Source organism: Bradyrhizobium sp. CCH5-F6, from assembly GCF_001556045.1.
Lineage (GTDB): Bacteria > Pseudomonadota > Alphaproteobacteria > Rhizobiales > Xanthobacteraceae > Bradyrhizobium.
On the sequence record NZ_LSIC01000094.1, the window covers coordinates 227,287 to 277,915 of the forward strand.

Consider the following 50,629-nt stretch of genomic DNA (forward strand, 5'->3'; position numbering starts at 1 on the left):
TTGCGCATCTCCAGCCAGCACCTCGCCAACTGGCTGCACCAGGGTGTGATCACCGAGGCGCAGGTGATGGAATCGCTCAAGCGCATGGCCGTCGTCGTCGACAAGCAGAACGCGGGCGATCCCATCTACAAGCCGATGGCACCCGCCTTCGACGGCGTCGCCTTCAAGGCCGCCTGCGACCTCATCTTCAAGGGCCGCGAGCAACCGAACGGCTACACCGAATACATCCTCACCGCGCGCCGCCGCGAGGCGAAGGCGACGGGCTGAGCTCCGATCGAGAACTTCAAGAGCCCCGGTTCACGCCGGGGCTTTTTTGCGGGCGAAACGCCGCGGCGGGCCGCGGAACGGCTGCGCCGGGGACCGCGTTGTACCGCCATCACCAACGGGAGATGGTCATGGATTGGAATCGGATCGAAGGAAACTGGAAGCAATTCAAGGGCTCTGCCAAGGAGAAATGGGCCAAGCTCACCGACGACGACCTCACTCTGATCGAGGGTCGGCGCGAGCAGCTCGAGGGCCGGCTCCAGGAACGCTATGGCAAGGCCAAGGACCAGATTCGCCAGGACGTCGACGACTGGCTCAAATCGCTGCACTAAAGCAGCACAAACGAAGCCCCGGCTCACGCCGGGGCTTTTCTTTTGAGATGTAGCCCGAATGAGCGAAGCGATATCCGGGGACTTTTGTTGCGTCTTCCCGGATATCGCTTCGCTCATCCGGGCTACGATACCTTCGCTAAAATACCGCCAGATATTTCAGCAGCGACACGATGCCGATGATGATGACGACCACGCGCGCGATCTGCTTGGCGCGGCCGTCCATGGGCAGCATGTTGATGAGATAAAGCACGAGAATAACGACGAGAAAGGTGACGAGTACGCCGACCAGCATCGCGAGGGCCCCCTTCAGGCAAATTGCCGATGCTATCTAACGCACGGCATCGACGCTGGTTCCATTGAGGCAACCCGCTGCAAATTCTGGCTAATCTGGCGCATACGATCGGTATCGTGCCGGAGAAAGCCGGAACGGTGGGCTACTCCTTCGCCACGATCGGGACCTGGCGGAATTTCGCGCGCACCGACTCCGGCAACGGCGAGAAATTCATCGTCACACCGCGACGGTCGTTGGCATTGCGGCTGGCGACCACGAGGCCGCCGGCGCCGGCAACGATGTCACCCTTGCGCAGGGTTGGGTCGTCCTCGGCCTTGACCGATGCGAGCCCCGCCGGATCCTTGCCGTTGCAGGTGCAGCCCGCGACGATCTCGGTGCGATACCTGAACGCATTCGGCAGATCGGAATACGACTTTCCGTTCTCCGTCGTGGCGTCGTCGATATTGCTGCCATAGACCAGCGAGGTTTCCGAGGCCGGGCAGAAGCTCTTGCAGGATTGCGCCTTGCTCGCTGAATCGGAGCCTTGCGCCGGGAAGTAGCGGCCGTCGCAGCCGCGCACGCAATAGGCCGTGCCGCCGCCATAGGAGGCCCGCCGTGGCGTGTCGTAGCGCGGCCCGTCGTCGTTCGGAAGCGGCATCCGGATCTCGGGCGGCGGCCGCATCCGGAAGCCGCCGAACAATGCCGAGAAGAAATCCTCCGCATGCGCCGACGGTGCCGACGCCAAACCGGCGGAGACAGCGATCAGGATCGCCGCACCGCCAGCCACTTTTCCAACCAGGCGTCTGCTCATATGACCTCGCTCACTTTCAGTTCACGGCCGAGGTCGTGATGTTCAAAGCCTGCCGGCCCGAGGGCAGCATCGTCACGGCCGGACGCTTGCGGACGGGGTCGCCTCCCTTGGCCATCAAGGGAGCGTTCTTCGGCAGCACCACGACCTTGGCGCCGACATTGACGCGGTTGAACAGGTCGACGACGTCCTCGTTGGTCATGCGGATGCAGCCCGACGAGACGAACTTGCCGATCGTGGAAGGGTCGTTGGTGCCGTGGATGCGGTATTGGCTGGAACCCAGATACATCGCACGCGCGCCGAGCGGATTGCCGGGGCCGCCGGCGACGAAGCGGGGAAGATAGGGCTGACGCGCAATCATCTCGGCCGGCGGATGCCAATCCGGCCACTCGGCCTTCCGGCTGACGGTCTGCACTCCGGACCAGGTGAAGCCTTCGCGGCCGACGCCGACGCCGTAGCGGATGGCGCGGCCGTTGCCCAGCACGTAATAGAGATAGGTGTTGTTGGTATCGATCACGATCGTCCCGGCCGGCTCGCTGCGGTCGAAGCCGACGATCTGCTTGCGCAGGCGATCAGGCAGCTGAGCATCCTCTTCCGACGCCGGCGGCGCCTCGTTCAAATAATCCTGTGAGTAGCCCTGGTCCTGCGGATACGCCTGCGACTGTATCGGCGCATAGCCGAACGTCTGCGCGGACGCGCTGCCAAAGGGCAGTGCCAGCATTGCGGTTGCGAAGGCGAATGCGGTGACGGCGCGCGGCGAGACGCTGCGACGGACTACCGAGAACTTGGTCATGTGCTGCCCCGTGGGATTGTGCACCAAGCGTGATGCGCTGCCGAACAACGCCGTCAGCGGGATCGAAGTTCCCGCGAGGCGTGAGGCAGCGACGTCACAGTCAAGCGAGCTTCTGTTCACGATACCGCGATGGAACCGACAGGCCGTGCGCGCGTTGTCTGACCATTGATGGGCGCGCGGATCGCGGATTCCTCGCGGGAGAAGTATTGTGCGCGTCCTTCCAAGTGAACGTCTGATTTCCGGCCACAGCGACGGCGAGCCGCTTCCCGAAAGTCATGCCGAGCTGCCCCCGGTTATCCGCCGCACCGACTTTGTCGCCTTCGCGCTCGCCGGGCTCTTGCTGATTGCCATCGTCGCCGTGCTCTATTTCGGCAGGGCATTCTTCCTGCCGGTGGTGATGGCGTTCGTGACCGGCACTATGCTGTCTCCGGCGGCGAGCTTCCTCGAGCGGAGCAAGGTCCCCCGCAGCCTCGGCGCCGTCCTGATCGTGGTCGCTGTGACCGCGGTAGTCGCCTTCGTCGTGGCGTTGATTGCTTCTCCCGTGATGGAATGGAGCACGCGCCTGCCGGAGCTCGGCGCGCAACTGAAGGACAAGTTGCACGTGTTCGACCGTCCGCTTGCGTTGTGGCGGGAGATGCAAGCCATGCTCGGCGGCTCGGAAGGATTGCCGAGCTTCCACATGCCCAAGGTCGAGTGGGTGCAGCCGACGCTGGAATTCCTGTCACCGACCTTTACCGAATTCCTGCTGTTCTTCGTCACCCTGATCCTGTTCATTGCAAGCTGGCGCGACCTGCGGCGGGCCATGATCATGACCTTCAGCGATCATGACGCGCGCCTGCGTACGCTCCGCATTCTCAACGAGATCGAAGTCCATCTCGGCAATTATCTCCTGACCGTCACCCTCATCAATGTCGCCGTCGGTGTCGCCACCGGCCTCATCTGCGCGCTTACCGGAATGCCCAATCCGGCCGGGCTCGGCGCGCTGGCGGCAACGCTCAATTTCATCCCGATCATCGGGCCGGTTGCGATGTTCGTGGTGCTGGTCGTGGTGGGGCTGGTCGCCTTCCCGACCATCGGCGGCGGGCTTTTGGCCGCCCTCGCCTTTGGTGGCCTCACCTTTCTGGAGGGGCACTTCATCACGCCGGCCATCATCGGGCGGCGGCTGGCCTTGAATGCGCTCGCCGTGCTGCTGGCACTCGCGTTCTGGACCTGGCTTTGGGGGCCGATGGGCGCGTTCCTGTCGTCGCCGCTCCTGATCGTCGCGCTGATCCTGAAGGAGCACTTGCTGCCGGTGAATTCGCCGCAGCTCCCGCAAGCCTGACCGGTTTCAGCAAACGGAACTTACGCGGCGACGAAGCGTTCTCCGCCCATCTCAGCCGTCAACACTTCGGAGCTCCCGATGTCCACGACCAATGTCGAAGCGGGGATGAGAGACTGGACCGACAAAGCCACCAGAGAACGCCTCGAGAAGGATGTAGCAGCCGTGAAAAGCGATATCGCCGCCCTCACCGACCAGATCACCGACGCGCTCAACACCTTTGCCAACTCCACGAGCAAGCAGGCTCGTAGCGGCTACCGGCAGGCGCGCGAGAACATGGATTCCGCGATGGATGACATGTCGCATCGCGGCAGCGCGATGATGGAAGCTGCGCAGGACGCCTATGGCTCGATCGAGGAGACGCTGGAAGACGCGATCACGCAGCGGCCGCTCGCGACCGTCGGGCTCGCGCTCGGCATCGGCTTCCTGATCGGCGCTGCCTGGCGCCGATAGGCTTGCGGAACGGATATTGGAGACGGCGGCGCTGCGGCGCCGCCGCTGCCGGATCGTGACGATCCGGCGTGTGGGGATTGAGGAGCGAAGCCATGTTTCAGCGCATCATCGACGGGATCAGCGCATCCGCCGGCACGACCGTGCGGCTGACCTCGCTGGCTGCGGCTGCCGCCTTCGCGCTGTTCGTGACGACGTGCTTCCTCTGTGCCGCAGCCTTCATCTCGGTGCTGGAGCAATATGGCCCGGTGCAGGCCTGCCTTGCCGGCGCGGGAATCTTCTTCCTGCTGACGATCACGGCGGCAGGCTCCTATTGGGGTTACAAGCGCGAGGTGCAGAAGCGGGCCCGTATCGCGGCCGAACGGGCCGCGAGGTCGACGGCGCAGAGCATGCTCGCCGACCCCATGCTGCTGGCCACCGGACTCCAGATCGTTCGGGCCATCGGCATGAAGCGGCTGTTGCCGATCCTGGCGATCGGCGGTGTCGCGCTCGGAATCATGGCAAGCCGCGCCGGCATGTCCGACGAAGCGTCGGCTGAACCTGCCGAGTAGCGACGCTCACGCTGCCCGGCTGCGAACGATGCAGATCGCGGCCAACGCGAGCGGAATGGCGAGCGCGATCCACGACAACGCCAGCCATATCCCGGTTTGGCCGATCAACGCGGCCAGCAGGCCGAACACGTTCAGAACCGCAAGCAAGACCGGCCAGCGCCAGATCAGACGAAGCGATCGCGTTCCGGTCATTCAGCCGCTCCCGGCAGCGGCAGGGCCGTGGCGGAATGCTGCTGCGTTCTCGGCCCGCGACCGTGACAGCCATAGATATAGCCCGCTGCCGAGCACGGCGATCGTGACGAGGTCGAGCAGTACCCAGATGATCTTCAGCGGCATCCCACCGTAGTCGCCGAAATGCAGCGGGCGCGACAGCTCCAGGGCTCGGAGGTACCAGGACATGGCGACCGCGGACACCAGCACGCCGCTCTATCCGGGATCCGAGCACGTCTGCTGCAGCCTCGCGCCGCTCGTGGTCACCCTCTTCAAGAGGCCGATATGACCGGAGGACAGATCGTCTTTCGCTCCAAAGATGCGCGGCGGACCGCGTAAACCGAGGCGCGGGCACTCCTGCGCGATTTTTAGGCTGACGGGACAATCCGGTCCCGCTCACGCAAACGCTACTCGGATAGGCAGGCAGTTGCCGCTAAAAGCATCATCCTGATTCCCAAAGCTATTTTACTCAATGAAACCGTCCGTCAAGGCGAACCTCGCCGCATTCAAGCACGACACCAGGCTCTATCTGACGCTCGGAATCGCCAATTGGTCGGTGTTCGTCGACCACATTCCGAACAACGTCGTCAACCTGCTGACGCTGCGCAATTTCGGCTTCAGCGGAGCGGCGGATCTCCTCGTGTTCGTGGTGGGCTATGGGGTGGCCATCATCCACGGCAGGATGGCACTGGAGCGCGGCTACGTGGTAGCGGCGACCCGAATCTTTCAACGCGTCTGGCGGCTTTACGCCGCCTATGTCGTGCTGTTCGTGATCTACATCGATGCCATTGCCTATGTTGCCTCGCAATCGATGGCGCCGGAGATCATCCACGAATACAACATCTCGGGCATTCTCGAGCACCCGCTGCGCATCCTGATCCGCGGCCTCTTGCTCCAGGAAGAGCCGCTGAACCTCGACCTGCTGCAGCTCATGATCCCGCTGATGGCCTTCTTTCCTCTCGCGCTATGGGGTCTGTTGCGACGACCGAACGTGACGCTGGCGGCATCGGTCGCGCTGTACCTTGCCGCACGCTGGTTCGACTGGAATTTTCGGGTCTATCCGGATCAGGAGTGGACCTTCAATCCGCTCTGCTGGCAGATGCTGATGGTGCTGGGCGGCTGGTTCGCCGTCACGGGAGCGCCATTGCGGGTGCTGCGCGATCTGCCCTGGCTGCGAATACTCGCAGGCAGCTATCTAATCTTCGCCATGGCCGTTACCCTGTTGCGCCGTTCGCCGGAATTGTCCGCCTATCTGCCGGATCTCCTCCTCGACAGCATCGCGCCGACCGACAAGGAGAACCTCGCGCCTTATCGCGTGGTTCACTTCCTCGCGCTCGCCTTCCTCGCCACCCATCTGATCCCGGCCGATCACCCCGGCCTGCGATTGAAGCCGCTTCAGGCGGTCATCCGATGCGGCGAGGAATGGCTCGCCGTGTTCTGCGTCGGCGTGTTCCTGTCCTTTGCCGGCCATCTCATCCTGATCACCAGCCCCAATCTGGTGATGATGCAGATCGTGGTGAGCATCGTCGGTTTCGCCGCCATGACCGCGGTGGCTTACTACGTCGCCTGGTCCAAGCGGCAGGACCTGCCTGCCGCCCTGCGGCAGCAAGCCTAGTCTAGCCGCTAGATCGTGCGATTCTGCTAGGCCGAAAGCTGTGGCTGCGCTATGCCGGGAATCTCGTGAGGAGACCGGGCGTGGCGATGGCGAAAGGCGGGGGTGACGAGGCTGACAATGCGCCCCGGCGCGGCCGGCCAAGGTCAATCGAGACCAGCAACGCCATTCTCGAAAGCGCCTATGCGCTGATGGCTTCCACCGGCCTTGCGGCCACCACCATCGACGCGGTCGCGCGCCACTCCAGCGTCTCCAAGATGACGATCTACAAATGGTGGCCGTCCCGCGAGGCGCTCCTGATCGACGCCTTTCTCCACCACACCGCACAGATGCTGCCGCTGCCGCCCGAAAGCTCCGGCAGTCCCGCCGCCCGCGCGCGCCGCCACGCAGCCGCCTATGCCGAGGCTCTCCAGGGAGAGTTCGGCAAGGTCCAGCTCGCCGTGATCTCCGAATGCATCTCCAAAGCCGGCTCGGCGGAGCTGTTCTACACGCGCTATCTGCAATTCCGCCGCGCCGCGCTCGTCGAGATGATCGCCGCGGGCCAGAAGGACGGCAGCATTCTGGCCGAGGGGCTTGCTGAGGATCTCTACGACGCGATCTATGGCAGCCTGTTCTATCGCTACGTCTTCGGCATCGCGCCGGTCACGCCGACTTACGCACGCAACCTCGTCGATCTCGTGTTGCGGCCGAAGGGTTAAAGCATGATCCGGAAAAGTACGAGGCGGTTTTCCGAAAAGATCATGAGATAAAGCCCTACCGCACGGGCCTGACCGGCGCCGAGATCTTGTCCGTGCGGTCGCGTTCGGTCATGTCGACCACCGTCTCCATCGGCGCGGTCAATTCATAGACGTAGGAGACGTCGGTGAAGAAGCGCTTGGCGGTGCCGCCTAACGCCTCTGGAGCGACGCGATCGAGCAGGATGAGGCCGAAATCGGAATCGGGCCGGCGCGTCGATTCGCTGGTGTTGAACTCTTCCCAGCGGAAATGGAAGACCTCGTCACCCTCCTCACCCGTCACCGTCCAGCTGGCAGTGATATGCGGATGCTTTCCGACCAGCGACAGCCCCTCGTCGGAATGGGAGGCAAGCTCGAAGAACAGTAGCGATAGGCTCTGTGCCGCGCGTGCGCTGACCGCGATGTCAGGACCGGTCACCGCGATGCGATCGGCATGCGGGATGGCTCGCGCCTCGAACAGGCCCTTCAGCTTGACGCCCTGCCACTGGCTCTCGCTGAGCAGCGAGACCACGTTGGACATGGCGTGGATGCGCCCGATCAGCAGCTCGCGCGCGACGTCGATGTCCGAGCCGTGGCGCAAGGTGCGTGTCACGATCGACTGGATCACCGCCAGGATGTTCTTGACGCGGTGGTTGAGCTCGTCGATGACCGCGGTGAGCCGGCGCTCGAAGCCGATTCTGACCTGGATCTCCCGGCTGAGCCGCAGATTGTTGTAGGCGACATAGCCGAACAGGCCGCACACCATGGCCGTGATCGCAAAGCCGATCGCCGCAACGATGATCGCCGTCTGTTCGGCGCGGCGCAACGAGTTGGTCTTGGCGTAATAGCCGAGCTGCCAATCACGGCCGCCGAAGCTCACCGTGCGTATCGCGGACGGGGCCGCTCCTTCCGCCGCCATGCGCGTCGAGACCACGCCCTGGTCGTTGGCAATCAGCTCACCGCCTTCCTTGCGCGGATCCCTGAGCGCGACCGCGAACAACGACATGTCGTCATTGGTCAACATCAGCGAGGCGAGCTCATAGGAGAATGTGACGAACCCGGCCGGCTCCGTTGCGCCCTCGGGAATGACCGGGGCAGCCACGATGATGCCGATCGCGCCGTTCCCGCGGATCAACGGCACCGGGTCCGAGGCGACCGACCTCTTCTCGGCGCGCGCACGTGTCAGCATCGCACTGCGAACCGGATCCTGATCGTAGCTGCGGCCGGGCAGCGCCTTGGTATCGTTGCTGCGTGGCTCGAGGTCGATCAACACGTCGATCGGCTGAGTGACGTCGGCCGGATTGATCGGCTTATCGTCGTAGGAGCGGATCTGCGGATTTGGAAAGCCGCCGCCGGCGATGGCAGCCTGCGCCGCCGCCAGTTCATTCGGCTGAAGCCGGGCTATCCAGCCGGCTACCACGAAATCGGTCTTGAAGGCGTAGATCGCCGAGCGCAACGGCTCCAGCATGTTTGGCTTGATCACGGATGGCGCGCGGAACAGGCCTGAGGCGACACGCGCGAGCAGCTCCCGCTCGGTGAGGCGGTCCTGAACCAGGCTCGCATGAACGTCGATCGCACGCGCGAGCGCGATCCGGTCCAGCGCCAGCTCCTGGTCGTGGACGCGATAGGCTGCAAGCCCGGAGAGCAAGACCCCGAGCAGAGCAATGAAGCCGATGATGAAGCCCAGCCTGACCACGCGACTACTCAGGCGAAAGCAGGAGGTCGGCAATAGATACGGAGCATATGAACGCCGCCCGAACGGCCATGTGCCGAAACAGGGCAAACCCTGGTGGCGGAGATAATGAAGGAGGAGGCATCAGTACGCAACTTGGGTCGCCTGAAAAGCTTAATCCGCCTGGCCGATGGTCTGGCCGGGATGAATTCGCCCCGGGCACAGGAGGTAGTCAATCGCCATGTCCGAATTTTGTTCCGGGGTCACGGCGCTACCCGGGCGTTAACGACGAAAACACCTGCGCCAACGGGTCGCGTCCCGTCAGCCCGGCCGTTTCAGGCCGCCTTTGGCCTCGATGAAGCCGACAATCCGGTCCAGCCCCTCGCTCTTCTTCAGGTTGGTCATGACGAAGGGACGCTCGCCGCGCATGCGCCTTGTGTCGGTCTCCATCTTCTCCAGGGAGGCGCCCACATGGGGCGCAAGGTCGGTCTTGTTGATGACCAGCAGGTCGGACCGGGTGATGCCAGGGCCGCCCTTGGACGGGATCTTGTCGCCAGCGGCGACATCGATGACGTAGATGGTGAGGTCGGCCAGCTCCGGGGAAAAAGTGGCAGCGAGATTGTCACCGCCGGACTCGATCAGCACGAGATCAAGTCCGGGAAACTTGGCGCGCATGTCCGCGACCGCGGCCAGGTTCATCGAGGCATCCTCGCGGATCGCGGTGTGCGGGCAGCCGCCGGTCTCGACGCCGGCGATGCGATCCGGCGTCAGCGATCCCGAACGCACCAGGAACTCCGCATCCCATTTGGTGTAGATGTCGTTGGTGATCGCCGCAATGTCATAGCGCTCGCGCATGGTCTTGCAAAGCAGGTCCATCAGCGCGGTCTTGCCCGATCCGACCGGGCCGCCGACTCCGACACGCAAGGGGCCGTGAGATTTCGACATACGATTCGCTCTCTCTCGATGGGTTGAAGGCCGCACGGATCACGACCGGAACAGCCGCGTGTATTGCGTCTCGTGGCGCAGGCTGGCGAGATCGGCGCGAAACGTCGCACTGCCGAGATCGTCCAATGCCGCATTCAGCGCACGATTGGCGGTCGCTGCGACGGCGGCTTCCAGCCTCACCAGCACGCGCTGGCTGTCGGTCTGCCCGAGCGGAATGAGCCGGCTAGCCGCCGAAATCCAGTTCGAGACCAGCGCATGCAGGAAGGCGTGCAGCGTAGGCGCCAGTGGCACGCCGTGCATCGCACCGACCACGCCGACCGCGACGGGATAGACCAATGCCGTGCGGCATGCCGCGACCGTGGCATCCAGCCCATCGGCGTCCCAGGCGGCGCGGGCGATGTCGATGAAGGCGCGGCCCTGCGAGGTCGTTTCAAGCTGCCGCTCGCGCGAGGGCACGAAGGCGGCGGCGAGCTCGGCGATGTCGTTCAAAGCGGCAGTCTCGCCTGCTTCCGCGGCGCGATAGGCGTGGACCAGAAACGTCGCGTCACAAAAGCCGGAGCCGTCGACGAGCATCGCATCGAGCCAATCCGCCAGCGAGGCGATGTCGGTGATGTCGCCCGCCTCGACCGCCCATTCGAGGCCGCTGGAATAGGAGAAGCCGCCAACCGGGAACGCGGGCGATAGCCAGGTCATCAACCGGTACAGCGCCGCCGCCTCGCGCGCGGCGAGGTCAGTAGCGCCGACCGGCTCATTTGTGGTCATGAGCATGCTTGTGGCCGTGGTGATGGTCGGGGTGGTCACAATGCTCGTCGTGATGATGGTCATGATCGTGGCCATGGTCATGATCGTGGTGATGGTGACCGTGATCGTGATGCGCATGGTCGTCGTGCCCATGCGCGTGGGCCGCATCGGCATAGGCCCCACCTTCGGGATCGAACGGCGCCTCGATCTCGATCACGCGCGCGCCGAGGCCCTTCACCATCGCCTCGATGACGTGATCGCGACGAATGCGCAGGGCCTTGGCCATGATCTGCGTCGGCAGATGACGATTGCCGAGGTGCCAACCAACGCGAACGAGATGGTGCGGATCGCGCCCGCGGATCTCCAGCAGCGGCTCGGGCGCGGCGACCACCTCGACCAGCCGGCCGTCCTCCAGCACGAGGGCGTCGCCGCCGCGCAGCGCAACGGCCTGTTCCAGGTCGAGCAGGAACTCGAGGCCCCGCGTGCCCGTCATCGCCATGCGGCGACGGTGCCGATCGTCGAAATCGAGCACGACCGTATCCGCTGGCGCTTCCGTGAAGCGGTGCTGTCCCCTGACCTGCGTCGCCCGGATCATCCGTTTACCCCGCTACCGCGTCTCAACCTTCTCGGGCGTGATCACCTCGATCTTCGGCGGCGCCGTAAAGCATTTCACCGCGACGCGGCCGAACGTCTTCATGTGCTCCATGCCCCGATGCGGCACCAGCGCCTCGGCATTCTCCCACTGCTCGACGAACACCATCTTGCTGGGATCGGTGACGCTCTCGTGCAGATCATAGGCGATATTGCCGGGCTCCTTCCGGGTCTCCTTGATGCAGGCGGTGGCCGCTGCAATGAATTCGGCGCGCGTTTCGGGCTTGATGGTCAAGGTAGCAACGACGTAGATCACGAGAAATCCTCCCGGCTTTTCTTCTGGCTTCAGATACCGAGCGGGACATTAGACCAGGCGGGATCGAACGCAAAACCGAAAAGCCACCCGGACATGCTCCTGAGGCATGCAAACGCGCTATTTCAGTACATGAAATATCGCTGCGCCATGGGCAGCACCTCGGCAGGGGCGCAAGTGAGCAGCTCGCCGTCGGCGCGGACCTCGTAGGTCTCCGGATCGACCTCGATATTGGGCGTGGCATCGTTGTGGATCATGCTCTTCTTGGAGATCCTGCCGCGGGTGTTCTGGACGGCATAGAGCTTCTTGTCGATGCCGAGCTTTCGCGCGAGGCCGCCGGTGATGGCCGCCTTCGAGGCAAAAACGACGGAGGACGCCGTGCGTGCCTTGCCGAAGGCGCCGAACATCGGCTGGTAGTGCACCGGCTGCGGCGTCGGGATCGAGGCGTTGGGATCGCCCATGGGCGCTGCGACGATGCTGCCGCCCTTGACGATACAGTCCGGCTTGACGCCGAAGAAGGCCGGCGACCACAGCACGAGATCGGCGAGCTTGCCCTTCTCGACCGAGCCGATCAGCTTCGACACGCCGTGCGCGATCGCCGGATTGATCGTGTACTTGGCGATGTAGCGCTTGACGCGGAAATTGTCGTTGTCCTTACCCTTGTCCTGCGGCAACGCCCCGCGCTGCTTCTTCATCTTGTCGGCGGTCTGCCAGGTCCGGATGATGACCTCGCCGAGGCGGCCCATGGCCTGGGAGTCCGAGGACATCATCGAGAGCGCGCCGAGATCATGCAGGATGTCTTCGGCGGCGATGGTCTCCTTGCGGATGCGGCTCTCGGCGAAGGCGAGGTCTTCCGCGATCGAGGGGTCGAGGTGATGGCACACCATCAGCATGTCCAGATGCTCGTCGATGGTGTTGCGGGTGAAGGGCCGCGTCGGGTTGGTCGAGGACGGCAGCACGTTCTTCAGGCCTGCGACCTTGATGATGTCGGGCGCGTGACCGCCGCCGGCACCTTCGGTGTGGAAGGCATGAATGGTGCGGCCCTTGAATGCCTTGATCGTATCCTCGACGAAACCCGATTCGTTCAGCGTATCGGTATGGATCATCACCTGGATGTCGTGATCGTCGGCGACCGACAGGCAGTTGTCGATCGCGGCCGGCGTCGTGCCCCAATCCTCGTGCAGCTTCAGCGCGCATGCTCCGGCCTTGATCATCTCGACCAGCGCGGCCGGCCGCGAGGCGTTGCCCTTGCCGGAGATGCCGAGATTGACCGGGAAAGCATCGAACGACTGGATCATCCGCGCGATGTGCCACGGACCCGGCGTGCAGGTGGTGGCGAAGGTGCCGTGCGACGGACCGGTGCCGCCGCCGAGCATCGAGGTGACGCCGCTCATGAGCGCGTGCTCGATCTGCTGCGGGCAGATGAAATGGATGTGGCTGTCGAAGCCGCCCGCGGTAAGGATCTTGCCCTCGCCCGCGATCACATCGGTGCCCGGGCCAATGATGATGGTGACTCCCGGCTGGATGTCGGGATTGCCGGCCTTGCCGATGCCAGCGATCATGCCGTCCTTGATGGCGACGTCGGCTTTCACGATGCCCCAGTGATCGACGATCAGCGCATTGGTGATGACCGTGTCGGCCGCGCCCTGCCTGTTGGTGACTTGCGACTGACCCATGCCGTCGCGGATCACCTTGCCGCCGCCGAATTTCACCTCCTCGCCATAGGTGGTGAAGTCCTTCTCGACCTCGATGATGAGGTCGGTGTCGGCGAGCCGCACCTTGTCGCCGGTGGTCGGGCCGAACATGTCGGCATAGACGGAACGCTTCATCTTGACGGACATCACAAGCCCCGTTTGCGTTTGAATATCTGGTGGGTCACAGCAGCGCCTTCGCTGCTTTCACGGCATCGTCGAATTTCTCGTCGAGCCACGCATTGCCGCCGCGGCAACCCGCAACGACCTGCGTGGCCCACGCGACGTAATCGGCGAGATCGTCGCGTTCCTCGGCACTGGGTTCGATTTGAATCCGCGCCCCTGTATTGCTGATCTTGTCCGCGATCTTGATCAGCTTCGCGCCAGCGGATTTTCTCGGTGCGTCCATCACCTGCCGGCGCCGCCGTTCGGCCTTCGGCAAGCTCATGTCGTCGGTGCATTCAACGACGAGGGAAGCGACACGCGCGGAAAATCTCTGCGCCAGCTCCTCGGGCGCTGTGTCGGTGTCCTCGATCGCATCATGCAGCCAGCCGGCCGCAACCAGCTCGGCGTCGGCGCCGTCAGTCGCGGTCGCAAGCAGGTTCGCGACCTCGGCGAGATGATTGATGTACGGCTCGTTACCGCGCCCCTTGCGCGCCATGCCGTTGTGGCGCTGCGCGGCGAGCTCGGCGGCTTCGGAGACAAGGCGGATTGGCGAGAGCATGGAAAACACCTCCGTTCCCGCCTCAACCGTGCCGCGCCGCGCTCGTTCCTGTGGGGATCAAAGCTTCCCCATCACGTCGCCGCGGAAACCATAGATGGTCTTCTTGCCGGCCATGGCGACGAGCTGGACGTCGCGGGTCTGGCCGGGCTCGAAGCGGACGGCGGTGCCGGCGGCGATGTCGAGACGCATGCCGCGGGCCTTCTTGCGGTCGAATTTCAGGGCCGGATTGGTCTCGAAGAAATGGTAATGCGAGCCGACCTGGATCGGGCGGTCGCCGGTGTTCGCGACCGTCAGCGTCACGGTCTTGCGGCCGGCATTGAGCTCGATCTCGCCGTCCTGGATGAAGAGTTCGCCGGGGATCATGCGTTTTGCTCCTACCTGATCGGCTCGTGCACGGTGACGAGCTTCGTTCCGTCCGGAAATGTGGCCTCCACCTGGATGTCGTGGATCATCTCGGGAATGCCCGGCATCACCTGGTCGCGGGTCAGCACCTGCGCGCCGGACTGCATCAGCTCGGCGACGGTGCGGCCGTCGCGCGCGCCCTCGAGGATGAAGTCGGAGATGATCGCGACCGCCTCGGGATGGTTCAGCTTGACGCCGCGATCCAGCCGGCGGCGCGCCACGATCGCCGCCATCGAGATCAAGAGCTTGTCCTTTTCGCGGGGAGACAGGTTCATGCAACATCTCTTCCGTTCAACACGTCAATTCAGCCGATCAATTCAACCACAGCCGCGGCAGCGCGGCGCCGGTGCGCGCCAGCACAGCCATCATGTCGGCGCGCAAACGCGCCGCATCTTGGGCACAGAACCGTGCCATTGCAAATCCATTCCACGCGGATATCCCGACCTCGCCGGAGAACGACTCCGACGCCTCGCGGATGCGATCGACCAGTGCCTCATCGCCGGGCACGATCAGGGCCGTGCCGATCGCCGCGCCACCCTTGGCGACCGCGGATCGCGCGAGCTTTGGGCCGATAGCGCCGCCGAGCCTGACCGTCTCGGCGAAGACCAACCTGCCGCCGCGGCGCATCCGCCAGCTGTCGACGAATTCACCCTGCTCCATCCGCTCGCCCATGGCGGTGCGGCCGAACACGACGATCTCGCAAAGCAGGAGCGAGGCGTTCTCGTCGAGCGTGATATCGAAGCGGCGGTGAACCCGGGCACGATCGAACAGGATCGTCTCCTGAGGCAGCCATGCGAGATGCGCTCCCGCGGCGACTTTCAAGGCGATACTGAGCTGCGCTGCCGCACCGGGCGCACGATAGACCTTTTCAGCCGCCGCAGTGGTGAGTGTCAGCCGCGAGCCCCGCTCTGCTGCGATTTCGATGTCGAAACGGTCCCCGCCAGCCACCCCGCCGGCCGTATTGACGAACACGCCGGAGAGCCCCTCGCCTTCCGGCGAGGGAAAACGCACGCGCAGCGAGCCGGACTCATGCAAGGCGCCCCGCCGCGTCATCCCATCGCGCGCGTGCACGTCGAAGCGCACCGCGCCGCGGGCGCGGTTCGCTTCGAAAACCCCGGACGTGACTGAAACGTCGCTGCGCATCCGCCTCCCCAGCCGGTCGCGGCAGAAACTGCCGGCTTACAGCGCCATCTGGCGGCTGATTTCGCTTGCGTCGAGATTGGAGCGATCGCAGGTGTACTTCACCGCGCCGCGATCCATCACGGCGAAACTGTCGCCGAGTTCGCAGGCAAAGTCGAGATATTGTTCGACCAGCACGATGGCGATGCTGCCGAGGTTGCGCAGGTAAGAGATGGCGCGGCCGATGTCCTTGATGATGGAAGGCTGGATGCCTTCGGTCGGCTCGTCGAGCAGGAGCAGCTTCGGCCGCATCACCAGGGCGCGGCCGATCGCGAGCTGCTGCTGCTGGCCGCCGGAGAGATCGCCGCCGCGGCGGCCGAGCATGGATTGCAGCACCGGAAACAGCGAGAACACGTCGTCCGGAATGTGCCTGTCCTCGCGCTTGAGCGGACCGAAGCCGGTCTTGAGATTCTCCTCGACCGTCAGCAGCGGGAAGATCTCGCGGCCCTGCGGCACGAAGCCGATGCCCTTGCGCGCCCGCTCATACGGCTTGAGGCCGGTGATATCGCTGCCGTCGAACACGATGGCGCCCGATGCGATCGGATACTGGCCGACCATGGCGCGCAAGAGCGAGGTCTTGCCGACCCCGTTGCGCCCCAGCACGCAGGTAACCTTGCCGGGCTCCGCCGAAATCGAGACGCCGCGCAGCGCCTGGGCAGCGCCGTAGAACAGGTTGATGTCCTTGACCTCAAGCATGGCTCAGCGTCCCAAATACACTTCGATCACCCGCTCGTTGGACGAGACCTGGTCGATGGTTCCTTCCGCGAGCACGGTACCCTCGTGCAGGCAGGTGACCTTGACGCCGAGCTCGCGCACGAACGTCATGTCGTGCTCGACCACCATCACGGTGTGGGTCTTGTTGATCTCCTTCAGCAGCTCGGCGGTGAGATGCGTCTCGACGTCGGTCATCCCCGCGACCGGCTCGTCCACGAGCAGCAGCTTCGGATCCTGCGCCAGCAGCATGCCGATCTCGAGCCACTGCTTCTGGCCGTGACTGAGGCTGCCGGCAAGGCGGTTGCGGGCGTCGGTGAGGCGGATCGTCTCCAGCACCTTGTCGATGCGCTCGGCCTCCGCCTTGCTGCCCCGCCAGAACAGCGTGCCGCGGACCGAGTGGTCGACGTTGAGCGCGAGCAGAAGATTGTCCTGCACGGTCTGGCTCTCGAACACGGTCGGCTTCTGGAATTTGCGGCCGATGCCGAGCTCGGCGATGCGGGTCTCGTCGAGCCGCGTCAGGTCGGTGACGCCGTCGAACAGCACCACGCCCTCGTCGGGCTTGGTCTTGCCGGTGATGATGTCCATCATCGTGGTCTTGCCTGCGCCGTTCGGGCCGATGATGGCGCGCATCTCGCCGGGCTCCAGCGCCAGCGACAGATTGTTGATGGCGTGGAATCCGTCGAACGAGACGTGCACGCCGTCGAGATAGAGCATCGCGGAGGTCGCGCGGGTGTCCATGACGTTCATCGCGCTACTCCGCCATCTTGGGTTCGGTGACGCCGTCTTCGGCCGCAGCGCTCGCCGCGGCCGCGGCGGTGCGCTTTTCCTTCGACGTGTCCCACCAGGCATTGAATGTGCCGACGATGCCCTTGGGCAGCAGCAGCGTCACGAGTATGAACAGCGCCCCCAGCATGAACAGCCAGTAGGGCGCCAGCATGCCGGACGTGAAGAAGGTCTTGGCGTAATTGACCACGACGGCGCCGAGCGCTGCGCCCACCAAGGTGCCGCGGCCGCCGACCGCGACCCAAATCACCGCCTCGATCGAATTGCCGGGGGCGAATTCGGAGGGGTTGATGATGCCGACCTGCGGCACGTAGAGCGCGCCGGCGACGCCGGCCATGCAGGCGGACACCGTGAACACGAACAGCTTGTAGGACTCGACGCGGTAGCCGAGGAAGCGCGTCCGCGATTCCGCGTCGCGCACCGCGATCAGAACCTTGCCGAGCTTGGACGAGACGATGGCGCGGCAGATCAGGAAGCCTATGATCAGCGCCAGGCAGCTCAGCGCGAACAGCGCCGCACGAGTGCCCTCCGCCTGCACGTTGAAGCCCAGAATGTCCTTGAAGTCGGTCAGGCCGTTGTTGCCGCCGAACCCGAAATCGTTGCGGAAGAAGGCGAGCAGCAGCGCATAGGTCATCGCCTGCGTGATGATCGACAGATACACGCCGGTGACGCGGGAGCGGAACGCGAGCCAGCCGAAGCAGAAGGCGAGCAGGCCGGGCACGACCAGCACCATCAGCGCTGCGAACCAGAACATGTCGAAGCCGTACCAGTACCAGGGCAGCTTCTGCCAGTTCAGGAACACCATGAAGTCGGGCAGGATCGGATTGCCGTAGACGCCGCGGGTGCCGATCTGCCGCATCAGATACATGCCCATGGCGTAGCCGCCGAGCGCGAAGAAGGCGCCATGGCCGAGCGAGAGAATGCCGCAATAGCCCCAGATCAGGTCGATCGACAGCGCGAGGATGGCGTAGCAGACATATTTGCCCCAGAGCGCGACGAGATAGGTCGGCACCTGCAGGAACGAGCCCGCGGGCAGCAGCAGATTGGAGAGCGGGATGAGGATGCCGCAAGCCGCGACGACGGCGAGGAAGATCGTCGCGCTGCGGTCCAGCGATCGCGTCAGCATGTGAGGGGTCATGCTTCCACCGCACGGCCCTTGAGCGCGAACAGGCCGCGCGGCCGTTTTTGAATGAACAGGATGATGAGAACCAGGATCGCGATCTTGCCGAGCACGGCGCCGGCCACCGGCTCCAGGAACTTGTTGGCGATGCCGAGCGTAAACGCGCCGACCAGCGTGCCCCAGAGATTGCCGACCCCGCCGAACACCACGACCATGAAGCTGTCGATGATGTAGCTCTGGCCGAGGTTGGGGCTGACATTGTCGATCTGCGACAGCGCGACGCCGGCAATGCCGGCAATGCCCGAGCCGAGGCCGAAGGTCAATGCGTCGACACGCGAGGTCGCAATGCCCATCGAAGCCGCCATGCGGCGGTTCTGCGTCACCGCGCGCATCTCGAGGCCAAGCGCGGTGTAGCGCAGCATCGCGAGCAGGATCGCGAACACCGCGAGCGTGAAGACGAGGATCCAGAGCCGGTTATAGGTGATGGTGATCTGGCCGAGCTCGAACGCGCCGCTCATCCAGGAGGGATTGCCGACCTCGCGGTTGGTCGGGCCGAACATGGTGCGCACCGCCTGCTGCAGCACCAGCGACAGACCCCAGGTCGCCAGCAACGTCTCCAGCGGACGGCCATAGAGGAAGCGGATGATGCTGCGCTCGATCAGGACGCCGATGGCGCCGGCGACCAGGAAGGCGAGAGGCACGGCGATCAGCAGCGAATAGTCGAAAAGGCCGGGATAGCGGGTGCGGATCACCTCCTGCACCACGAAGGTAACGTAGGCGCCGATCATCACCATCTCGCCATGCGCCATGTTGATGACGCCCATCACGCCGAAGGTGATGGCGAGTCCGATCGCCGCGAGCAGCAGCACCGAGCCGAGCGAGAGGCCGTACCAGGCGTTCTGCACCATGGACCAGACCGCGAGCGAGCTCTGGATCGAGCCGATCGCACTCGCGGCGGCCTTGGTGACCGACGCCGGCTGGTCGCCCATGCCGGTGAGCAGAGCCAGCGCGTCCTGGTCGCCGCGCGCCTTGAGGGTGGCCACGGCCTCGAGCTTCTCGACCTCGGTGGCGTCGGGCTTGAACAGCAGGATCGCGGCGCGGGCCTCGCCGAGCGCGGTCTTGACCGATTTATTGGTTTCCTTGGCAAGCGCGGCATCGACCGCCTCGAGCGCGGTCTCCTCATGCGACTTGAAGACGGATTGCGCGGCCTGCAGGCGCGTTCCGACATCCGGCGACTGAAGCGTCAGGCTGCCGACCGCGGCATCGACGCTGCGGCGCAGGCGGTTGTTGAGGCGGACCGCGGTCGCGCTGTCGGGCACGCTGGTGACGGCCTCGCCGGTCGCAGCGTCGATCGACTTGCCGTCGGTGCCGGTGACGTAAACCTTCTTGCTGTCAGGATCGGCCATGAGGCGGCCGTCCTGGAGCGCGCTGATGATGGGGAAAGCCAGCTTGTTGCCACTGCCGGCGACCACACCGATCGCCTCTTCCGTGTCGGAAAAATCGTCGTTGGCGAATTTGGCGACCGCGTCCTCGAACGGACCGGCGAAGGCCGGCAGCGCGAATGCGATCAGGAACAGCGAGAGTGCAAGCGAACGGAGACGGGCGGACAAATGGGCTGGCACTGTGAATGACCCCGGCAGAAATGAGTGGAGAAGGCGGCGGGATCGCCGCCTTCCCCGATCGTGCATGGAGCGTCAGATCCGGATCAGGAGCCCGAACCGAGGCACTTGCTGGTCTTGGTGTTGAAATTGCCGCACTTCTTCTCGACCCAGTCGCCGATCAGGTCCTTGGAGCCGTCCAGCTCCTTCGACCAGGCGTCGCCCGGAACGAGACCCGGCGTCTTCCAGACCACGTCGAACTGGCCGTTGCCCTTGATCTCGCCGATGAACACCGGCTTGGTGATGTGGTGGTTCGGCAGCATCTTGGACACGCCACCGGTCAGGTTCGGCGCCTCGATGCCGGGGAGCGCATCGATCACCTTGTCCGGATCGGTCGACTTCACCTTCTCGACTGCCTTCACCCACATGGCGAAACCGATCACATGCGCTTCCATCGGATCGTTGGTCACGCGCTTCGGGTTCTTGGTGTAGGCCTGCCAGTCCTTGATGAACTTCTCGTTCGCGGGGGTCTTGATCGACTGGAAGTAGTTCCAGGCGGCGAGATGGCCGACCAGCGGTTTGGTGTCGATGCCGGCGAGCTCTTCTTCGCCGACCGAGAACGCGACCACCGGAATGTCCTTGGCCTTGATGCCCTGGTTGCCGAGCTCCTTGTAGAAGGGAACGTTGGCGTCGCCGTTGATGGTCGAGACCACCGCGGTCTTCTTGCCGGCCGAGCCGAACTTCTTGATGTCGGCGACGATGGTCTGCCAATCGGAGTGACCGAAGGGCGTGTAGTTGATCATGATGTCTTCCTGGGCGACACCCTTCGACTTCAGATAGGCTTCCAGGATCTTGTTGGTGGTGCGCGGATAGACGTAGTCGGTGCCCGCGAGCACCCAGCGCTTCACCTTCTCTTCCTTCATCAGATAGTCGACGGCGGGGATCGCCTGCTGGTTCGGCGCAGCACCCGTGTAGAACACGTTGCGCTCGCTCTCCTCGCCCTCGTACTGCACGGGGTAGAACAGGATGTTGTTCAGCTCCTTGAAGACCGGGAGCACCGACTTGCGCGACACCGAGGTCCAGCAGCCGAACACGACCGAGACCTTGTCCTTGGTGATCAGCTCGCGCGCCTTCTCGGCGAACAGCGGCCAGTTCGAAGCGGGGTCGACCACGACGGCTTCGAGCTTCTTGCCGAGCACGCCGCCCTTCTTGTTCTGCTCGTCGATCAGGAAGAGGATGGTGTCCTTCAGCGTGGTTTCGCTGATCGCCATGGTGCCCGACAGGGAGTGGAGCACGCCGACCTTGATGGTGTCGTCCGCGGCCTTCGCGCCAGTCAATGAAGCCAGACCAAGCACCAGTCCGGCGGTCGCGGCGAGTACGCCGCGGCGGCTAAATGATGCCGCTATATCGTGAGTGGATTTGTTAAACATGAGTGTCTCATCTCCCTGACGCAGACGTTAAAACGCTGCGAAACGGCCCCACGGCCGCCTGCGATTAACGGAATCGCAAGAACCATGCCATGGTCTGAGCACCCTTTAACCTATTGTTTCGGCAGGAATAATCGACAGAAATCCAAGTTTCGCCGCAGTCATTTCGCCTAAATTACAGGCAATTCAAATGTATGCGAATGCGGCAGGCGGCTTATTATCTATGCAATAGATCGCCTTTGGCTAAATTTCCGGCATCACTATTTTTGCACCTCAGTCACCGTTTCGGGCGAACTTGCCTTGAAAGCGCCCCCTCGATGTTCCATATGAGCATTCGAGACCTCTTGCGAATCAAGGGGTCGTAGCGAGCTGCGTGTTCTTAAGCCCGTACGGGCCTCTGGCTTGCCCCATATCTCCCAAGCCCATCCGACACCCCAAACACGCAGGTGTCTTCTCGACACCCTTTTGCGCGCGCCGCGCCGAATGCGCCGGGCGCCCGCTTTTGACATGGAAAGAACCCCTCTTTTGACTTCCTTTCAGGATTTCGGCCTCGCCGAGCCAATCGCCCGTGCTCTTCGTGAAGAGAACTACATCACCCCCACCCCGATCCAAGCCCAGACCATTCCGACCGCGCTGACCGGCCGCGACGTCGTCGGCATCGCCCAGACCGGAACCGGCAAGACCGCGTCCTTCGCGCTGCCGATCCTCCACCGGTTGCTCGAGAACCGCATCAAGCCGCAGCCCAAGACCTGCCGCGTGCTCGTACTCTCTCCGACCCGCGAGCTGTCCGGACAGATCCTGGACAGCTTCAACGCCTATGGCCGTCACCTCCGGCTGGCCTCGACCCTCGCCATCGGCGGCGTGCCGATGGGCCGCCAGGTCCGCGCCTTGATGCAGGGCGTCGACGTTCTGGTCGCCACCCCGGGCCGCCTGCTCGACCTCGTGCAGAGCAACGGGCTGAAGCTTTCCAGCGTCGAGTTTCTCGTGCTCGACGAGGCCGACCGCATGCTCGACATGGGGTTCATCAACGATATCCGGAAAATCGTCGCCAAGCTGCCCATCAAGCGGCAGACGCTGTTCTTCTCGGCCACCATGCCGAAGGACATCGCCGAACTCGCCGACGCCATGCTGCGCGATCCGGCCCGCGTCGCGGTGACCCCGGTCTCCTCGACCGCCGAGCGGATCAACCAGCGCATCGTCCAGGTCGACTTCTCTTCCAAGCCCGCCTTCCTGACCAAGCTGCTGAAGGACGAGCCGATCAACCGCGCACTGGTTTTCACCCGCACCAAGCACGGCGCCGACAAGGTGGTGAAAACCCTTGAAAAGGCCGGCATTGCCGCGAGCGCCATCCACGGGAACAAGTCCCAGAACCATCGCGAGCGGACGCTCGCCCAGTTCCGCTCCGGCGAGATCCGCACCCTGGTTGCGACCGACATCGCCGCCCGCGGCATCGACGTCGACGGCATCACCCACGTCATCAATTTCGACCTGCCCAACGTCCCCGAGACCTACGTCCATCGCATCGGTCGCACCGCCCGCGCGGGCGCCGACGGCACCGCGATCTCGCTGGTCGCAGGCGGCGAGGAGCTCAGCTATCTCCGCGACATCGAGCGGCTGATCCGCGTGGCGCTGCCGCGCGAGGACCACCGCACCGATGCCGGGCGCCGCGATGCCGGCCCCGCCCCGTCGCAGCAACGGCAGGGCCGGCCGGGCAGCCGCCCGGGCCAGCGCCCGCAAGGGGCACGGCACGGTGACGCTCGGCGTGCTGACGAAAGACATGCCGACGGGCGCCACCATGGTGCCGGCAAGCAAGGCGACGGAAGGCACGGCGAAGGACGGCACGCCGAGGCGAGGCATGCTGACGGACGGCCCGGCAATGGCCCGAATGCGTCGAAGGGTTCGCGGCGCCGCCGCTCCGGTGGTAAGATGCATTCATCGCCTGTCGACCGTCCGGAACAGCGTTCCGCGCATAGCGCCGGGACCCCTGATGGGATACAAGGCGTTGCCTTTTTGCGCCGCGAGAGTCGGCCAAACAGCCAACCGAACCGCAAACCCTATTCGCACTAGCCGTCCACGACCTGGAGAAATTCATGGCTAAGGAAGAGCTGATCCAGTTCGAAGGACTGGTCACCGAAATCCTCCCCGACGCCCGCTACCGCGTGCAGCTCGACGCCGGCCACGAGATCGTTGCCTATACCGCCGGCAAGATGAAGAAGAACCGCATCAAGACGCTCGCGGGCGACCGCGTGACGGTGGAGATGTCGCCCTACGACCTCGAGAAGGGCCGGCTGATTTTCCGCCACAAGGACGAGCGTCCCAGCACGGCGGGCGGACCGCCCCGTCCCGGACAGCGCGGCGGCCAGTTCCGCCGCCGCTAATCCCGCTGCGGCACGCGGGCGCGCGATACAAAATCCGAGCTGCATATGTTGATCCGCCGTGCCGACGGCGGATCAAAAAATCGTGCACGTCCCGATTGTTTCGAAGCCCTGTTTTCGATAAAATGAATTAATCGATTTTCGGCCGGACGACATTGGCATCCACCGGTACAGCCGGTTCAGACACGCTGACGACCCTTCCAGAAATTCGATCTAACCTGCCCGCGCGAGCGGGCTCCGACATTGTGTATCTGAGAAGGACTACCCCATGAGCATGGGAACCGTGAAGTGGTTTAACGCGACCAAGGGCTTCGGCTTCATCCAGCCCGACGACGGCGGCCAGGACGTGTTCGTTCACATCAGCGCCGTGGAGCGCGCTGGTCTCGGCTCGCTGCGCGAGGGCCAGAAGATTTCATACGAGATCGTGGCCGACCGCCGCTCCGGCAAGTCGGCGGCGGACAACCTCCGCGCAGCGGGCTGAGCCTGCGGGCCCTTGCCCCAGATCGGTCAACCGAGCCGGAACAAGCAAGAAGGCCGTGCGTGACGCACGGCCTTTTTCATTCCGGGGTCGGCCTGCGATTCAACACGTCGACGGCACGCCGTTGTAAGGCACGCAGGTGACCTGGCGCGGTCGCGTGTAGGAGAGATCGCTCAGCGTTATTTTCGGCTTCAACACGTAGCCGATGGCCGGCGTGTAAGTGTAGTTCGCCTCGCTCAGTATGAGATAGCTCGACGGAATCAAGAGCGTCGGGGGGATCTCCGAGGTGACCTTGTCGCCAGCCTTCCGAGCCGAGGTCGCCAGCGTGGCTTGCGTCGCGCCGCTCGCGATGACGCCGGCCTTGCTCCACTGGACCGTGGCAATGCTGTTGGCGTCGATGTAGATCTGGGAAATCGTGCCCTTCACGAGCGCAGCGTCGTAAGGCATGACGACAGAGATGCTTGCCGTGAACGTGTTCTGCATGTCGGCATCGGCGAGCGACGTCGATTGCGACGTCAGATCGGACAGCGTCCGCGCGATCAACGTGACCTTGCGGTCGATCGCCACCGCGGAGGAAAATTCGACGGTGCCGAAGAACATGACCAGCATCAGCGGTACGATCACCGCGAATTCGGTCGCCGCGAGCGCGCGCTTGTCGGCGACGAAGTCGCGCGCGGAGCAACGTGCATTCCTCCAGATATCCGCAATCGCCTGCATTGGTCCGCTCAGATTCATCTGCCTCAGAAGGGTTCGTTCTTGAAGGCGGTGGTCGCCACCATCAGCCGCTTGTTGCTGCATCCCATGTTGTAGCCGAGGCCGGTGACGACGAGCGGCCACTGATAGAACAGCCGCACCACGACGACCTGGCCGGAAGTTCCGGCATTGTACTGCATGCCGTTGGGATTGAAGTCGCAGGACGTGCCAAAGTTCTTGAGGCTCAGCGCTCCGAAGGAGCTGGTGCTCACGACGTCGACGTAGAGCTTGCTGCAATCGAACAACGCCGGAATCTGGCTGCAGACATAGGTCTTGAACGTTGCCTGGTCGCACGCCATGACGGTATTGGGCGCGGTCTGGCAGGCCGCCACCGAGCCGCCCTGCCCCTGCGCCTGGCCGGTCAGAATCGCGCGTGCGGAATTCTGCGTGACGGTCTCGAGCACCTGGCTCGCGAAGAACATGAGCGCCGTCTCGATGATGGCGAACAGCAGCGCGAAGAACATCGGTGCGACCAGCGCAAACTCGACGGCTGCGGAGCCGCGGCGGTTGCCGCGAAACCGGGCCAGCGCTTTCCGGAGCGTGAACCTCGTGGGTGCAGGCGATGGCATCTCGTCAAATTCCCCAGCAACGCGCGATCATCTGCCCGTTCAATAGCGGAAACTGATTGTCTAAGTGTTTCAGGCGATCCGCGTGCGGCGGACCGCGCCATTAGGAATGCGTTAACCAGGCGCGACCCGAAGCACGGAAACACGGCACGCGCGAAGGGACGTCGCCTCGAATCCGCAGGGGAGCCTTTAGTTTGATTTGGCAGCCGACCCGGCACTGCCGCTACCGCTGGCACTGCTGCTCAGCGAACCGGCCTGGTTCATCGTGTTGGTGAAGTAGGTGTCGCTGTCGCCGAGCGTCACGCGACGCTGACAAAGCGGTACGCAGCTGTACGATTCGCGCTCGATCCCGCGATAGACGGTGACGAGCCGGTCGCTCGGACCTTCAACCTGGATCTGACGGTCGACCAGAATCTCGCCGCCCCGGTCGAGCGCGATGAAGTTGGTGGCCCCATAGCCCTTCCCGGTCACGACGATCATGCCGCCCGGCTGGAGCGTGACGTCGGCGATCAGGGGATTGCCGACCACGATGGTCGCCACCTTGCCGGGCAGCCGTATCAGCTTGGCCTGGTCGACATTGACGGCGATGGTGTCGGCGGTGGGCTCGGCAACACCGACGGTTGGGCATGCCAGCACCGCGGCCACAACGAGAAGACAGACGCGCGCCTGACGGCGCAGCAGTTCTTTACGCATACTCTTACCCCCGGGACGTCACAAACCGGCAGAAGCGACTCGACACGGCGGAGCCGGTGCCCGACCCGGCTAACCTGCCTTTAATTCGTGAACGTTCCGCAAACTCTCCGATCATTGTTTGAACGGACTGGCATTTGCGGAGCCACCATCCCTCCTAGTGGCGGAACGGATAGGCGAGCTGGCCACCGATCTCCTTCGGCATGGTCGCTTCGTCCTTGCCGTAATCCTGCGGCAGTTGCCCCTCCGGCATGCGGAAGGTACCGAACAGCACGTCCCAGATCGGGAACGTTCCGGCGAAATTGGTGTCACCGCCCTCTTCGAGGGAGGTATGGTGCCAACGGTGGAATACCGGCGTCGCCAGCAGATATTTGAACGGTCCGAAGGTCCAGTTGAGGTTGGCGTGCACGAAGGCCGAATGGAAGGTGGTGAACGGGCCGACCCAGATCATGACGTTCGGGGAGATGCCGGCCATCAGCAGCACGACATCGACGCTGATCGTTCCGAGCAGGAGATTGACGGGATGGAAACGAGCCGCGGAGATCCACCCGATCTCCTCGGACGAATGATGGATGGCATGGTACTTCCAGAAGCCGCCATCGTGGAAAAGCCGGTGCAGCCAGTACAGCATGAAATCGGACAGCACCAGGAATAGCAGGCCCTGGACCCACAGAGGCAGCTGCGCCAGCGGGCCGTGGCCGTTGTCGTAGAAGGCGATGAGTTCGTCGGGGTCGTGGATGTTGAAGACGACGCTGGCGCCGACGATCAGAAGTCCGATCCGCATGGTGCGGGCGAACACCGGAACGAAGAACCAGTAGCAGATGTCGGTGACGATCTCCCGCTTGCGCCACCACGGCGCGCCGGGATTGCAGGCCCAGAAATGCTCCAGCACGGTGAAGACCGCCGCGAGGACGAAGGTGACGGGAATCACCTTCACGATGGTCTCGCCGAGCATCAGGGCGACTTGCATTGGCAGGCTCGACATCGTCGCCTCTCTCGCGAATTTCACTCCTGCCTACGTCTACTCAGCGAAATTTAAGGGAGGGTGAAGCAGGCGCCGCGCTGCTGATGCATCTGGAACTACGACGCACGGCAGCGGTCGCCTTAAGGGGAAATTCACTCTGGGCAAAAGCATCGCGCCGGACGTGGGTTTACCCGATCGAATTAACTCTACCGAAAGAGCTCGGCTCTCATGGTCGTCGCGTCAAAGACAGCGCCGAACGAGGCGATCTCACCCAGATGGAGTTTTGGTTCATGAAGAACTTGATTGCGCGTTTCGCGAAGGATGAATCCGGCGCCACCGCCATCGAATACGGCCTGATCGCCGCCGGCATCGCGCTGGCCATCATCACCGTCGTCAACAATCTCGGCACCACGCTGAACACCAAGTTCACCTCGATCAGCACGTCGCTGAAGTAAGCAACCGACGACGACGGCAAGAGCCCCGGACCTCCGGGGCATTTGCTTTTCTGAAGACGGCAAGTTCCAGTGGCGTTGCACAAGTTCAGAACCGATGCCGCTGTCGCGGCGCACGAGCCGGAAGCGGCGGCCAGCACGCCAGCCTATTGGATCTGCCTTGCGCTGTTGCTCGCGACGGTCGCGCTTGCCGCGCGCATTGCCAGCTTCTGGTGAAGGCGCGTTCGGCGGCCTCGGCATCGCGCCCTCGTCGCCATTGTCGGTTTGTTTAACACTGCGCGCTAACATCCGGCGACGCCAGTTTCCGCGGCAAACCCAGGCCTCAAGACGCAGCCCATGATCCTCGACCTTGCGCGCCTCCTGCTCTTCCCGGCCCTGATGGCATTCGCCGCCGCGAGCGATCTCTTCACGATGACGATCTCGAACCGGGTGTCGCTGGCACTGGTCGCAGGCTTCTTCGCCCTCGCCATCGCTGGTGGCATGGCACCTCACGAGATGCTCAGCCATGTCGGTGCCGGCGCGCTGCTTCTCGTCGTGGCCTTCACCTGTTTCGCGATGGGCTGGGTCGGCGGTGGCGACGCCAAGGTCGCGGCCTCCGTCGCACTCTGGTTCGGCTTTGCACATCTGATGAACTTCCTGCTCTACGCTTCGCTGTTCGGCGGTGCGCTGACGCTTCTCCTGCTCCAGTTCCGGCAGTGGCCGCTGCCCTACGGCCTGGCGGGCCAGGCCTGGCTTGCACGGTTGCACGCCAAGGAGAGCGGCATTCCCTACGGCATCGCGCTCGCGCTGAGCGCGTTGTTGGTCTACCCGGAGACCGAATGGGTGAAGGCGATCGACCTCGCTCACCTCGCACTGCGCTGAAAACACCGGGTAAACCCGGCGTTAAGGCGATTTAGATACGCCTCATTAACCATGCTTTGACGAATAGCTGGTCAACTGCCGATCACGGCGGCGGCAGCGTCGCGGCGTATTGTTGGAAAGTGAAGCGTATGAATAGGGCACGCATTGTCGTCCTGACGGTCGCGATCTGCGCCGGCGGCGTCGCCGCGTACCTGGCGAGCGGGACGGATAATTCTGCGCCGCCTCCGGCACCGACCGCGCAGCTTCCGACAGTCGACGTCCTCGTGGCCAAGAACGACATCGGTCTCGGCCAGACCGTCAAGCCTGACGACGTGCAATGGCAGACCTGGCCGGCAGCGACCGCCAGCGCCACTTTCATCCGCCGCAACGAGCGTCCCGATGGCGTGACCCAGGTGACCGGCTCGATCGCGCGCGCTCCCTTCATTCAGGGTGAACCGATCCGCGACCAGAAGCTGGTCAAGGCCGAGGGCTCGGGCTTCATGGCCGCAATCCTGCCGAGCGGCATGCGGGCGATCTCGACCGAGATCTCGCCGGAGACCGGCGCAGGCGGCTTCATCCTGCCAAACGACCGCGTCGATGTGATCCTCACGCGCCGGCTCAAGAACCCCGACCAGAGCAACGGCGCTCCGGACATCGTCACCTCCGAGATCATCCTTACCAACATCCGCGTCCTGGCCATCGACCAGGCGCCGAAAGAGAAGGACGGCCAGAACACGGTGGTCGGCAAGACGGTGACCTTGGAGCTCGCTGCAGCACAGACCCAGGCGCTTTCGTCGGCCCGTCAGGCCGGAACGCTGTCTCTGGCACTGCGCAGCATAGCCGACGTCAAGATGAGCGAGATCACGCTCGATGATTCCGCGCAGAAGGGCGACGGCGTCGCGATCATTCGCTACGGCATTCCAAGTCAGACGGCTAAGGCACGATGAAGACAGTCGATATGAATTTCCGGGCAGATTTGGCGACAATGCGAACCTCGGTGGTCCGCGCCCTGTCGTTTTCCGCCGCCCTCGCCTTGACGCTCAACCCGGCCATCGGCCCTGTGGTCGCTGCCGATTACCGACCCGCGGCGCCGGTCGCGGCGGACGGCCAGATCAACGCGCGCTTCCTCTCGCTCGGCGTCGGCAAGTCCGTCGTGATCGACCTGCCGCGCGACATCAAGGACGTGTTGGTCGCCGATCCCAAGATCGCCAATGCGGTGGTCCGCTCGGCACAGCGCGCCTACATCATCGGCGCCGCCATCGGCCAGACCAACATCGTGTTCTTCGATTCCGCCGGTCAGCAGATTGCGGCCTATGACATCGCGGTCAAGCGCGACCTCAACGGCGTACGGGCCGCGCTGAAGCAGATCCTGCCCCATTCAGACATCCAGATCGACGGCCTCGGCGACGGCATCGTCCTGACCGGCACGGCAGCCAACCCGATGGAAGCGCAGCAGGCCAACGATCTCGCCGCGCGCCTGGCCGGCGGCGCCGACAAGGTGGTGAACTCGATCGTGGTGCGCGGCCGCGACCAGATCATGCTCAAGGTGACGGTGGCCGAGGTCCAGCGCAACATCGTCAAGCAGCTCGGCATCGACCTCACCGCCAATCTCAACTACGGCACCTCCGTGGTGAGCTTCACCAATTCGAACCCGTTCACGGCCTATGGCCGCAACCTGGTGGACGGCAACAATCTGACCACGAAGTTCGGCGCGACACCGTCGGTGCAGGCCACCCTGCGCGCGATGGAAACCGCGGGCGTGATCCGGACGCTGGCCGAACCGAACCTGACCGCGATCTCGGGGGAATCGGCGACGTTCATCGCCGGCGGTGAATTCCCGGTCCCGGCAGGCTATGCGTGCGACCCCGTCACGCATGTCTGTACCACCCAGATCAGTTTCAAGAAGTTCGGCATCTCGCTGAATTTCACCCCCGTGGTGCTGAGCGAAGGCAAGATCAGCCTTCGGGTGATGACTGAGGTCTCGGAGCTGTCGAACGAGAATTCGATCACGCTGTCGCAGGCCGTGACCTCGACCTCGGTGAACTCGCTGACGGTGCCCTCGATCAGGACCCGCCGCGCGGAGACCTCGCTGGAAATTCCCTCCGGCGGCGCGATGGCCATGGCCGGCCTGATCCAGCAGCAGACCAAGCAGGCGGTCAGCGGATTGCCGGGACTGATGCAGCTCCCGATCCTGGGCACGCTGTTCCGCAGCCGCGACTTCGTCAACAACGCGACCGAGCTGGTCGTGATCGTGACGCCCTACGTCGTCCGCGCGGTGGCGCCGAAGGACCTGTCGCGGCCGGATGACGGCTTCGCCCCGCCTTCGGATCCGCAGGCTCAGCTGATCGGCAACATCAACCGGCTCTACGGCGTGCCCGGACGAACCGAACCGGCCAAGAACTACCGCGGCACCTACGGCTTCATCACCGACTGAGGCGGAACGGGGAATTCACGATGATCACAAGACCACCCCAGCTTCGCAGACGCGCCATCCGCCTTGGTGGCGCGCTCGTCGGCATGGCGCTCGCGCTCGGCGGCTGTCAGCACGACGAGGTGACGACTGCCTCCATTCCCGACGACTACAAGCAGCGCCATCCGATCGCGGTCGAGGAGCAGAATCGCTCGATCGTCGTCTTCGTCGGCCATGCCCGCGGCGGATTGACCGCCGCCCAGCGCGCCGACGTGATGGGCGTCGCATCAGCCTGGTTGCGCGAAGGCACTGGCGCCGTTCGCATCGACGTGCCGTCCAATACGCCCAATGCTCGTCCGGTTGCGGACACGATGCGTGAGATCCAGGCGATACTGACGGCGGCAGGCGTTCCGCCGCGCGGCATCAGCGTCCAGCCCTACCAGCCGGAAGACAAGCGCTTCCTGCCGCCGATCCGGCTCACTTATTCCAAGATCGCGGCCGTCGCCGGTCCCTGCGGACTGTGGCCGGAGGACATCGGCCCCTCGATGAAGAACAAGCGCTGGTTCGAGAACAAGGATTACTACAATTACGGCTGCGCCTATCAGCGCAACCTCGCGGCCATGGTCGACAACCCGTCCGACCTCGAGCAGCCGCGCCCCGAAACTCCGTCATACACCCCGCGGCGCATCACAGGTCTCGAGAAATATCGCAAGGGAGTCTCGACGACGACCACCTATCCCGAAGCCGACAGGGCCAAACTCAGCGACACCGGAAGATGATCAGCTACGCGCGCCAGACACACGAAGAGCAGCCGGAAGCAGTTCCTCCGCCGGTCGAGGAGCATATTGCGCCCGCGCCCCGCGTCTCGGTCCAGGCCTTCTGCGAAACCGTGGAGACTGCCGCGGCGGTCCAGTCGGCCGGCGAGGATCGCCGTCTCGGCAAGGCCCATCTCAAGATCCAGATGGGCGGCATGGCAGCCGCGATCGAGGCCTACCGTTCGGCCCCGACGCCGAACGTGATCGTGCTCGAGAGCGACGGCCGCAACGATTTGTTGGGTGGGCTCGACCAGCTCGCCACCGTCTGCGACGCCGGCACCCGCGTCGTCGTGATCGGCCGCATCAACGACGTCATGCTCTATCGCGAGCTTGTCCGCCGCGGTGTCAGCGACTACGTGCTCGCGCCGGTCGGCGCGATCGACGTCGTGCGCTCGATCTGCAACCTGTTCTCGGCGCCGGAAGCCAAGGCGGTCGGCCGCATCATCGCCGTGGTCGGCGCCAAGGGCGGCGTCGGGGCTTCCACCATCTCCCACAATGTCGCCTGGGCGATCGCGCGCGACCTCGCGATGGACGCCGTCGTCGCCGACCTCGACCTCGCCTTCGGCACCGCCGGGCTCGACTACAACCAGGATCCGCCGCAAGGCATTGCCGACGCCGTGTTCTCGCCCGACCGCGTCGATACCGCTTTCATCGACCGCCTGCTGTCGAAATGCACCGATCATCTCAGCCTGCTGGCGGCGCCTGCGACGCTCGATCGGGTCTATGATTTCGGCACCGACGCCTTCGACGCCGTGTTCGACACGCTGCGCTCCACCATGCCGTGCATCGTGCTCGACGTTCCGCATCAATGGTCGGGCTGGACCAAGCGCGCCTTGATCGGAGCGGACGACATCCTGATCGTGGCCGCGCCTGACCTCGCCAACTTGCGCAATACCAAGAACCTGTTCGACCTGTTGAAGGCCGCGCGCCCCAACGACCGGCCGCCGCTCTACTGCCTGAACCAGGTCGGCGTGCCGAAACGGCCCGAAATCGCCGCCGCGGAGTTCGCCAAGGCGATCGAGAGCCAGCCGGTCGTCTCGATCCCGTTCGAGCCGCAGATCTTCGGCTCGGCGGCCAACAACGGCCAGATGATCGCGGAGATCTCCGCCAACCACAAATCGATCGAGATGTTCTTGCAGATCGCCCAGCGCCTGACCGGCCGCAGCGAGACCAAGAAGCAAAAGTCGTCCCTGCTTTCACCTCTGATTGAGAAGTTGCGGGGAAGATAAGCCGCGGCATGGAGTTGTTAAGTGTTCGGTAAGCGTAGCGGAACAGACACCGACTTTCGGGCGCCAAAGCCCGGCGCCGTGTCGCTCGAGCCCGTCCAGGCTCCGGCGCCGACGGTGTCGCGCGTCCCGCCTCCGCCGGCCATCGCCTCGCCGCCGCTTGCTCCTGCCAAGGCTCCGCCTCCGCCGGCCATGGAGAGCCGGCGTTCGGACAACTATTACGAGGTCAAGGCGACCATCTTCGGCGCACTGATCGAGGCCATCGACCTCGCCCAGCTCGCCAAGCTCGACTCGGAATCGGCGCGCGAGGAAATCCGCGACATCGTCAACGAGATCATCGCGATCAAGAACATCGTGATGTCGATCGCCGAGCAGGAAGAGCTGCTCGACGACATCTGCAACGACGTGCTCGGCTACGGCCCGCTGGAGCCTCTGCTCGCGCGCGACGATATCGCGGACATCATGGTGAACGGGGCCGGCACCGTCTTCATCGAAGTCGGCGGCAAGATCCAGCGCACCGGCATCCGTTTTCGCGACAACCAGCAGCTCCTCAACATCTGCCAGCGCATCGTCAGCCAGGTCGGACGCCGCGTCGACGAATCCTCGCCGATCTGCGACGCGCGCCTCGCCGACGGCTCCCGCGTCAACGCCATCGTGCCGCCGCTCGCGATCGACGGTCCCGCCCTCACCATCCGAAAATTCAAGAAGGACAAGCTGACGCTCGATCAGCTCGTCAAGTTCGGCGCGATCTCGCCGGAAGGCGCCGAAATCCTCCAGATCATCGGCCGGGTCCGCTGCAACGTGCTGATCTCCGGCGGTACCGGCTCGGGCAAGACGACGCTGCTCAACTGCCTCACCAACTACATCGAGCACGACGAACGCGTCATCACTTGCGAGGACGCCGCCGAGCTCCAGCTCCAGCAGCCCCATGTGGTCCGGCTGGAAACCCGCCCGCCCAACATCGAGGGCGAGGGCCAGGTCACCATGCGCGAGCTGGTGCGCAACTGCCTGCGTATGCGCCCCGAACGCATCATCGTCGGCGAAGTCCGCGGACCCGAGGCGTTCGACCTGCTCCAGGCCATGAATACCGGCCACGACGGCTCGATGGGCACGCTTCACGCCAACAACCCCCGCGAGGCGCTGTCGCGCTGCGAATCCATGATCACGATGGGCGGCTTCTCGCTTCCCTCGCGCACCATCCGCGAGATGATCTGCGCTTCGATCGACGTCATCATCCAGGCCGCGCGCCTGCGCGACGGCTCGCGCCGCATCACCCACATCACCGAGGTGATGGGCATGGAAGGCGACACCATCATCACCCAGGACATCTTCCTCTACGACATGATGGGCGAGGACGCCAACGGCAAGATCATCGGCCGCCACCGCTCGACCGGCATCGGCCGTCCGAAGTTCTGGGAACGCGCCCGCTATTACGGCGAGGAGAAGCGCCTTGCCGCCGCACTCGACGCGGCGGAAGTGGCAGCGAAGACGTGAGCAGGTCAACGTCACCATGAACATGCAGGTCCTCGCCCTCGCCTTCCTCGCCACCGCCGCCGTCGGCGGCATCGCCTGGGTCTTCCTCTATCCGCTGCTGTCCGGCGAACGAAAGGCGGAGAGCCGCCGCGCCTCGGTCGCCCGCGCCGAGGCGCCCATGGCCCGCCAGGCCGAGAAGACCCAGCGCTCGCGCCGCGAGCAGGTCGAGACCACGCTCAAGGACCTCGAGGCGCGGCGCTTGCAGGAAAAGAGCGTACCGCTCTCCGTCCGCCTGTCGCAGGCGGGGCTCGACTGGACGCCACAGAAGTTCTGGATCGTGTCCGCCGTCGTGGCGGGCGTGTTCTTCGCAACCGCCCTGTTCGCCGGAGGCGGCCTGATCGGCGCTGCCGGCCTTGCCTTTGCCGGCGGCTTCGGCCTGCCGCGCTGGGCACTCGGCTTCCTGAAGAAGCGCCGCGAGACCAAGTTCCTGGCGGCGCTTCCCGACGCGGTCGACGTGATCGTGCGCGGCATCAAGGCCGGACTGCCGCTGTTCGAGTCGATCAAGGTCGTGGCCGCCGACGCGCCCGAGCCGCTACGCAGCGAGTTCCTGACGATCATCGAGACGCAGGCGATCGGCATGCCGCTGGGCGAGGCCTGCGCGCGGCTCTACGAGCGCATGCCGCTGCCGGAGGCCAATTTCTTCGGCATCGTCATCTCGATCCAGCAGAAGTCGGGCGGCAACCTCTCCGAAGCGCTCGGCAACCTCTCCAAGGTGCTGCGCGACCGCAAGAAGATGAAGGAAAAGATCCAGGCGATGTCGATGGAAGCCAAGGCCTCGGCCGGCATCATCGGTTCGCTGCCGCCGATCGTGATGTTCCTCGTCTATCTCACGACGCCGCAATACATCTCAGTCCTTTGGACTCATCCCACCGGACAGCTGATGCTGGTCGGTTGCGTCGTCTGGATGTCGATCGGCATCATGGTGATGAAAAAGATGATCAACTTCGATTTCTGACGGTGCCGTATGGTCGACTTTCTCGTCTCGAAACTGCACGACGTCCGCTTCATGACCATGCTGCTCGCGGCCATCGCCGCGAGCGCAACCGTGTATACGCTGGTAATGCCGTTGTTCGCGGGCGAGGGCCTCTCCAAGCGCATGAAGGCGGTGGCGAGCGAGCGCGAGCGCATCCGTCAACGCGAGCGTGAGCGTCTCCACAAGAGCGAAAAGGTCTCGCTGCGTCAGACGCCGAAGCAACTCGTCTCCAAGGTGGTCGAGGACTTCAACCTCACCAAATGGCTCGCGCAGGAAGCTGCGCGAGACAAGCTCATCATGGCGGGTTACCGCGGCCAGGCGCCCTACATCACCTTCCTGTTTGCCCGCATGGTCGCCCCGATCGTGCTCCTGATCGGCTCGGCGCTCTACGTCTTCGTGATCGCGCATATGGAACAGGCGTTGCCGGTCAAGATCGGCATCTGTCTCGGCGCCGCCTATCTCGGCCTCCAGGCGCCGATGCTGTTCCTCAGAAATGCGATCTCGAAGCGGCAGCTCTCGATCAAGCGCGCGTTCCCCGACGCGCTCGACCTGCTGCTAATCTGCATCGAATCCGGCATGTCGGTCGAAATGGCGTTCCGGAAGGTTGCTACGGAAATCGTGGGCCAGTCGATCGCGCTGTCGGAGGAGTTCACCCTGACCACGGCCGAACTGTCCTATTTGCAGGACCGCAAGGTCGCCTATGAGAACCTGGCGCGGCGCACCGGGCTCGAGGGCGTAAAGTCGGTGTGTCTCGCGCTTCAGCAGGCGGAGCGTTACGGCACCCCGCTCGGCCAATCCTTGCGCGTCATGGCGCAGGAGAATCGCGACATGCGCATGAACGAAGCCGAAAAGAAGGCCGCCGCCCTGCCGCCGAAGCTGACGGTGCCGATGATCCTGTTCTTCCTGCCGGTGCTGTTCGTGGTCATTCTCGGACCGACGGGCATCAAGGTCACGGAGATGCAATGAGTTCGGGGCTGACCGCGCGGTTCACCGCATAGGCCCGAGATCGGAAGATCAGATCTGATCAGTCAGGCTGGCTGAGCGAAGCAACCGGCGTCCGCTTCGCTGCGCCGCGCGGCGCGTCGCTGCGGCTGAGCATGTCCTTGAGATAGGCGACATTGGCCGCGGCCTGGTCCGGCGGCAGGTCTGCTTTGACGATGGTCTCCGCTTCCGCGAAGCGCCCCTGGAGGCCGACGACCAGGGCGAGGTTCTGCCGCACCCGGGCGCTCGCGCGCGGCGAGGCGTAGGCCTGTCGCAACGCCTCTTCGGCCTTCGGCAGGTCTCTCGACAGCATGTAGGACAGGCCGAGATTTGAGAGCACGCCGGGATCGCCCGGTGCGATCTTGAGCGCGCTCGCGTAATAGGACCGCGCCTCCTCGTGACGACCCATCTGGTCGAGCGCGGTGCCCTGCACCGAGAGCAGACGCCAGTCCGGATTGTCGGGCGAATGAGCCTTCGACAGGACGTCGTAGGCCTGCTGGAAGTTGCCGTTGTCGGCGAGTGCGCGGCCGTACTGGGCGAGCAGTGCCCTGTTGCCGGGATTGGCGATGGTCGCCTGCTCGAGCACGGCGGCGGCCTGGGCGCGCTGGCCGTTGGCGCGCAGGGCCTGACCGTAGGCGAGCGCGGCGTCGGCATCCTTGGGGTTGGCGCGGTAGCGCTCGCCATAGGCTTCGACGGCACGCGCCGGATCGGTGGGCGCGCGATCGGCCGAAGGCGCCTCCGCCCGGGGGCCGACCGACCCCGTCACTTCGGAGAGCTTCGACATGGCCGTGCAGCCGCCGAGGCCCATCGCCACCGCCGCGACCAGCGACGTGGACGCAAGTAGCCGGGCGAGACTGATCCGTTGACGCATGACGCTTTGACTCTCGAGCCGCTCGATCAAGCCGAACGTGCCAGCAATAGAATGTTAACCCTAACGGCCGGTTAACGGCGCTTTCTGGCCTCTCACGGCGGCGTCACGACCGCAACGCGTGCCAAGGCGTGAGTCGCAAACGGTAACTGTCGGCTTGAGGGGCGAGATCCGCGCGAGGACGTTTTCGTCTCGCCCGGTCAATACTCGATGGCGAGCCGCCTGCGGATTTCGTCGACGCGTTTGTCGAGCGCGTCGAACCGCGCGTGGACCGAGCGGTCGTGGAGATAGAAGACGTAACCGCCGGCCAGGAGCGCGAAGATCCAATGGTGATGCTCGACATAGCCAAAGACCGCATCGACGGCCTGGCCGACGAATGTGACCACGCTCCACACAAATTCCATCGCATTCCTCCCGGCGCTTCGTCGTCGATCCCCGGGGATCTCCACATCCGGCGACCGCTCCCCGGAACCTAGCATGGCCCCCTTGCGGCGAGTAGCGACTCGCTGAACGGTGACGGCAAAGCGGATTGCAGCGGCGGCGAAACTCTGCGAAGTCTCGTTTTGCTCGCATCACCCGCTCGATCTGACGATCCGGACCCGCCAAATGCCTTCTGTCTTCGATACGTCGCCCAATGCCATCCCGATCACCTTCGTCACCAGGTCGAGCTGGGATCAGGTCGCCGAGACGCTGCCGCCGGCGCAACGTCAGTTCGCCGCTGTAAGTGCCTTTGCCGCCAAGCCGGGCCGCTATCTCGCGCTGCCTGCGCCCGACGGCACGATCGCGCAGGTGCTGTTCGGCCTCGAGGACGAGGGCGCGCGAGCGCGCGACCTGTTCCGGCCCGGCGCGCTCCCCGGCCTGCTGCCGCCGGGCACCTATCGCTTCGCCAATGCACCGCACGATCCGCGGCTGGCGGCGCTCGCCTTCGCATTGGGGTGCTACCGCTTCGCCCGCTACCGCAAGGCCGAGCGCCCCGAGGTCCGGCTGGTGCCGCCTGACGGCGTCGACGCGGCCGAGATCGAGCGGATCGCCGATGCCGCAATGCTCGCGCGCGACCTCATCAACACGCCGTCCAACGACATGGGCCCGTCGGAACTCGCCGAAGCCGCGCTCGCGCTCGCCACCGAGTTCGGCGCTAGCTTCGCCTGCACCATCGGCGAGGACCTGAAGACGAATTTCCCGCTGATCCACGCCGTCGGCATGGCGTCCAGCCGCGCGCCACGTCTGATCGACATCGGCTGGGGCGATCCTGATCATCCCAAGGTGACGCTGGTCGGCAAGGGCGTGTGCTTCGATACCGGCGGGCTCGACCTGAAGCCGTCGAGCGGCATGCTGATCATGAAGAAGGACATGGGCGGCGCCGCCAACGCGCTGGCGCTCGCGCGCATGGTGATGGATGCGAAGCTGAAGGTGCGGCTGCGCGTGCTGATCCCGGCCGTGGAGAACGCCGTCGCGGGCAACGCCTTCCGCCCGCTCGACATCTTCAAGTCGCGCAAGGGCATCACCGTCGAGATCGGCAACACCGATGCGGAGGGGCGCCTGGTGCTCGCCGACGCGCTGGCGCTGGCCGACGAGGAGAAGCCCGATCTGCTGATCGACCTGGGCACCCTGACGGGCGCGGCCCGCGTCGCGCTGGGGCCGGATTTGCCGCCCTTCTACACCAATGATGAGACGCTGGCCGCCGACGTCGCGCGCTGCGCGGTGAAGGAGAACGATCCGTTGTGGCGCATGCCGCTGTGGCCGCCTTACGATGCCTGGCTGGACTCCAAGACGGCGACCATCACCAACGCGCCGTCGGGCGGCTTTGCCGGCTCGATCACCTGCGCGTTGTTCCTGCAACGTTTCGTCGAGCACGCCAAGAGCTGGCTGCATGTCGACATCTACGGCTGGACACCGTCGGCCAAGCCGGCGCGGCCCGAAGGCGGCGAGTGCCAGGCGGCGCGGACCATCTACGCACTCTTGAGCGAACGCTATGCGTGACGCAGGACACGATCCGCGGCTGACGCCGGCGCGGGGCGACATCGCCGCGAAATATCTCGAAGGCAAGGTCGAGGCGGATCGCTTCGTCACCGGCGAAGAATTCGAGGTGGTCGAGGCGCTCGCGCCGGTGCGCGAGCAGCCGTCCTCCGACGCGATGCTGATGACAGAGGCGCTGCGCGGCGAGCGGGTCACCATCTACGATCGTAACGGCGAGGGCTGGGCCTGGGGTCAGCTCAATGACGATGGCTATGTCGGCTGGCTTCCCGACGCGGCGCTCGCGAAACCGAAATCGGCACCGACGCACAAGGTAGGCGTGCTGCGAACATTCGCGTTCCCCGGTCCCTCGATCAAGCTGCCGCCGGCCGACACGCTCGTGATGGGATCGAAGATTGCCGTGGCGCGCGAGGACGGCTCCTTCGCCGTGACGCGCGACGGGAGATTTTTACCGAGGACGCACCTCGTCCCGTTCGATCATCGCGAGGCAGATTTCGTGTCGGTGGCCGAGCGCTTCGTCGGCACGCCCTATCTCTGGGGCGGCAAGAGCAGTTTCGGCATCGACTGCTCGGGTCTCGTGCAGGTGTCCCTGACCGCTGCGGGCATCGGTTGCCCGCGCGACAGCGACATGCAGCAGACGGGCCTCGGCCGCGCACTGGAGCCGAATGAGCGGAGCAGCTTGCTGCGCGGCGATTTGATCTTCTGGAAGGGCCATGTCGCCATCGTGCGCGACGCCGGCACCATGGTTCACGCCAATGCGTATCACATGGCGACGGCGATCGAGCCGATCGAGCCGGCCATTGCGCGGATCAAGCAGGCGGGCAGCGAGATCGTGGCGATCAAGCGGCTCTGACGGGGCTTACGTCGCCACCGAGCCGTTCCCTGCCGTCTCCAGCCGGAACGCCGCCGCGAACAGCGCGCGCGTGTAAGCCGTCTTCGGGTTCTTGAAGAGCTCGGCGGCCTGGCCTTCCTCGACCACCTTGCCGCCGCGCATCACGATGAGGTGGCTGGCGAGCGATGCGACGACCCGCAAATCGTGCGAGATGAACATGTAGGTGAGCTCGCGCTTGCGCTGGAGCTCGCGCAACAGATCGACCATCTGCGCCTGGAACAGCATATCGAGCGCGCTGGTCGGCTCGTCCAGCACGACGAAATCCGGCTCCAGCACCACCGCGCGCGCGATGCTGATGCGCTGGCGCTGGCCGCCGGAGAACTCATGGGGATAGCGGAAGCGCGTATCCGGATTGAGCCCGACATCCTCAAGCGCCTTGACGACGCGCACCTCGCGCTCCTCGCGCGAGAGCTTCGGCTGATGCACGGACAGTCCTTCGGCGATGATGTCGGCGATCGACATGCGCGGGCTGAGCGAGCCGAACGGATCCTGGAACACGATCTGCATGTCGCGCCGGAACGGCCGCATCTCCTTGAAGCGCAGGCCCTGGATGTCCTTGCCGAGGAACACGATGCGCCCGTCCGAGGAGATCAGCCGCAGCAATGCGAGCCCCAGCGTGGTCTTGCCCGAGCCGGATTCGCCGACGACCCCAAGCGTCTCGCCCTTGCGCACGGCGACGCTGACGCCGTCGACCGCCTTGATGTGGCCGACCGTCTTGCGCATCAGCCCGCGCTTGATCGGAAACCAGACTTTGAGATCATCGGCCGACATCACCACCGGCGCATCCGGCTGCGGCGGCGCCGGATCCGGCTTCGGCTCGGCCGCGAGCAGGTCGCGCGTATAGGGATGCTTCGGGGTCTTGAAGACCTGCTCGACCGGTCCCTGCTCGACGATCGCGCCCCCCCGCATGACGCAGACGGTGTCGGCGATGCGGCGGACGATGCCGAGATCGTGGGTGATGAACAGCAGGCTCATGCCGAGCCGCGAACGGATCTCGGCGAGCAGCGCCAGGATCTGCGCCTGCACGGTGACGTCGAGCGCGGTGGTCGGCTCGTCCGCGATCAGCAGGTCCGGCTCGTTGGCGAGCGCCATCGCGATCATCACGCGCTGGCGCTGGCCGCCGGAAAGCTGGTGCGGATAGCTCTTCAGCCGCGTCTCGGGCTCGGGAATGCCGACCTGCGTCAGCAGTTCCAGCGTCCGCCTGCGCGCCTCGGCATTGCTGGTGGGATTGTGCAGCTGGATGATCTCGCCGATCTGCGCCTCGATCGTGTGCAGCGGATTGAGCGAGGTCATCGGCTCCTGGAAGATGATGGAGATGTCGCTGCCGCGGATCTCGCGCATCTGCTGCTCGGTTTGGTCGATCAGCTCGCGCCCCTTGAAGCGGATGCTGCCCGAGGGATGCGACGCGTTCGGATAGGGCAACAGCTTCAGGATCGAGAGCGCGCTGACCGACTTGCCGGAGCCGGATTCGCCGACCAGCGCGACGCACTCGCCGCGCTTGATCTGGAACGAGACCTTGTCGACCGCGAGCGTGGTGGCGCCGCCCTGGTGGAAGGCCACCGAGAGATCGCGCACGCTGAGCAGGGGCTGGTTGATCGCGTCCATCGGCCTACCTGAACGTCTTGCGCGGATCGAAGGCGTCGCGCACGGCTTCGCCAATGAAGATCAGGAGCGACAGCATGATCGCGACCGAGAAGAAGCCCGAGAAACCGAGCCAGGGTGCCTGCACGTTGGATTTGGCCTGCGACAGCAGTTCGCCCAGCGAAGGCGATCCCGGCGGCAGGCCGAAGCCCAGGAAGTCGAGCGCAGTCAGCGTCATCACCGAGCTCGACACGATGAATGGCAGGAACGTCATGGTCGCGACCATCGCGTTCGGCAGCAGATGGCGGAACATGATGACCGGGTTCGAGACGCCGAGCGCCCGCGCCGCCTGGATGTATTCGAAGTTGCGCCCGCGCAGGAACTCGGCCCGCACCAGACCGACCAGCGAGACCCAGGAGAACAGCAGGAGGATGCCGAGCAGCACGAAGAAGCCGGGCACGAGCACCGAGGACAGGATCAGGAGGAGGTAGAGCGAGGGAATCGCCGTCCAGATCTCGATGAAGCGCTGGAATATCAGGTCGACCCGGCCGCCGAAATAGCCCTGCACCGCCCCCGCCGCAATGCCGATGACGGATGAGACGATGGTGAGACAAAGGCCGAACAGCACCGAGATGCGGAAGCCGTAGATCAGCCGCGCCACCACGTCGCGGCCCTGATCGTCGGTGCCGAGCCAGTTGTATTCGAGATCGCGGCAGCTCTTCAGCCCCTTCTTCTCCAATACCGGCTTGCATTGCGCTTCCGTCAGCATCCAGGTCGGCTTCGACGGTGCCGGTGTCGGCAGGTCGAGATTGTGCGTGTCGTAGGAGTAGCGGATCAGCGGCCAGACGATGGTGCCGCCCTTCTCCTTGATGAGCTTCTGCAAATAGGGATCGCGATAGTCGGCCGCGGTTTCGAAGTCGCCGCCGAAGGCCGTTTCCGAATAGGTGACGAAGGCCGGCCAATACAGCCGGCCGTCGAACTTGATCAGGAAAGGTCGATCATTGGCGATCAGCTCGGCGAACAGCGACACCACGAACAGGACGATGAAGAGCCAGAACGACCAGTAGCCGCGACGATTCGCCTTGAAGTTCTGCCATCGACGCCTGTTGAGCGGCGATGGAGCGAACGGCTTGCGGGTCATCGGCACCGCGTCGCCGAGCGGTGACTTCGCTGTAGTTTCGATCGGAGTCGTCGGAGCGGCCAGCGTCATCAGACCTCCCGCGCCTCGAAATCGATCCGGGGGTCGATCCACATATAGGTCAGGTCGGAGATCAGGTTGATCACCAGGCCGACCAGCGAGAAGATGTAGAGCGTCCCGAACACCACGGGATAATCGCGGTTGAGCACGCTCTCGAAGCTGAGCAGCCCCAGCCCGTCCAGCGAGAAGATGGTCTCGATCAGGAGCGAGCCCGAGAAGAACGCGTGAATGAAGGTCCCGGGGAAGCCGGCGATCACGATCAGCATCGCATTGCGGAAGACATGGCCGTACAGCACCCGGTTCTCGCTGCAGCCCTTGGCGCGCGCCGTCATGACGTATTGCTTGCGGATTTCGTCCAGGAACGAGTTCTTCGTCAGGAACGTCATGGTGGTGAACGCGCCGAGGGCCATGGCTATCAACGGCAGCGTCAGATGCCAGAAATAGTCGATGATCTTCCAGTACCAGGGAAATTCCGACCAGCCGTCCGAGGTCAATCCGCGCAGCGGGAACCAGTTGAAGAAGGAGCCGCCGGCGAACAGGATGATCAGGAGGATGGCGAACAGGAAGCCGGGAATGGCATAGCCGAGAACGAGCACCGTCGACGTCCAGGTGTCGAAGCGGGTGCCGTCCTTGATCGCCTTGCGGATGCCGAGGGGGATCGAGATCAGATAGGTGATCAGAGTCAGCCAGATCCCCAGCGAGATCGAGACCGGCAGCTTTTCCTTGATCAGCTGGAGCACGCTGACGTCGCGAAAATAGCTCTTGCCGAAATCGAAACGGGCGAAATTCCAAACCATCAAGAGAAAGCGTTCCGGCGCCGGCTTGTCGAAGCCGAACTGCACCTCCAGCTTCTTGATGAAGTCAGGATCGAGTCCCTGCGCACCGCGATATTTCGAGTTGATCGCATCGCTGCCGGCACCGACTTGTCCCGGCGCGCGTTGCGCAAAATCGCCGCCGCCCGAGATGCGTGACGTGCCGCCGGTGTCGGCGCCCGAGAGCTGCGCGATCACACGCTCGACCGGGCCGCCCGGCGCGAACTGCACCACGACGAAGGACACGAAGAGGATCCCGAGCAGCGTCGGAATCATCAGGAGGATGCGGCGGGCGATATAAGCGCTCATGGCTATTTTGATTGCTCGAGCTTGGCCGCCTTGGCGGGTTCATGCCACCAGATATCGGGGGCGCCGACGCCGTGGGCATAACGCGGCAGCCTCGTTGGATGGCCGAATTGATCCCAATAGGCCAGCCGGTGCGTCTTGTTGTACCATTGCGGCACCCAATAGCGGCCGGCGCGGAACAGCCGGTCGAATGCGCGGCAGGCGACGGTCAGCTCTTCGCGGCTGTCAGCCGACATGATCTTTTCGATCATGGCGTCGATGGCCGGGTTGGCGATGCCCGCGAGATTGTACGAGCCCTTGGTGTTCGCGACCTGCGAGGAGAAGAAGGAGCGCATGGCGTCGCCCGGCGTCGCGGACATGCTGAAGCGCTGGATGGTCATGTCGAAATCGAAGTCATCCTGGCGCGCCCTGTATTGCACCGGATCGACGAGGCGCACGCTCGCCTCGATACCGAGCGTCGCGAGATTCTTGATGTAGGGCGCATGATGCGGCTGGAAGGAGGGTTCGTCCAACAGGAACTCGATCCTGAACACCTCGCCATTCGGCAGCATCCGCTTGCCGTCCTTGACCGGCACGCCTGCGTCGCTCAGCAGTTGCTGCGCCTTGCGCAACAGGCTGCGGTCTTGTCCGGAGCCGTCCGTGACCGGCGGCGTGAACGGTGCCGTGAAAACGTCGTCGGGAACCTGGCCGCGAAACGGCTCCAGCAGCTTCAGCTCTTCCGGCGAAGGCGGCGCATCGTTCGCCATGAGGTCCGAGTTCTGGAACGGCGACACCGTACGGGCATAGGCACCGTACATGATGGTCTTGTTGGTCCACTCGAAATCGAAGGCGTTGATCAGCGCCTCGCGTACGCGCGGGTCCTTGAACTTCTCGCGTCGCGTGTTGATGAACCAGCCTTGCGCTCCGGACGGAGTGTCGTCGGGAACGACCTCCATCTTGACGCGGCCATCCTTCACGGCCGGAAAGTCATAGCGCGTTGCCCATATGCGGGAGGTGAACTCCTCGCGATAGAGATAGCTCTTGCCGGTGAAACCTTCGAAGGCGACGTCGCGGTCGCGATAGAACTCGTACCGCACGACATCGAAATTGTAGCTGCCGCGGCAAGGAGGCAGATCGGCGGCCCACCAATCCCTGACCCGTTCAAATTCGATGTAGCGGTTGACCTCGAACCTGCCGACCTTGTACGGACCGGAGCCGAGCGGCACGTCCAGTGTCGATTCGTCGAAGGGCCGGGACGTGTAGTACGCTTTCGAGAAGATCGGAAGTCCGGCGGCATAGAGCGGCACGTCACGGGCGCGCCCCTTGGCAAAGGTGACGACGAGCGTCGCGTCGTCGATCGCTTCCGCGCTCACCACGTCGCGCATCTGCACCGTGATCAGCGGATGGCCCTTGGCCTTCAGCGTCGTCAGCGAAAACGCCGCATCATGCGCCGTGAGCTTGGTGCCATCGTGAAATTTCGCCTCCGGCCGCATCGTGAAGCGGTAGACCAGCCTGTCCGGCGATATCTGCACGGATTTGGCGGCAAGCCCGTACATCGCGTCCGGCTCGTCGCTCGCCCGTACCATCAGCGGCGAAAACGTCATGTCCATGCCTTGCGCGCCGTCGCCCTTCAGAATGAAGGCGTTGAGCGAGTTGAAGGTCTGGTAGGACTGGTTATACGATCTCGTCCATGGGATGAGCGAGAACGTGCCGCCCTTCGGCGCAGCCGGATTGACGTAGTCGAAATGGTGGAAATCGGCGGGATATTTGAGATCGCCGAACGCCGAGATGCCGTGCGCCTCGGTCCCCGCTTCCGATGCACGCGCACTGCGCAACGGCGCACCAATGGACGCCCCGAGGGCGCCGCCGACACCCAAGACCAACACCTGGCGGCGTGACATCTGCGTCATGCGGGGAACGTCCTTCACGACTTCTTTGCGATCCGCGCCGCCTTGTCTGCGTCGTACCACCAGATGAACGGGAAGCCGGATTGCCCGTATTTGGGCAATTCCGCCGGCCGGCCGAAACGGTCCCAGCGCGCGGTGCGCACCTTGTTGTAGGTCCACTGCGGCACGACGTAGTGATTCCACAGCAGCACGCGGTCGAGCGCCTTGGTTGCGGCCACCAGGTCGTCGCGATCGGTGGCGTAGATGACCCGTTCGATCAGCTTGTCGATCGCAGGATTCTTGATGCCGGCGATGTTGCGCGACCCGGCGATGTCGGCGGTCTTGGACGACCAGAACTCGCGCTGCTCGTTCCCCGGCGACTGCGACTCGCCCCATGAGTTGGTGACGATATCGAAGTCCCACTCGCGCGTCCTGTTCTCGTATTGCGTCGGATCGACCGTCCGCACGCTGACGGCGATGCCGAGCCGCTCCAGCGACGGCTTGTAGAACAGGGTGATCCGCTCGAAGCTCGGATCCTGGTTCAGCAACTCCAGCGAAAACTGGGAGCCGGTCTTGACGTCGATCAGCTTGCGATCGCGCACCTCATAGCCAGCCTCCTTGAACAGGCGCAGCGCTTCGCGAAGATTCTCCCGGACGGCCTCCGGGTTGCCGCCGACCGGATTGCTGTAGGGCGTCGTGAAGACCTCGGGCGGGACCTGGGCGCGCACGGTCTCGAGGATTTCGAGCTCCTTCCCCTGCGGCAGCCCCGTCGCCATCAGCTCTTCGATGCCGTCGAAATAGCTGCTAATGCGCTTGTACTGACCGTAGAAGATCTGCTTGTTCATCTCCTCGAAGTCGAAGGCGTAGTTGAGCGCACGACGCACGCGGGGATCGCTGAACTTGGCGCGGCGCAGGTTCGGCACGAAGGCCTGCATCACGCCCGAGCTGCGATTGGCGAATTCCTCGAGGATCACACGCTTTTCGGTCACGGCCGGGAAGTCGTAGGCGGTCGCCCAGCTCTTGGCGCTGTTCTCGGTGCGCCAGTCGACCTGGTCGGCCTTGAAGGCCTCGATCGCCACCGTGCCGTCGCGGAAATATTCGTAGCGCAGCTCGTCGAAATTGTTGCGGCCCACATTGGCGGGGAGGTCGCGGCCCCAATAATCCTTGACGCGCTCCAGCGCGATCGAGCGTCCTGCTACGAACTCCTTGACTTTGTAGGGGCCCGAACCGAGCGGCACTTCCAGCGTGGTGGCGGAGACATCGCGCTTGCGGCCCTGCGCGTCCGTCCCCTCCCACCAATGCTTCGGCAGGACCGTAAGCTGTCCGACGATCTGCGGCAGTTCGCGGTTGCCGGGCGCGTCGAATACGAACTTCACCTCGCGCTCGCCGACCTTCTCGGCCTTCACCACATGGCTGTAGTACGCCGAGTACATCGGATGGTGCTTCTTGAAGGAATCAAGCGAGAAGATCACGTCATCCGGGGTGACGGGCTTGCCGTCATGCCACTTGGCCTCCCGTCGCAACCGATAGGTGACGAAAGAAAAATCGTCGGGATGGCTGACGGCCTCGGCGAGCGCGCCGTATTCGGTCGAGACCTCGTCGAGCGACGGCGTCAGCAGCGTCTCATAGATGAATGCCACGGCACCGGCGACCTGCCCCTTCACACCTGAAACGACGATATTGAAATTGTCGAATGTGCCGACGGCGGTCTGGCGCGCGACGCCGCCTTTGGGCGCGTCCGGATTGACGTAATCGAAGCGCTTGAAGTCGGCCGGGTACTTGACCTTGCCGAACAGGGACAGCGCGTGGCGCCAAGGGAGCCCGCCGGAAGGCAGCTCAGTTGCTGATTGCGCATGCGCCGAGCCGACGGCAACGCCCGCGACGGAGCCAAGGGCTGGAAGGGCTGCGGCAGCGGTGCCGGTGAGCAGGAGATCGCGTCGGGTAATGGCCAAATCAACATCCCTGTCTTGAAGGAGGCTACTCCTTTAAGTTCCCAATATAGGCGAGGTTTCGACCGAATATGTTGCTTTTTCCTCATCTTGGAAGCCCAGCCGGCCTGTCGGATGCGACCAAACGCCCCGATAAACTCGCCGCGAGGCCCGAATAAGCGAACGGCCAGGCTGTTCAGCCTGGCCGTTCATTCCAAAACGGTTATGAGCCTTACTTCGACGCCGTCGGCAGTGGCTGCGGACTCTCCGACAGCGAGTTCAGATAGGCGATGACGTCGGCACGCTCGGAATCCTTCGCAATACCGGCGAAGCCCATCGCGGTGCCCGGGATGAAGCCCTTCGGATTGGCGATGAACTTGTTGAGGTCGTCGAACGTCCAGTTGCCGCCCTTGCCCTTGAGGGCCGCCGAGAAGTTGAAGCCGCCACGGCCCTGGCCCTTTGGCTCGCCGACGACGCCATAGAGGTTCGGACCGACCCGATTCGGGCCGCCCTTCTCGAAGGTGTGGCAGGCGCCGCACTTCTTGGCGGCGGCAGCGCCCTTCTCGACGGAGGCGGTCTGGAGCAGCTTCTCGATGGGCTCGGCGGCAGCAGCCGCGGCGCCGCCTTCCTTCGCCGAACCGGCGTCTTCCTTCACGGCGATCTCGAAGCCGGGCTTTTCCGGCATCTTGGGCGAGAACAGCGCCTCGGCGGTGATGCTCGTCACCATCAGAAGAAGGCAGGTGGCGAGCACCGCACCGAGAATCTTGTTGAGTTCGAAAGAGTCCATTTCCGGCCAGGCCCCACCGCAAGAAGGAAACAGCGGCCCAAGCGGCCGCCGAGGACGAGCCTCGGGAGAATCAAAACGTTCCCTATTGTTTCCCCGAGTTTTGCCATTGAGATATCGGTTTGCCCGGGGTCTGGCAACCCGTATAAGCGACCCGGTTTTCAGCCCGTCCCCACTCCATTTCTCGGCGCGGAAAACGCCCCGTTTCCAGGCCCTTGACCCCAAGCCTTTGAGCACATGATCGATCCCCGCATCCTGGTGCTGATCCCGGCCCGCATGGCCGCCACCCGCCTGCCCGGCAAACCGCTCGCCGATATCGCGGGCCTGCCGATGATCGTGCATGTGCTGCGCCGCGCGGAGGCCGCTGCAATCGGCCGGGTCGCGGTGGCCACCGACACGCCGGAGATCGCATCCGTGGTGACTGCCCATGGCGGCGAGGCCGTGATGACCCGCCCCGACCATCCCTCGGGCTCGGACCGCATCCACGAGGCCATGCAGAAGCTCGATCCGGACGGCAAGGCCGAGATCGTGGTCAATCTCCAGGGGGATTTCCCGACCATCACGATCGACAACATCCGCGAGGTGCTGCCGCCGCTGCAAGACCCGGCCGTGGACATCGCGACGCTGGCCTCGCAAATCCACACCGAGGAAGAGGACCTCGCTCCGAGCGTCGTGAAGGCGATCGGAACCTCGCTCGGCGGCCGGCGCATGCGCGCACTTTATTTCACCCGCGCGACCGCCCCGACCGGCGACGGACCGCGTTACCACCATATCGGCCTTTATGCCTATCGCCGCGCCGCGCTGGAGCGGTACGTCTCGCTGCCGCCCTCACCGCTGGAGTTGCAGGAGAAGCTCGAGCAGCTCCGGGCGCTGGAGGCTGGAATGCGGATCGACTTCACCATCGTCGATACCGTGCCCCGGGGGGTCGATACGCCGGCGGACCTGGAGACCGCCCGCAGCATCCTTTCCAAATCCTGAGCCGCTGCTACAAGGCCGACCATGAGCAAGATGAAGATCGCATTCCAGGGCGAACCCGGAGCCAATTCCCATATCGCCATCGTCGAGGCCTACCCCGACGCCGAACCGTTGCCCTGCGCCACCTTCGAGGACGCGCTGTCGGCGATCTCGTCGGGCGAGGCCGATCTCGGCATGATCCCGATCGAGAATTCGGTCGCCGGCCGCGTCGCCGACATCCATCATTTGCTGCCGGCGTCAGGCCTGTTCATCATCGGCGAATGGTTCCTGCCGGTCCGGCACCAGCTGATGGCGGTGAAGGGGACCAGGCTCGAAGACATCAGGAGCGTCGAGAGCCACGTGCATGCGCTCGGCCAGTGCCGGCGCATCATCCGCAAGCTGGGCATCAAGCCGATCGTGCACGCCGACACCGCCGGCAGCGCCCGCGACATTTCCGAGCGCAAGGACAAGTCCGTCGCCGCGATCGCCTCGCGTCTCGCCGCGAAAATCTACGGCCTCGACATCCTCGCCGAGGACATCGAGGACGAGGCCCACAACACCACCCGTTTCGTGGTGCTGGCGCGCGAGCCGAAATGGGCGACCCAAGGCTCGGGCCCGCTCGTCACGACTTTTGTTTTCCGCGTCCGCAACCTGCCGGCGGCCCTCTACAAGGCGCTCGGCGGTTTCGCCACCAACGGCGTCAACATGACCAAGCTCGAGAGCTACATGGTCGACGGCAACTTCTTCGCCACGCAATTCTACGCCGACGTCGACGGCCACCCCGACGACAAGGGCCTCGCCTTTGCGATCGAGGAGCTGAAGTTCTTCTCGCGCGAATTCCGCATCGTCGGCGTGTATCCGGGACACCCGTTCCGCGCGACGTTCAGCGAGACGCAGGAGTAGCCTCATGTCCCGGACGCGCGAAGCGCGAGCCGGGATCCGAGGAATGCGAGACCAGGAGCGCGATCGGCCTAAGCCGCACCTTTAACCAGCCCGAACGCCTCTGCCAGCAGCGAATACGATTTCTTCCGCGCCTCATGGTCGTACACGGCGGTGATCACCATCAGCTCGTCCGGCTTGCTGGCATAGATCAGCGGCTGCAGCTTCTTCTGCACCGTCGCGGGGCTGCCGACGAAAAGGCGCGAGCGGTTGCGCAGGATCGAGGTGCGCTCGGCATCCGTGTACGGAT

Annotated in this window: 56 protein-coding genes and 1 pseudogene (1 of these 57 cut by a window edge); 24 read left to right on the plus strand and 33 right to left on the minus strand. The window is 64.3% G+C overall.

The window, feature by feature from the left end:
* Both AX729_RS17525 and AX729_RS17530 read left to right on the plus strand, forming a co-directional pair.
* A protein-coding gene (locus AX729_RS17525; protein ID WP_061025203.1) for a malate synthase G crosses the window boundary here: on the plus strand, positions 1–267 show its final stretch. It extends 1,899 nt beyond the left edge of the window; the window shows 267 of its 2,166 coding nt (coding positions 1,900–2,166); the start codon falls outside the window, past its left edge; its stop codon occupies positions 265–267.
* A gap of 128 nt (positions 268–395) precedes the next feature.
* Positions 396–596, plus strand: coding sequence for a CsbD family protein (locus AX729_RS17530; protein ID WP_061025314.1), 201 nt, complete (start codon positions 396–398; stop codon positions 594–596).
* Between the two features lie 136 nt (positions 597–732).
* On the opposite strand, the gene AX729_RS39705 is transcribed toward AX729_RS17530, so the two are convergent.
* From AX729_RS39705 to AX729_RS17545, 3 genes are all read right to left on the minus strand, one after another.
* A complete protein-coding gene (locus AX729_RS39705) occupies positions 733–888 on the minus strand; it encodes a Thivi_2564 family membrane protein (protein WP_007599832.1) in 156 nt (51 codons plus the stop codon).
* A 142-nt stretch (positions 889–1,030) separates the two neighbouring features.
* Positions 1,031–1,678: a DUF2865 domain-containing protein gene (locus AX729_RS17540; RefSeq protein ID WP_061025205.1), complete on the minus strand. Its 648-nt coding sequence runs from the start codon at positions 1,676–1,678 to the stop codon at positions 1,031–1,033.
* A gap of 16 nt (positions 1,679–1,694) precedes the next feature.
* The gene (locus AX729_RS17545; protein ID WP_061025206.1) at positions 1,695–2,468 is read right to left on the minus strand and encodes a L,D-transpeptidase; all 774 of its coding nucleotides are present in this window, start codon (positions 2,466–2,468) and stop codon (positions 1,695–1,697) included.
* 208 nt (positions 2,469–2,676) lie between these two features.
* On the opposite strand from AX729_RS17545, the gene AX729_RS17550 reads away from it, so the two are divergent.
* The 3 genes from AX729_RS17550 to AX729_RS17560 all read left to right on the plus strand — a co-directional run bounded on the left by AX729_RS17550 (position 2,677) and on the right by AX729_RS17560 (position 4,787).
* Positions 2,677–3,789 (plus strand): AI-2E family transporter, encoded by a 1,113-nt coding sequence (locus AX729_RS17550; protein ID WP_061025208.1) that lies wholly within the window; start codon positions 2,677–2,679, stop codon positions 3,787–3,789.
* A 78-nt stretch (positions 3,790–3,867) separates the two neighbouring features.
* Complete coding sequence (locus AX729_RS17555) at positions 3,868–4,239, plus strand: ElaB/YgaM/YqjD family protein (protein WP_061025210.1); 372 nt, start codon at positions 3,868–3,870, stop codon at positions 4,237–4,239.
* Positions 4,240–4,331: 92 nt separating this feature from the next.
* The gene (locus tag AX729_RS17560; protein WP_061025212.1) at positions 4,332–4,787 is read left to right on the plus strand and encodes a hypothetical protein; all 456 of its coding nucleotides are present in this window, start codon (positions 4,332–4,334) and stop codon (positions 4,785–4,787) included.
* Between the two features lie 6 nt (positions 4,788–4,793).
* On the opposite strand, the gene AX729_RS17565 is transcribed toward AX729_RS17560, so the two are convergent.
* The gene (locus AX729_RS17565; RefSeq protein ID WP_061025214.1) at positions 4,794–4,979 is read right to left on the minus strand and encodes a hypothetical protein; all 186 of its coding nucleotides are present in this window, start codon (positions 4,977–4,979) and stop codon (positions 4,794–4,796) included.
* Positions 4,980–5,207, minus strand: a complete 228-nt coding sequence (locus AX729_RS17570) for a PepSY-associated TM helix domain-containing protein (RefSeq protein ID WP_061025216.1) — start codon at positions 5,205–5,207, stop codon at positions 4,980–4,982. It lies immediately after the preceding gene.
* Between the two features lie 262 nt (positions 5,208–5,469).
* Here AX729_RS17570 and AX729_RS17575 point away from each other — a divergent pair, with 262 nt between their 5' ends.
* Both AX729_RS17575 and AX729_RS17580 read left to right on the plus strand, forming a co-directional pair.
* Positions 5,470–6,612, plus strand: a complete 1,143-nt coding sequence (locus tag AX729_RS17575) for an OpgC domain-containing protein (RefSeq protein WP_061025217.1) — start codon at positions 5,470–5,472, stop codon at positions 6,610–6,612.
* 86 nt (positions 6,613–6,698) lie between these two features.
* Positions 6,699–7,307 carry a TetR/AcrR family transcriptional regulator gene (locus AX729_RS17580; RefSeq protein ID WP_061025219.1) on the plus strand — a complete coding sequence of 203 codons (609 nt, stop codon included), beginning with the start codon at positions 6,699–6,701 and terminating at the stop codon, positions 7,305–7,307.
* A 55-nt stretch (positions 7,308–7,362) separates the two neighbouring features.
* Here AX729_RS17580 and AX729_RS17585 read toward each other — a convergent pair whose 3' ends face one another.
* The 15 genes from AX729_RS17585 to urtA all read right to left on the minus strand — a co-directional run bounded on the left by AX729_RS17585 (position 7,363) and on the right by urtA (position 21,225).
* Complete coding sequence (locus AX729_RS17585) at positions 7,363–9,018, minus strand: CHASE domain-containing protein (protein ID WP_061025221.1); 1,656 nt, start codon at positions 9,016–9,018, stop codon at positions 7,363–7,365.
* A gap of 297 nt (positions 9,019–9,315) precedes the next feature.
* A complete protein-coding gene (gene ureG / locus AX729_RS17590; protein WP_061025223.1) occupies positions 9,316–9,939 on the minus strand; it encodes an urease accessory protein UreG in 624 nt (207 codons plus the stop codon).
* Between the two features lie 39 nt (positions 9,940–9,978).
* Positions 9,979–10,707 (minus strand): urease accessory protein UreF, encoded by a 729-nt coding sequence (locus AX729_RS17595; protein ID WP_061025225.1) that lies wholly within the window; start codon positions 10,705–10,707, stop codon positions 9,979–9,981.
* Positions 10,688–11,275: an urease accessory protein UreE gene (gene ureE / locus AX729_RS17600; RefSeq protein WP_061025226.1), complete on the minus strand. Its 588-nt coding sequence runs from the start codon at positions 11,273–11,275 to the stop codon at positions 10,688–10,690. The genes AX729_RS17595 and ureE overlap by 20 nt, the downstream gene beginning before the upstream one ends.
* 12 nt (positions 11,276–11,287) lie before the next feature.
* Positions 11,288–11,587, minus strand: a complete 300-nt coding sequence (locus AX729_RS17605) for a putative quinol monooxygenase (protein ID WP_027573733.1) — start codon at positions 11,585–11,587, stop codon at positions 11,288–11,290.
* A 122-nt stretch (positions 11,588–11,709) separates the two neighbouring features.
* The gene (gene ureC / locus AX729_RS17610; RefSeq protein WP_061025228.1) at positions 11,710–13,425 is read right to left on the minus strand and encodes an urease subunit alpha; all 1,716 of its coding nucleotides are present in this window, start codon (positions 13,423–13,425) and stop codon (positions 11,710–11,712) included.
* Between the two features lie 34 nt (positions 13,426–13,459).
* Positions 13,460–13,999 (minus strand): HD domain-containing protein, encoded by a 540-nt coding sequence (locus AX729_RS17615; RefSeq protein ID WP_061025230.1) that lies wholly within the window; start codon positions 13,997–13,999, stop codon positions 13,460–13,462.
* 57 nt (positions 14,000–14,056) lie between these two features.
* A complete protein-coding gene (locus AX729_RS17620) occupies positions 14,057–14,362 on the minus strand; it encodes an urease subunit beta (protein ID WP_026202067.1) in 306 nt (101 codons plus the stop codon).
* Between the two features lie 11 nt (positions 14,363–14,373).
* Positions 14,374–14,676 carry an urease subunit gamma gene (locus AX729_RS17625; protein ID WP_027553946.1) on the minus strand — a complete coding sequence of 101 codons (303 nt, stop codon included), beginning with the start codon at positions 14,674–14,676 and terminating at the stop codon, positions 14,374–14,376.
* 37 nt (positions 14,677–14,713) lie between these two features.
* Positions 14,714–15,544, minus strand: coding sequence for an urease accessory protein UreD (locus AX729_RS17630; protein ID WP_061025231.1), 831 nt, complete (start codon positions 15,542–15,544; stop codon positions 14,714–14,716).
* Between the two features lie 36 nt (positions 15,545–15,580).
* Positions 15,581–16,276: an urea ABC transporter ATP-binding subunit UrtE gene (gene urtE / locus AX729_RS17635; RefSeq protein WP_061025233.1), complete on the minus strand. Its 696-nt coding sequence runs from the start codon at positions 16,274–16,276 to the stop codon at positions 15,581–15,583.
* 3 nt (positions 16,277–16,279) lie between these two features.
* Positions 16,280–17,041, minus strand: coding sequence for an urea ABC transporter ATP-binding protein UrtD (gene urtD / locus AX729_RS17640; protein WP_061025235.1), 762 nt, complete (start codon positions 17,039–17,041; stop codon positions 16,280–16,282).
* Between the two features lie 4 nt (positions 17,042–17,045).
* A complete protein-coding gene (urtC, locus tag AX729_RS17645) occupies positions 17,046–18,215 on the minus strand; it encodes an urea ABC transporter permease subunit UrtC (protein ID WP_061025236.1) in 1,170 nt (389 codons plus the stop codon).
* A complete protein-coding gene (gene urtB, locus AX729_RS17650; protein WP_061025238.1) occupies positions 18,212–19,819 on the minus strand; it encodes an urea ABC transporter permease subunit UrtB in 1,608 nt (535 codons plus the stop codon). Before urtB ends, urtC begins: the two co-directional genes overlap by 4 nt.
* A gap of 83 nt (positions 19,820–19,902) precedes the next feature.
* Entirely contained in the window at positions 19,903–21,225 is a 1,323-nt protein-coding gene (gene urtA / locus AX729_RS17655; RefSeq protein ID WP_061025240.1) for an urea ABC transporter substrate-binding protein, read from the minus strand.
* Positions 21,226–21,705: 480 nt separating this feature from the next.
* Here urtA and AX729_RS17660 point away from each other — a divergent pair, with 480 nt between their 5' ends.
* From AX729_RS17660 to AX729_RS17670, 3 genes are all read left to right on the plus strand, one after another.
* Positions 21,706–23,289, plus strand: coding sequence for a DEAD/DEAH box helicase (locus tag AX729_RS17660; protein ID WP_061025243.1), 1,584 nt, complete (start codon positions 21,706–21,708; stop codon positions 23,287–23,289).
* A gap of 23 nt (positions 23,290–23,312) precedes the next feature.
* Complete coding sequence (gene infA, locus AX729_RS17665) at positions 23,313–23,600, plus strand: translation initiation factor IF-1 (RefSeq protein ID WP_024340539.1); 288 nt, start codon at positions 23,313–23,315, stop codon at positions 23,598–23,600.
* A 265-nt stretch (positions 23,601–23,865) separates the two neighbouring features.
* Entirely contained in the window at positions 23,866–24,078 is a 213-nt protein-coding gene (locus AX729_RS17670; protein WP_014439634.1) for a cold-shock protein, read from the plus strand.
* A 99-nt stretch (positions 24,079–24,177) separates the two neighbouring features.
* Here the strand turns inward: AX729_RS17670 and AX729_RS17675 are convergent, their stop codons facing one another.
* The 4 genes from AX729_RS17675 to AX729_RS17690 form a co-directional block, all read right to left on the minus strand.
* Positions 24,178–24,792, minus strand: a complete 615-nt coding sequence (locus AX729_RS17675) for a TadE/TadG family type IV pilus assembly protein (protein WP_082770462.1) — start codon at positions 24,790–24,792, stop codon at positions 24,178–24,180.
* A 23-nt stretch (positions 24,793–24,815) separates the two neighbouring features.
* Complete coding sequence (locus AX729_RS17680) at positions 24,816–25,397, minus strand: TadE/TadG family type IV pilus assembly protein (protein ID WP_061025248.1); 582 nt, start codon at positions 25,395–25,397, stop codon at positions 24,816–24,818.
* 186 nt (positions 25,398–25,583) lie between these two features.
* Positions 25,584–26,087, minus strand: a complete 504-nt coding sequence (locus AX729_RS17685; protein ID WP_061025250.1) for a pilus assembly protein N-terminal domain-containing protein — start codon at positions 26,085–26,087, stop codon at positions 25,584–25,586.
* Positions 26,088–26,241: 154 nt separating this feature from the next.
* Positions 26,242–27,069, minus strand: coding sequence for a sterol desaturase family protein (locus tag AX729_RS17690; protein WP_061025251.1), 828 nt, complete (start codon positions 27,067–27,069; stop codon positions 26,242–26,244).
* A 269-nt stretch (positions 27,070–27,338) separates the two neighbouring features.
* On the opposite strand from AX729_RS17690, the gene AX729_RS17695 reads away from it, so the two are divergent.
* The 10 genes from AX729_RS17695 (at position 27,339) to AX729_RS17735 (ending at position 36,263) form a co-directional block, all read left to right on the plus strand.
* On the plus strand, positions 27,339–27,503 hold the full coding sequence (locus AX729_RS17695) for a Flp family type IVb pilin (protein ID WP_027544253.1): 165 nt from the start codon (positions 27,339–27,341) through the stop codon (positions 27,501–27,503).
* A gap of 69 nt (positions 27,504–27,572) precedes the next feature.
* Positions 27,573–27,716 (plus strand): hypothetical protein, encoded by a 144-nt coding sequence (locus AX729_RS40510; protein WP_197433612.1) that lies wholly within the window; start codon positions 27,573–27,575, stop codon positions 27,714–27,716.
* 120 nt (positions 27,717–27,836) lie between these two features.
* Complete coding sequence (locus AX729_RS17700; protein ID WP_061025252.1) at positions 27,837–28,361, plus strand: A24 family peptidase; 525 nt, start codon at positions 27,837–27,839, stop codon at positions 28,359–28,361.
* Between the two features lie 128 nt (positions 28,362–28,489).
* Positions 28,490–29,287, plus strand: coding sequence for a Flp pilus assembly protein CpaB (gene cpaB / locus AX729_RS17705; protein WP_061025254.1), 798 nt, complete (start codon positions 28,490–28,492; stop codon positions 29,285–29,287).
* Positions 29,288–29,298: 11 nt separating this feature from the next.
* Positions 29,299–30,774: a type II and III secretion system protein family protein gene (locus AX729_RS17710; protein ID WP_061025316.1), complete on the plus strand. Its 1,476-nt coding sequence runs from the start codon at positions 29,299–29,301 to the stop codon at positions 30,772–30,774.
* Positions 30,775–30,794: 20 nt separating this feature from the next.
* On the plus strand, positions 30,795–31,529 hold the full coding sequence (locus AX729_RS17715) for a CpaD family pilus assembly protein (protein ID WP_061025255.1): 735 nt from the start codon (positions 30,795–30,797) through the stop codon (positions 31,527–31,529).
* On the plus strand, positions 31,526–32,794 hold the full coding sequence (locus AX729_RS17720) for a CpaE/TadZ family protein (protein WP_061025257.1): 1,269 nt from the start codon (positions 31,526–31,528) through the stop codon (positions 32,792–32,794). Before AX729_RS17715 ends, AX729_RS17720 begins: the two co-directional genes overlap by 4 nt.
* A 21-nt stretch (positions 32,795–32,815) precedes the next feature.
* Entirely contained in the window at positions 32,816–34,285 is a 1,470-nt protein-coding gene (locus AX729_RS17725) for a TadA family conjugal transfer-associated ATPase (RefSeq protein WP_061025258.1), read from the plus strand.
* Between the two features lie 16 nt (positions 34,286–34,301).
* Positions 34,302–35,279, plus strand: a complete 978-nt coding sequence (locus tag AX729_RS17730) for a type II secretion system F family protein (RefSeq protein ID WP_061025318.1) — start codon at positions 34,302–34,304, stop codon at positions 35,277–35,279.
* Between the two features lie 9 nt (positions 35,280–35,288).
* Complete coding sequence (locus AX729_RS17735) at positions 35,289–36,263, plus strand: type II secretion system F family protein (protein ID WP_061025260.1); 975 nt, start codon at positions 35,289–35,291, stop codon at positions 36,261–36,263.
* Positions 36,264–36,321: 58 nt separating this feature from the next.
* On the opposite strand, the gene AX729_RS17740 is transcribed toward AX729_RS17735, so the two are convergent.
* Together AX729_RS17740 and AX729_RS17745 are read right to left on the minus strand one after the other, a co-directional pair.
* A complete protein-coding gene (locus AX729_RS17740; RefSeq protein WP_061025319.1) occupies positions 36,322–37,149 on the minus strand; it encodes a tetratricopeptide repeat protein in 828 nt (275 codons plus the stop codon).
* A gap of 197 nt (positions 37,150–37,346) precedes the next feature.
* On the minus strand, positions 37,347–37,550 hold the full coding sequence (locus tag AX729_RS17745; protein ID WP_061025262.1) for a hypothetical protein: 204 nt from the start codon (positions 37,548–37,550) through the stop codon (positions 37,347–37,349).
* Between the two features lie 202 nt (positions 37,551–37,752).
* Here AX729_RS17745 and AX729_RS17750 point away from each other — a divergent pair, with 202 nt between their 5' ends.
* Both AX729_RS17750 and AX729_RS17755 read left to right on the plus strand, forming a co-directional pair.
* A complete protein-coding gene (locus tag AX729_RS17750; RefSeq protein WP_061025321.1) occupies positions 37,753–39,126 on the plus strand; it encodes a leucyl aminopeptidase family protein in 1,374 nt (457 codons plus the stop codon).
* Positions 39,119–39,973, plus strand: coding sequence for a C40 family peptidase (locus tag AX729_RS17755; protein WP_061025264.1), 855 nt, complete (start codon positions 39,119–39,121; stop codon positions 39,971–39,973). Before AX729_RS17750 ends, AX729_RS17755 begins: the two co-directional genes overlap by 8 nt.
* Before the next feature lie 6 nt (positions 39,974–39,979).
* Here AX729_RS17755 and AX729_RS17760 read toward each other — a convergent pair whose 3' ends face one another.
* The 6 genes from AX729_RS17760 to AX729_RS17785 form a co-directional block, all read right to left on the minus strand.
* Entirely contained in the window at positions 39,980–41,617 is a 1,638-nt protein-coding gene (locus tag AX729_RS17760; RefSeq protein WP_061025266.1) for an ABC transporter ATP-binding protein, read from the minus strand.
* 4 nt (positions 41,618–41,621) lie between these two features.
* A complete protein-coding gene (locus tag AX729_RS17765) occupies positions 41,622–42,803 on the minus strand; it encodes an ABC transporter permease (protein ID WP_061025267.1) in 1,182 nt (393 codons plus the stop codon).
* Positions 42,803–43,912 (minus strand): microcin C ABC transporter permease YejB, encoded by a 1,110-nt coding sequence (locus tag AX729_RS17770; RefSeq protein WP_061025270.1) that lies wholly within the window; start codon positions 43,910–43,912, stop codon positions 42,803–42,805. Before AX729_RS17770 ends, AX729_RS17765 begins: the two co-directional genes overlap by 1 nt.
* Positions 43,913–43,914: 2 nt before the next feature.
* Positions 43,915–45,798 carry an extracellular solute-binding protein gene (locus tag AX729_RS17775; RefSeq protein WP_061025272.1) on the minus strand — a complete coding sequence of 628 codons (1,884 nt, stop codon included), beginning with the start codon at positions 45,796–45,798 and terminating at the stop codon, positions 43,915–43,917.
* Positions 45,799–45,812: 14 nt separating this feature from the next.
* A complete protein-coding gene (locus tag AX729_RS17780; RefSeq protein ID WP_061025273.1) occupies positions 45,813–47,726 on the minus strand; it encodes an extracellular solute-binding protein in 1,914 nt (637 codons plus the stop codon).
* Between the two features lie 208 nt (positions 47,727–47,934).
* Positions 47,935–48,489 carry a c-type cytochrome gene (locus AX729_RS17785; RefSeq protein ID WP_061025275.1) on the minus strand — a complete coding sequence of 185 codons (555 nt, stop codon included), beginning with the start codon at positions 48,487–48,489 and terminating at the stop codon, positions 47,935–47,937.
* 234 nt (positions 48,490–48,723) lie between these two features.
* Here AX729_RS17785 and AX729_RS17790 point away from each other — a divergent pair, with 234 nt between their 5' ends.
* Both AX729_RS17790 and AX729_RS17795 read left to right on the plus strand, forming a co-directional pair.
* The gene (locus tag AX729_RS17790) at positions 48,724–49,464 is read left to right on the plus strand and encodes a 3-deoxy-manno-octulosonate cytidylyltransferase (protein WP_061025277.1); all 741 of its coding nucleotides are present in this window, start codon (positions 48,724–48,726) and stop codon (positions 49,462–49,464) included.
* 21 nt (positions 49,465–49,485) lie between these two features.
* A complete protein-coding gene (locus AX729_RS17795; RefSeq protein ID WP_061025279.1) occupies positions 49,486–50,343 on the plus strand; it encodes a prephenate dehydratase in 858 nt (285 codons plus the stop codon).
* A gap of 68 nt (positions 50,344–50,411) precedes the next feature.
* On the opposite strand, the pseudogene AX729_RS17800 reads toward AX729_RS17795, so the two are convergent.
* A pseudogene (locus tag AX729_RS17800) lies at positions 50,412–50,629 on the minus strand (LLM class flavin-dependent oxidoreductase); the annotation flags it as partial.

Coding starts and splice junctions, on each gene's coding strand:
- AX729_RS17690 (WP_061025251.1), bottom strand. CDS start 27,069: ATGTCGAGCCTGCCAATGCAAGTCGCCCTGATGCTCGGCGAGACCATC.
- AX729_RS17695 (WP_027544253.1), top strand. CDS start 27,339: ATGAAGAACTTGATTGCGCGTTTCGCGAAGGATGAATCCGGCGCCACC.
- AX729_RS17755 (WP_061025264.1), top strand. CDS start 39,119: ATGCGTGACGCAGGACACGATCCGCGGCTGACGCCGGCGCGGGGCGAC.
- AX729_RS17670 (WP_014439634.1), top strand. CDS start 23,866: ATGAGCATGGGAACCGTGAAGTGGTTTAACGCGACCAAGGGCTTCGGC.
- cpaB (WP_061025254.1), top strand. CDS start 28,490: ATGAATAGGGCACGCATTGTCGTCCTGACGGTCGCGATCTGCGCCGGC.
- AX729_RS17555 (WP_061025210.1), top strand. CDS start 3,868: ATGTCCACGACCAATGTCGAAGCGGGGATGAGAGACTGGACCGACAAA.
- AX729_RS39705 (WP_007599832.1), bottom strand. CDS start 888: ATGCTGGTCGGCGTACTCGTCACCTTTCTCGTCGTTATTCTCGTGCTT.
- AX729_RS17700 (WP_061025252.1), top strand. CDS start 27,837: ATGATCCTCGACCTTGCGCGCCTCCTGCTCTTCCCGGCCCTGATGGCA.
- AX729_RS17760 (WP_061025266.1), bottom strand. CDS start 41,617: ATGGACGCGATCAACCAGCCCCTGCTCAGCGTGCGCGATCTCTCGGTG.
- AX729_RS17770 (WP_061025270.1), bottom strand. CDS start 43,912: ATGAGCGCTTATATCGCCCGCCGCATCCTCCTGATGATTCCGACGCTG.
- AX729_RS17675 (WP_082770462.1), bottom strand. CDS start 24,792: ATGCAGGCGATTGCGGATATCTGGAGGAATGCACGTTGCTCCGCGCGC.
- AX729_RS17775 (WP_061025272.1), bottom strand. CDS start 45,798: ATGACGCAGATGTCACGCCGCCAGGTGTTGGTCTTGGGTGTCGGCGGC.
- AX729_RS17540 (WP_061025205.1), bottom strand. CDS start 1,678: ATGAGCAGACGCCTGGTTGGAAAAGTGGCTGGCGGTGCGGCGATCCTG.
- AX729_RS17765 (WP_061025267.1), bottom strand. CDS start 42,803: ATGACGCTGGCCGCTCCGACGACTCCGATCGAAACTACAGCGAAGTCA.
- AX729_RS17790 (WP_061025277.1), top strand. CDS start 48,724: ATGATCGATCCCCGCATCCTGGTGCTGATCCCGGCCCGCATGGCCGCC.
- AX729_RS17710 (WP_061025316.1), top strand. CDS start 29,299: ATGAATTTCCGGGCAGATTTGGCGACAATGCGAACCTCGGTGGTCCGC.
- ureE (WP_061025226.1), bottom strand. CDS start 11,275: ATGATCCGGGCGACGCAGGTCAGGGGACAGCACCGCTTCACGGAAGCG.
- AX729_RS17750 (WP_061025321.1), top strand. CDS start 37,753: ATGCCTTCTGTCTTCGATACGTCGCCCAATGCCATCCCGATCACCTTC.
- urtC (WP_061025236.1), bottom strand. CDS start 18,215: ATGACCCCTCACATGCTGACGCGATCGCTGGACCGCAGCGCGACGATC.
- AX729_RS17745 (WP_061025262.1), bottom strand. CDS start 37,550: ATGGAATTTGTGTGGAGCGTGGTCACATTCGTCGGCCAGGCCGTCGAT.
- AX729_RS17530 (WP_061025314.1), top strand. CDS start 396: ATGGATTGGAATCGGATCGAAGGAAACTGGAAGCAATTCAAGGGCTCT.
- ureG (WP_061025223.1), bottom strand. CDS start 9,939: ATGTCGAAATCTCACGGCCCCTTGCGTGTCGGAGTCGGCGGCCCGGTC.
- AX729_RS17680 (WP_061025248.1), bottom strand. CDS start 25,397: ATGCCATCGCCTGCACCCACGAGGTTCACGCTCCGGAAAGCGCTGGCC.
- AX729_RS17575 (WP_061025217.1), top strand. CDS start 5,470: ATGAAACCGTCCGTCAAGGCGAACCTCGCCGCATTCAAGCACGACACC.
- AX729_RS17660 (WP_061025243.1), top strand. CDS start 21,706: ATGCGCCGGGCGCCCGCTTTTGACATGGAAAGAACCCCTCTTTTGACT.
- AX729_RS17560 (WP_061025212.1), top strand. CDS start 4,332: ATGTTTCAGCGCATCATCGACGGGATCAGCGCATCCGCCGGCACGACC.
- AX729_RS17715 (WP_061025255.1), top strand. CDS start 30,795: ATGATCACAAGACCACCCCAGCTTCGCAGACGCGCCATCCGCCTTGGT.
- infA (WP_024340539.1), top strand. CDS start 23,313: ATGGCTAAGGAAGAGCTGATCCAGTTCGAAGGACTGGTCACCGAAATC.
- ureC (WP_061025228.1), bottom strand. CDS start 13,425: ATGTCCGTCAAGATGAAGCGTTCCGTCTATGCCGACATGTTCGGCCCG.
- AX729_RS17735 (WP_061025260.1), top strand. CDS start 35,289: ATGGTCGACTTTCTCGTCTCGAAACTGCACGACGTCCGCTTCATGACC.
- urtD (WP_061025235.1), bottom strand. CDS start 17,041: ATGAACGTCATGGACACCCGCGCGACCTCCGCGATGCTCTATCTCGAC.
- AX729_RS17785 (WP_061025275.1), bottom strand. CDS start 48,489: ATGGACTCTTTCGAACTCAACAAGATTCTCGGTGCGGTGCTCGCCACC.
- AX729_RS17625 (WP_027553946.1), bottom strand. CDS start 14,676: ATGAACCTGTCTCCCCGCGAAAAGGACAAGCTCTTGATCTCGATGGCG.
- AX729_RS17565 (WP_061025214.1), bottom strand. CDS start 4,979: ATGACCGGAACGCGATCGCTTCGTCTGATCTGGCGCTGGCCGGTCTTG.
- AX729_RS17545 (WP_061025206.1), bottom strand. CDS start 2,468: ATGACCAAGTTCTCGGTAGTCCGTCGCAGCGTCTCGCCGCGCGCCGTC.
- AX729_RS17620 (WP_026202067.1), bottom strand. CDS start 14,362: ATGATCCCCGGCGAACTCTTCATCCAGGACGGCGAGATCGAGCTCAAT.
- AX729_RS17580 (WP_061025219.1), top strand. CDS start 6,699: ATGGCGAAAGGCGGGGGTGACGAGGCTGACAATGCGCCCCGGCGCGGC.
- AX729_RS17730 (WP_061025318.1), top strand. CDS start 34,302: ATGAACATGCAGGTCCTCGCCCTCGCCTTCCTCGCCACCGCCGCCGTC.
- AX729_RS17720 (WP_061025257.1), top strand. CDS start 31,526: ATGATCAGCTACGCGCGCCAGACACACGAAGAGCAGCCGGAAGCAGTT.
- urtA (WP_061025240.1), bottom strand. CDS start 21,225: ATGTTTAACAAATCCACTCACGATATAGCGGCATCATTTAGCCGCCGC.
- AX729_RS17740 (WP_061025319.1), bottom strand. CDS start 37,149: ATGCGTCAACGGATCAGTCTCGCCCGGCTACTTGCGTCCACGTCGCTG.
- AX729_RS17595 (WP_061025225.1), bottom strand. CDS start 10,707: ATGCTCATGACCACAAATGAGCCGGTCGGCGCTACTGACCTCGCCGCG.
- AX729_RS17630 (WP_061025231.1), bottom strand. CDS start 15,544: ATGCGCAGCGACGTTTCAGTCACGTCCGGGGTTTTCGAAGCGAACCGC.
- AX729_RS17615 (WP_061025230.1), bottom strand. CDS start 13,999: ATGCTCTCGCCAATCCGCCTTGTCTCCGAAGCCGCCGAGCTCGCCGCG.
- AX729_RS17795 (WP_061025279.1), top strand. CDS start 49,486: ATGAGCAAGATGAAGATCGCATTCCAGGGCGAACCCGGAGCCAATTCC.
- urtE (WP_061025233.1), bottom strand. CDS start 16,276: ATGCTTGAGGTCAAGGACATCAACCTGTTCTACGGCGCTGCCCAGGCG.
- AX729_RS17685 (WP_061025250.1), bottom strand. CDS start 26,087: ATGCGTAAAGAACTGCTGCGCCGTCAGGCGCGCGTCTGTCTTCTCGTT.